At 58.6% G+C, this 57,671-nt stretch carries 49 protein-coding genes and 1 tRNA gene (2 of these 50 cut by a window edge); 30 read left to right on the forward strand and 20 right to left on the reverse strand.

The window, feature by feature from the left end; translation table 11 throughout:
- A protein-coding gene (locus ABIA90_RS13195; RefSeq protein WP_354120176.1) for an AAA family ATPase crosses the window boundary here: on the reverse strand, positions 1-4,119 show its 5' portion. 1,770 nt of this gene lie to the left of the window's left edge; 4,119 of the gene's 5,889 nt are visible here — the first part of the coding sequence; it begins with the start codon at positions 4,117-4,119; the stop codon falls past the left edge of the window.
- A 319-nt stretch (positions 4,120-4,438) separates the two neighbouring features.
- Here ABIA90_RS13195 and ABIA90_RS13200 point away from each other — a divergent pair, with 319 nt between their 5' ends.
- From ABIA90_RS13200 to ABIA90_RS45590, 6 genes are all read left to right on the forward strand, one after another.
- Entirely contained in the window at positions 4,439-5,308 is an 870-nt protein-coding gene (locus ABIA90_RS13200; RefSeq protein ID WP_354120177.1) for a GAF domain-containing protein, read from the forward strand.
- On the forward strand, positions 5,305-5,724 hold the full coding sequence (locus tag ABIA90_RS13205; protein ID WP_354120178.1) for a sensor histidine kinase: 420 nt from the start codon (positions 5,305-5,307) through the stop codon (positions 5,722-5,724). Before ABIA90_RS13200 ends, ABIA90_RS13205 begins: the two co-directional genes overlap by 4 nt.
- A 322-nt stretch (positions 5,725-6,046) precedes the next feature.
- Complete coding sequence (locus ABIA90_RS13210) at positions 6,047-7,396, forward strand: PAS domain-containing protein (protein WP_354120179.1); 1,350 nt, start codon at positions 6,047-6,049, stop codon at positions 7,394-7,396.
- A 734-nt stretch (positions 7,397-8,130) separates the two neighbouring features.
- Positions 8,131-8,883: a Crp/Fnr family transcriptional regulator gene (locus tag ABIA90_RS13215; protein ID WP_354120180.1), complete on the forward strand. Its 753-nt coding sequence runs from the start codon at positions 8,131-8,133 to the stop codon at positions 8,881-8,883.
- 375 nt (positions 8,884-9,258) lie between these two features.
- Positions 9,259-9,360 carry a hypothetical protein gene (locus ABIA90_RS13220; RefSeq protein WP_502916657.1) on the forward strand — a complete coding sequence of 34 codons (102 nt, stop codon included), beginning with the start codon at positions 9,259-9,261 and terminating at the stop codon, positions 9,358-9,360.
- A 19-nt stretch (positions 9,361-9,379) separates the two neighbouring features.
- Entirely contained in the window at positions 9,380-9,484 is a 105-nt protein-coding gene (locus ABIA90_RS45590; RefSeq protein WP_502916661.1) for an AraC family transcriptional regulator, read from the forward strand.
- Positions 9,485-9,577: 93 nt separating this feature from the next.
- Here the strand turns inward: ABIA90_RS45590 and ABIA90_RS13230 are convergent, their stop codons facing one another.
- On the reverse strand, positions 9,578-10,078 hold the full coding sequence (locus tag ABIA90_RS13230; RefSeq protein ID WP_354120246.1) for a hypothetical protein: 501 nt from the start codon (positions 10,076-10,078) through the stop codon (positions 9,578-9,580).
- Here ABIA90_RS13230 and ABIA90_RS13235 point away from each other — a divergent pair.
- The 3 genes from ABIA90_RS13235 (at position 9,971) to ABIA90_RS13245 (ending at position 13,603) form a co-directional block, all read left to right on the forward strand.
- Positions 9,971-10,456 (forward strand): alpha/beta hydrolase, encoded by a 486-nt coding sequence (locus ABIA90_RS13235; protein ID WP_354120241.1) that lies wholly within the window; start codon positions 9,971-9,973, stop codon positions 10,454-10,456. The two genes, ABIA90_RS13230 and ABIA90_RS13235, sit on opposite strands and share 108 nt — an antisense overlap.
- Positions 10,457-11,412: 956 nt before the next feature.
- Positions 11,413-11,555 (forward strand) — tRNA-Ser (locus tag ABIA90_RS13240).
- 293 nt (positions 11,556-11,848) lie between these two features.
- Entirely contained in the window at positions 11,849-13,603 is a 1,755-nt protein-coding gene (locus tag ABIA90_RS13245) for a Swt1 family HEPN domain-containing protein (RefSeq protein ID WP_354120183.1), read from the forward strand.
- 133 nt (positions 13,604-13,736) lie between these two features.
- Here the strand turns inward: ABIA90_RS13245 and ABIA90_RS13250 are convergent, their stop codons facing one another.
- The 5 genes from ABIA90_RS13250 to ABIA90_RS13270 form a co-directional block, all read right to left on the reverse strand.
- Positions 13,737-13,967 (reverse strand): hypothetical protein, encoded by a 231-nt coding sequence (locus tag ABIA90_RS13250; protein ID WP_354120184.1) that lies wholly within the window; start codon positions 13,965-13,967, stop codon positions 13,737-13,739.
- Positions 13,968-14,365: 398 nt separating this feature from the next.
- Positions 14,366-15,190, reverse strand: coding sequence for a radical SAM protein (locus ABIA90_RS13255; protein ID WP_354120185.1), 825 nt, complete (start codon positions 15,188-15,190; stop codon positions 14,366-14,368).
- Positions 15,187-16,872, reverse strand: a complete 1,686-nt coding sequence (locus tag ABIA90_RS13260) for an asparagine synthase-related protein (RefSeq protein WP_354120186.1) — start codon at positions 16,870-16,872, stop codon at positions 15,187-15,189. The genes ABIA90_RS13255 and ABIA90_RS13260 overlap by 4 nt, the downstream gene beginning before the upstream one ends.
- On the reverse strand, positions 16,872-17,639 hold the full coding sequence (locus ABIA90_RS13265; RefSeq protein WP_354120187.1) for a HesA/MoeB/ThiF family protein: 768 nt from the start codon (positions 17,637-17,639) through the stop codon (positions 16,872-16,874). The genes ABIA90_RS13260 and ABIA90_RS13265 overlap by 1 nt, the downstream gene beginning before the upstream one ends.
- Before the next feature lie 221 nt (positions 17,640-17,860).
- Positions 17,861-18,037, reverse strand: coding sequence for a hypothetical protein (locus ABIA90_RS13270; protein WP_354120188.1), 177 nt, complete (start codon positions 18,035-18,037; stop codon positions 17,861-17,863).
- 135 nt (positions 18,038-18,172) lie between these two features.
- Here ABIA90_RS13270 and ABIA90_RS13275 point away from each other — a divergent pair, with 135 nt between their 5' ends.
- Positions 18,173-18,694: a GNAT family N-acetyltransferase gene (locus tag ABIA90_RS13275; RefSeq protein ID WP_354120189.1), complete on the forward strand. Its 522-nt coding sequence runs from the start codon at positions 18,173-18,175 to the stop codon at positions 18,692-18,694.
- Positions 18,695-19,212: 518 nt separating this feature from the next.
- Here the strand turns inward: ABIA90_RS13275 and proA are convergent.
- Complete coding sequence (gene proA, locus ABIA90_RS13280) at positions 19,213-25,164, reverse strand: anti-phage protein ProA (protein ID WP_354120190.1); 5,952 nt, start codon at positions 25,162-25,164, stop codon at positions 19,213-19,215.
- A 629-nt stretch (positions 25,165-25,793) separates the two neighbouring features.
- Between proA and ABIA90_RS13285 the strand changes: the two genes are divergently transcribed.
- From ABIA90_RS13285 to ABIA90_RS13340, 12 genes are all read left to right on the forward strand, one after another.
- Positions 25,794-26,534 (forward strand): GntR family transcriptional regulator, encoded by a 741-nt coding sequence (locus tag ABIA90_RS13285; protein WP_354120191.1) that lies wholly within the window; start codon positions 25,794-25,796, stop codon positions 26,532-26,534.
- A 198-nt stretch (positions 26,535-26,732) separates the two neighbouring features.
- The gene (locus tag ABIA90_RS13290) at positions 26,733-27,239 is read left to right on the forward strand and encodes an ureidoglycolate lyase (protein ID WP_354120192.1); all 507 of its coding nucleotides are present in this window, start codon (positions 26,733-26,735) and stop codon (positions 27,237-27,239) included.
- Between the two features lie 13 nt (positions 27,240-27,252).
- Positions 27,253-28,170 (forward strand): allantoinase PuuE, encoded by a 918-nt coding sequence (locus tag ABIA90_RS13295; RefSeq protein ID WP_354120193.1) that lies wholly within the window; start codon positions 27,253-27,255, stop codon positions 28,168-28,170.
- 20 nt (positions 28,171-28,190) lie between these two features.
- On the forward strand, positions 28,191-29,063 hold the full coding sequence (locus tag ABIA90_RS13300; RefSeq protein ID WP_354120194.1) for a substrate-binding periplasmic protein: 873 nt from the start codon (positions 28,191-28,193) through the stop codon (positions 29,061-29,063).
- A gap of 54 nt (positions 29,064-29,117) precedes the next feature.
- Positions 29,118-29,789 (forward strand): amino acid ABC transporter permease, encoded by a 672-nt coding sequence (locus ABIA90_RS13305; protein ID WP_354120195.1) that lies wholly within the window; start codon positions 29,118-29,120, stop codon positions 29,787-29,789.
- A 9-nt stretch (positions 29,790-29,798) separates the two neighbouring features.
- A complete protein-coding gene (locus ABIA90_RS13310) occupies positions 29,799-30,470 on the forward strand; it encodes an amino acid ABC transporter permease (protein WP_354120196.1) in 672 nt (223 codons plus the stop codon).
- A gap of 3 nt (positions 30,471-30,473) precedes the next feature.
- The gene (locus ABIA90_RS13315) at positions 30,474-31,466 is read left to right on the forward strand and encodes an NAD-dependent epimerase/dehydratase family protein (RefSeq protein WP_354120197.1); all 993 of its coding nucleotides are present in this window, start codon (positions 30,474-30,476) and stop codon (positions 31,464-31,466) included.
- Positions 31,463-32,239: an SDR family NAD(P)-dependent oxidoreductase gene (locus ABIA90_RS13320; protein WP_354120198.1), complete on the forward strand. Its 777-nt coding sequence runs from the start codon at positions 31,463-31,465 to the stop codon at positions 32,237-32,239. The genes ABIA90_RS13315 and ABIA90_RS13320 overlap by 4 nt, the downstream gene beginning before the upstream one ends.
- A 15-nt stretch (positions 32,240-32,254) precedes the next feature.
- Positions 32,255-33,025, forward strand: a complete 771-nt coding sequence (locus ABIA90_RS13325) for an amino acid ABC transporter ATP-binding protein (RefSeq protein ID WP_502916658.1) — start codon at positions 32,255-32,257, stop codon at positions 33,023-33,025.
- Between the two features lie 681 nt (positions 33,026-33,706).
- Complete coding sequence (locus ABIA90_RS13330) at positions 33,707-34,477, forward strand: hypothetical protein (RefSeq protein WP_354120199.1); 771 nt, start codon at positions 33,707-33,709, stop codon at positions 34,475-34,477.
- Positions 34,478-35,112: 635 nt separating this feature from the next.
- Entirely contained in the window at positions 35,113-36,405 is a 1,293-nt protein-coding gene (locus tag ABIA90_RS13335) for a T6SS phospholipase effector Tle1-like catalytic domain-containing protein (protein WP_354120200.1), read from the forward strand.
- A 182-nt stretch (positions 36,406-36,587) separates the two neighbouring features.
- Positions 36,588-37,268 carry a hypothetical protein gene (locus tag ABIA90_RS13340; RefSeq protein WP_354120201.1) on the forward strand — a complete coding sequence of 227 codons (681 nt, stop codon included), beginning with the start codon at positions 36,588-36,590 and terminating at the stop codon, positions 37,266-37,268.
- On the opposite strand, the gene cap2-3 is transcribed toward ABIA90_RS13340, so the two are convergent.
- From cap2-3 to ABIA90_RS13380, 8 genes are all read right to left on the reverse strand, one after another.
- Complete coding sequence (gene cap2-3, locus ABIA90_RS13345) at positions 37,240-39,648, reverse strand: anti-phage 6A-MBL system cap2_3 protein (protein ID WP_354120202.1); 2,409 nt, start codon at positions 39,646-39,648, stop codon at positions 37,240-37,242. The two genes, ABIA90_RS13340 and cap2-3, sit on opposite strands and share 29 nt — an antisense overlap.
- Positions 39,641-40,783: an anti-phage 6A-MBL system MBL-fold protein gene (gene mblB / locus ABIA90_RS13350; RefSeq protein WP_354120203.1), complete on the reverse strand. Its 1,143-nt coding sequence runs from the start codon at positions 40,781-40,783 to the stop codon at positions 39,641-39,643. Before mblB ends, cap2-3 begins: the two co-directional genes overlap by 8 nt.
- Before the next feature lie 563 nt (positions 40,784-41,346).
- Positions 41,347-42,861, reverse strand: a complete 1,515-nt coding sequence (locus ABIA90_RS13355) for a tyrosinase family protein (protein ID WP_354120204.1) — start codon at positions 42,859-42,861, stop codon at positions 41,347-41,349.
- 25 nt (positions 42,862-42,886) lie between these two features.
- Positions 42,887-43,210: a hypothetical protein gene (locus tag ABIA90_RS13360; RefSeq protein ID WP_354120205.1), complete on the reverse strand. Its 324-nt coding sequence runs from the start codon at positions 43,208-43,210 to the stop codon at positions 42,887-42,889.
- A 15-nt stretch (positions 43,211-43,225) separates the two neighbouring features.
- On the reverse strand, positions 43,226-44,677 hold the full coding sequence (locus ABIA90_RS13365) for a hypothetical protein (protein WP_354120206.1): 1,452 nt from the start codon (positions 44,675-44,677) through the stop codon (positions 43,226-43,228).
- Positions 44,678-44,868: 191 nt separating this feature from the next.
- Positions 44,869-45,948, reverse strand: a complete 1,080-nt coding sequence (locus ABIA90_RS13370) for a trypsin-like serine peptidase (RefSeq protein ID WP_354120207.1) — start codon at positions 45,946-45,948, stop codon at positions 44,869-44,871.
- Between the two features lie 92 nt (positions 45,949-46,040).
- The gene (locus tag ABIA90_RS13375) at positions 46,041-48,059 is read right to left on the reverse strand and encodes a S8 family serine peptidase (protein WP_354120208.1); all 2,019 of its coding nucleotides are present in this window, start codon (positions 48,057-48,059) and stop codon (positions 46,041-46,043) included.
- 23 nt (positions 48,060-48,082) lie between these two features.
- Positions 48,083-48,955 carry a zinc metalloprotease gene (locus ABIA90_RS13380; RefSeq protein ID WP_354120209.1) on the reverse strand — a complete coding sequence of 291 codons (873 nt, stop codon included), beginning with the start codon at positions 48,953-48,955 and terminating at the stop codon, positions 48,083-48,085.
- Between the two features lie 262 nt (positions 48,956-49,217).
- Here ABIA90_RS13380 and ABIA90_RS13385 point away from each other — a divergent pair, with 262 nt between their 5' ends.
- Positions 49,218-50,126, forward strand: coding sequence for a hypothetical protein (locus ABIA90_RS13385; RefSeq protein ID WP_354120210.1), 909 nt, complete (start codon positions 49,218-49,220; stop codon positions 50,124-50,126).
- Between the two features lie 49 nt (positions 50,127-50,175).
- Here ABIA90_RS13385 and ABIA90_RS13390 read toward each other — a convergent pair whose 3' ends face one another.
- A complete protein-coding gene (locus tag ABIA90_RS13390; RefSeq protein WP_354120211.1) occupies positions 50,176-50,577 on the reverse strand; it encodes an alpha/beta fold hydrolase in 402 nt (133 codons plus the stop codon).
- 243 nt (positions 50,578-50,820) lie between these two features.
- Between ABIA90_RS13390 and ABIA90_RS13395 the strand changes: the two genes are divergently transcribed.
- The 4 genes from ABIA90_RS13395 (at position 50,821) to ABIA90_RS13410 (ending at position 53,355) form a co-directional block, all read left to right on the forward strand.
- Positions 50,821-51,147 (forward strand): helix-turn-helix domain-containing protein, encoded by a 327-nt coding sequence (locus ABIA90_RS13395; RefSeq protein ID WP_354120212.1) that lies wholly within the window; start codon positions 50,821-50,823, stop codon positions 51,145-51,147.
- Positions 51,119-52,420 carry a type II toxin-antitoxin system HipA family toxin gene (locus ABIA90_RS13400; RefSeq protein ID WP_354120213.1) on the forward strand — a complete coding sequence of 434 codons (1,302 nt, stop codon included), beginning with the start codon at positions 51,119-51,121 and terminating at the stop codon, positions 52,418-52,420. The genes ABIA90_RS13395 and ABIA90_RS13400 overlap by 29 nt, the downstream gene beginning before the upstream one ends.
- 396 nt (positions 52,421-52,816) lie before the next feature.
- The gene (locus ABIA90_RS13405) at positions 52,817-53,032 is read left to right on the forward strand and encodes an AbrB/MazE/SpoVT family DNA-binding domain-containing protein (RefSeq protein WP_354120214.1); all 216 of its coding nucleotides are present in this window, start codon (positions 52,817-52,819) and stop codon (positions 53,030-53,032) included.
- A gap of 113 nt (positions 53,033-53,145) precedes the next feature.
- On the forward strand, positions 53,146-53,355 hold the full coding sequence (locus tag ABIA90_RS13410; RefSeq protein ID WP_354120215.1) for a hypothetical protein: 210 nt from the start codon (positions 53,146-53,148) through the stop codon (positions 53,353-53,355).
- 553 nt (positions 53,356-53,908) lie between these two features.
- Here the strand turns inward: ABIA90_RS13410 and ABIA90_RS13415 are convergent.
- Positions 53,909-54,322 carry a hypothetical protein gene (locus ABIA90_RS13415; protein ID WP_354120216.1) on the reverse strand — a complete coding sequence of 138 codons (414 nt, stop codon included), beginning with the start codon at positions 54,320-54,322 and terminating at the stop codon, positions 53,909-53,911.
- Positions 54,319-54,903: a hypothetical protein gene (locus ABIA90_RS13420; RefSeq protein ID WP_354120217.1), complete on the reverse strand. Its 585-nt coding sequence runs from the start codon at positions 54,901-54,903 to the stop codon at positions 54,319-54,321. The genes ABIA90_RS13415 and ABIA90_RS13420 overlap by 4 nt, the downstream gene beginning before the upstream one ends.
- A gap of 179 nt (positions 54,904-55,082) precedes the next feature.
- Here ABIA90_RS13420 and ABIA90_RS13425 point away from each other — a divergent pair, with 179 nt between their 5' ends.
- From ABIA90_RS13425 to ABIA90_RS13435, 3 genes are all read left to right on the forward strand, one after another.
- Positions 55,083-55,364: an AbrB/MazE/SpoVT family DNA-binding domain-containing protein gene (locus ABIA90_RS13425; protein WP_354120218.1), complete on the forward strand. Its 282-nt coding sequence runs from the start codon at positions 55,083-55,085 to the stop codon at positions 55,362-55,364.
- Entirely contained in the window at positions 55,345-55,734 is a 390-nt protein-coding gene (locus ABIA90_RS13430) for a type II toxin-antitoxin system VapC family toxin (RefSeq protein ID WP_354120219.1), read from the forward strand. Before ABIA90_RS13425 ends, ABIA90_RS13430 begins: the two co-directional genes overlap by 20 nt.
- A 530-nt stretch (positions 55,735-56,264) precedes the next feature.
- Positions 56,265-56,747 carry an Xre family toxin-antitoxin system antitoxin gene (locus tag ABIA90_RS13435; protein ID WP_354120220.1) on the forward strand — a complete coding sequence of 161 codons (483 nt, stop codon included), beginning with the start codon at positions 56,265-56,267 and terminating at the stop codon, positions 56,745-56,747.
- A 211-nt stretch (positions 56,748-56,958) separates the two neighbouring features.
- Here ABIA90_RS13435 and ABIA90_RS13440 read toward each other — a convergent pair whose 3' ends face one another.
- Positions 56,959-57,671: the 3' portion of an SOS response-associated peptidase gene (locus tag ABIA90_RS13440; RefSeq protein WP_354120221.1), read on the reverse strand. 16 nt of this gene lie beyond the right edge of the window; the window shows 713 of its 729 coding nt (coding positions 17-729); its start codon lies beyond the right edge, outside the window — the gene reads right to left on this strand; it ends in the stop codon at positions 56,959-56,961.

Raw genomic sequence — 57,671 nt, forward strand, 5'->3', positions numbered from 1 at the left:
GACGGTCCGAACGAGCGCTTCCGGCAGCGCCGTTGTGGTGACGGGCTGGTCAGGCAGGCGCACGATGATTGTATCACCACTCGTTATGGCTTCCGCTGCGATCCGCTGCTCGTTTTCCTGTGAAACAATCAGCAGACCTCGCTCGGCACCCGCTTGCTCAATCGCGGTGTGCATGAGCGTGTCGAGCAGTTTTTCAAGAACGATCTCGCTCGATACGGCTTGCGACACCTTGATCACCGTCGCGAGGTCGAGGTGTTCAACCGGCGCACCAATGGTGCTCATCGGGCCGGGAAGTGAGTCTTCCTGTCTGAGGTCTGGATACGTCTCGTCGAGTTGTCGCACCTTCGCGACGGCTCCCCAACGGAGATAACCGTAGCGGGCGTTCCGCAGATACAGGTCCGCGATCTGCTTGAATCCACGCGCCGCGTAAAAGCGTGCGGCCAGTTCGTAAGCGAGCGCTTCATTGTGAATAAAGCCATTTGTGCGGGCCGAGCCGATCGCTTGCTCGTAGAGACGAGCCGCATCGAACTCACGGCCTTCGATCCGGGCGATCTCTGCGCCGACAAGTGCAACGCGGTTCTCGAAATTCTCCGGACAATTTTCCGCCCAAACTGCGATCCGCCTGTAATGATCCGCCAGCGCCGCCAAATGATGGGATCGCTCCTCGGCCGGAGCTTCATCGCACCGTGCCGCCCGCGCAAGGGCACCATAGAATTGATATTCAGACTGCTCCACTTGCGTGGGCGCTGTCCACAGCAGCGGCGCGAGTTCCATTGCCGCTGTGATTGCACGTACGGAGTCGCTGCCGTAGACGCCGGCTTGCAGCTTGCGAATCCAATACCAGCACGCGCAAATGCTCAGTCCGCGATTGTTTTCAAATTGCTGTACAAAACGGCTTTCGTCGAACTTTGCGTCATTGAAGGAACCAAAGTCCAGTGTCAGTCCACGCAACATCCGGACAAGCCTAAACTGTACAGTGAGATTGTTGCTGGCAAGTCCAAAGCCCACGTCCTGCGCGAATTTTATCCCAATTTCGGCCTCTCGTTCGACTTGGTCGAGTGGAGCACCGGAAGCAAAGAGGTTCGCCGTCAGGTCAATGCAACTGTAAGCGGCATAGGAAAGATCGCCCGCTTCCTGTGCGGCCTCAAAAGCGCGCCGCAGGAAGGCGCGGCTTGTGGCCAAGGGCTGTGTCCAGTGCGCGACATGGACTGCGAAAACCAGGTAGACGCGGGCTCGGAACCGATCAAGGCCACGCTTCTCAACCAGATCCAGGCCAAGTTTGCCGAAGCGGAACCCCGCCTGGTAATCGCAGAAGTGTGTCCCGAGCACGCCACCCAGCCATGCATACGCAAGGGACGATCCGTCGCTGTTGCCATACTGCAGGCTGAGGCTCGCCATCCGGCCGACAACGAGGCGGAAAAGATTCAAATCGGTGAACAACGCGGGCGATGTTAGTACCGTGAGAACGTCCATGGTTGCGCGCCGGTCGGGATCGGTCATCAGCGGCAGGTCGAGCAGCCCCTCGATCGAGCCAGAGCCGAGCCGTTGCCGCAGCCAATCATACTCCTGCTGGACGTCCTGGGCTGTCGCCTGCTGCGGCCATCGGGCGTCAACCCGGCGGAGATATTCCAGCCCTACCTCGACAGCCTTGTTGCTCCGGTCGAGGGTCGTATACAGATTGATGCGCACGCAAGCGCCTGCGGCGGCGTGAACAATAGTCCGCGCCCGCGTCGACAGTTGCGAGAGCCGTTCTTCCGCTGCCGCCAATTCCCCGGTCAGGTATTCGCACTCGCCCCTGTCGAGTTCGAGGTCGAAGGTGAGCTGGTAGCACCGCTCCCAACCATTCTCCCCCAGCAGCAGGCGTCCGACGACAAAATACCGCAGGGCTGCGGCGTAGGCGGTCGCCGCCTTGGCGCGCTTACCTGCCATTAGATTGAATGTGGCGACCTGCTCCCGCTCCCGCTCTGTGCTGATCAGCCCCGAGCCACGGCCGAACTGGTGCACGATGTCGAAGATGTTCTCTTTGAGGTCCTCCGGTGGGGTGCGCGCGGCAAGTAATCGGCCAATGCGAAGATGCGCCATGGCCCGCTCGTCCTCGGCGACGAGCGTATAGGCCGCCTCTTGGACGCGATCGTGGAGGAATGCGTACGTGCCGCCCGAATGAAGGATAAGGCCGGCCCGAACAGCTTCCCACAGAGCTACGTTTGTCGCTTCGTCGTTCGCCTCGTGAACCAGCGCCAGCGTTCCCGACTCGGCAGCATGCCCCAGGCAGGCCAACTGGCCGAGAACCTTCTGAGTCGCCGGCGGCAGACGGCTCAGCTTCGCCGCCATGAGATCTGCGACGTTGTCGGTATAACCCTTGGCACGAATGCTGTTCAGGTCCCAGGACCATCGCCCTTCACCATAATCGAATGTGAGCAGACCCTCCTCGACAAGTACGGAAATCAACTGATTGGCGAAGAATGGATTTCCCGCCGTCTTCTCATGGATCAGTTCTGCCAAAGCGCTGACGCGTTCGGGTTCGCAGTGAAGAGCATCGCCAATCAACCGTCCCAGGTCTTCACAGGCGAGAGGCGCAAGGATGATCTCGTGCACGACCGCACCAGCCTTGCGGATCGCTTCGAGTTTGCGGATCAGAGGATGGGCGGATTTGACCTCGTTATCCCGGTAAGCCCCGATCACCATCAGATGCTGCACGTCCGGCTGGGTCAACAAGTCCTCCAGCAGGTCGAGCGTTGCCGAGTCGAGCCATTGCAAATCGTCGAGGAACAGCGCCAGCGGGTGCTCCGGCCGGGCGAACACTGCGAGAAAGCGCCGGAAAACCAGCTGAAAGCGGCGTTGAGCGTCGCGGGGTGGCAACTCAGGGACCGGTGGCTGGTCGCCGACGATGAGCTTCAGCTCCGGAACCAGGTCTATGATGAGCTGCCCGTTGGGGCCTAATGCTTCGCGAAAGACCTGGCGCCATCCAGTTAACTCTCGATCGCTCTTGCCAAGCAGTGGCCGGACCAAGCACTGAAAGGCTTGCGCCAGCGTGGAATAAGGGATGTCACGCTTGTACTGATCGAACTTGCCTGATGCGAAGAGCCCGCGGGGGTCAACAAGCACTCTATGAAGTTCGTTGACGACCGAAGATTTTCCGATGCCGGAATATCCGGAGACTAGCACCAGCTCCGCCGCGCCGCTGTTGACTATGCGGTCGAAGCAGGCGAGCAAGGTCTCTATCTCGCGCGCCCTTCCGTACAACTTCTCGGGAAGTAGCAGCCGATCGGGCGCGTCGTGTTCGCCAAGCGCAAAGGGCTCGATGCACCCTTTACGCTCCCGTTCGACAAGACAGTGCCGAAGATCACCCTCCACGCCAGCTGCAGTCTGGTAGCGTTCCTCGGCGGTCTTCGCGAGGAGCTTCATGATGATTTCGGAGACCGGAGCGGGAATATTCTCCAACCGTTCACTGGGCGGCAGCGGTTTTCTGGCGATATGGCAGTGCACCCACTCCATCGGATCGGCCGCGGTGAACGGCAGGGAGCCAGTGAGCATCTGGTAGAACGTGACGCCGAGCGCGTAGAGGTCGCTTCGGGAGTCGACCGAGCGGTTCATCCGGCCAGTCTGCTCCGGCGCCATGTAGGCGAGCGTGCCCGCGATCACCTCCGGCGGGGCGGGGGCTTGGCGCTCACGCGGCAGACGCGAAGCGATGCCGAACCCCGTCAGCCACACGTCGCTGCTTGCCGATTCCACGAGGATATTTGCCGGCTTGATGTCCTTGTGGACGAGGCCACGCTCATGCACATGGCGGAGCGCGCCCGCGAGCGGGATCGCGATGCGCAGGAAATGCGATACATCCAGGGGCCGGCCCAGCAGTCGGTCGAGCGGCGTACCGCCGGGATCCTCGAGCACCAGTGTTATACGGCCGTTATCGTGCGTAAGCGCGACGGGTCGCGCTGCCCACTCGGCGTCTAGTTCGGACTTGAGCGCATATTCGTGTTCAAGACGCTCGACGGAACCGGGCGAGGTTTCTTCTGCGGCAACAAGCAGGATAGGCGTCAAGCCGTTGCCGGAGCCCCGGTAGAGAGCGATGTCGCCCTCCCGAAGCGACGAGAATACGTAGCCCGAGAGCTCGTTCATGAAGGCCTCCTGCCAGGAGGACTACTTTAAGGCATTGATTAGGTTACATTTGCTTTTACCCGTCAACCCAAAAACAGGCACCCAAAAAGGTGATCGGTGCCATATTGTGGCTAGACGAGAGCCTCTTGCTTATAGAGATGCTTGGGCAAGGAAGAACGCACCGACGAAGGGATCGAGAAATCAACTGACTTCCGGTGTTAGCCCAGACCAGACGTCAATTGTTTGGCCGCATCTTCGATTTGGACGGCCCTGAGAGCTATCGCGAACTGCGGCTGGCGCTGTTATGCTGTCCTCACCGTTTAAGCTGAGGCTGCTCCGCATGAACGAGGGTGTCCGCGCAGAAATAACCGCTTCTGGGCCGCAAGACCTGGTGACCGAACTCATCGATCAACAAGCGGCAATTTCGGAAGTGCTGCGCGCGATTGCGGGCTCGCCGCACGACTTGCAGCCCATCTTCGACGCCATCCTCGACAGCGCCAAACGTCTTTGTCGAGCAGACATGGGCAGCTTGCGTCTCTTCGAAGAAAGCGGACTTCGTCTCGTTGCGGTGCGAGGGGACCCCTTTTTGGTTAGTCAGGTGAGGTCATCATTCCCAGTGCTCGACAAGGAGAGTTTTCTGGGTCGGATAGCCACAGGCAGGTTACCCGCCCACATCCCAGACTTGACAGCACTTGAAGGCGATCATCGGGCTGACCTTTGGGTCACGGCGGCGAAGGCTCGTTATCGAACGGCCCTGTTTCTGCCGTTGCTCAAAGACAATGAGATAGTCGGGGTAATTAGTCTGGGCCGCACGCGGGTACAGCCGTTCACCGACAAACAGATTTGCTTGTTCACAGACTTCGCTGCGCAAGCCACCATTGCCTTGGAGAGCACCCGTCGCGAGCGGCAATATCGCGAGATGCAAGGCGAGCTGGCGCATGCCAACCGCGTCGCCACCATGGGCCAGCTGACCGCCTCGATTGCTCATGAAATCAAGCAGCCCATTGCAACGGCACGCAACAACGCCCGTGCGGCTCTGAATTTTTTGGATAAGCAGCCGCCAGATCTGGGTGAAGTTAGGGAAGCGTTGGCCTGTATCGTAGGCGATGCCGACCGAGCCAACAACGTCGTCGACCGGATCGGGTCTCTCATAAAAAAGCGCCGCCCCGGAAGGAAGCCGTCGACCTCAATGCAGCGATCCTGGAGGTGACCGCCCTAACCCGCAGCGAAGCGGTCAAGACCGGCGTCACGGCCAGCACGCAGCTGTCTGCCGCGCTGCCACGTATCCAATGCGATCGGGTGCAACTGCAACAAGTGATGTTGAACCTAATCCTCAACGCCATCCAGTCGATGAGTGGCGTTGAGGAAGAAAACCGCGAATTGCACATCAGCACCGTGAGTATAGAGCCGGGGGGCGTGTGCGTCGCGGTGCGGGATACCGGCCATGGGCTGCGCCCGGAGAGCTTACCGCGTCTCTTTGAACCGTTCTACACGACGAAGCCCGACGGCATGGGCATGGGCCTCTCGATCTGCCGCTCGATTATCGAAGCCCATGGTGGGCGGCTGTGGGCGACCGAGTGCGAGCCGAGGGGGAGCCTCTTTCAGTTTACGATCCCCGCTGACTGAGCCGCCATCCCTGATCGATCTCGCTTGTTGACCCTAGCGGAACCATCCGCAGCGGCGCCGGATGTCGCCTTTTGCCGAAGCGAACATCGAGCGCAGGTCAGGGCGATACCAACCAACCAACCAACCGACGGCTGGCAATTCTCAGGCGATGCAGTAAAATTCCTTCAGGGCGGACAGTGGACGCGGTGCGCACCTAACGCGTTGTCTGCCGAGTTCTGGTCGAAAGCTCCACGCTGGAGCCGGCAGATGGTGCCGTATTCGATGAACGGCGCTCCGGGGCCGGTACAGCGCTCGGTCGCTGCACTAAACCCGCGGGCTGAAGATGGCTGTCGACGTCGATGAAGGCAAGAAGGCCGAGCATCAGACCGGATACGTGGCACAGTTGCAAGCCACGCTAAATGTGATTCCCGCGCATACTTGGTACGCGTCTCGGTCCGGCGGGCTCACCTTCGTAAACAAACGAACCGCGGACTACCTTGGTCTTCCGAAAGATCATCCTCTGCGTTTCGGCATCGACGTTGGCGCACAGTGGGACGCCCATCTTCCCTTCGTGCATCCGGACGACCGCGCAGAAACACAAGAAAATTGGGCGACCCGCCTGCGCACGGGCGAGGGCGGTGAGGGGAGTTTCCGCGTTCGTAACGCTCAAGGAGGCTACCGCTGGTTCCTCAGTCGCGCCGAACCGCTCCTGGCGGACGATGGAACCATACTGCAGTGGGTCGGAGTGAATCTGGATATTGAAGACCTCAAGTGCGCCGAGGAAGCCCTGCGTGAAAACGAACGAAGTTTACGTCTAGCAATTGACGGGATAGCCGGCCTGGTTGCGGTCTTGGCCCCGAACGGTGAACTTAAAGCCGCCAATCGCCAACTTTTCGAGTATTTTGGCCGATCGCTGGAAGAGCTACAGAACTGGGGAACAAACGATACGGTGCATCCCGAAGACCTTCCCCGTATTTTCGAACTCGTTAAGAAAGGGGTCGCGTCGGAGATTCCCTTCAACTTCGAGCTTCGCGTGCGGCGCTTCGACGGCGAATATCGGTGGTTTGAAAACCGCCACGTCCCAATTCTCGATGACTCCGGCCGCATCGCCCGCTGGTATCTTCTACTGACGGACATCGAGGATCGTACAAGGGCGTTGGCGCGATTCGATCAAATTCAATCGGATTTCGCCCACATGAACCGCGTGAGCATGATGGGAGAATTGGCTGCCTCGCTGTCTCACGAAATTACGCAACCGATTGCCAGCGCACGCAACAACGCCCGTGCAGCCCTGAACTTTCTCGACATACAGCCGCCAGATCTGGGCGAAGTGAGGGAAGCCTTGGGCTGTATCGTGGACGATTCCGATCGAGCCGGAAATATCATCGACCGCATCCGAGATCAGATGAAGAAGGCGCCTCCGCGAAAAGAGCGATTTGATCTCAATGCGGCAATCGATGAGGTGATCATGTTCGGGCAAGGCGCAATCTTCAAAAATCGCGTCTGGGTCCAGACCCGGCTTTCTGAGGGATTAGTTCCCGTTCACGGCGATCGCGTTCAATTGCAGCAGGTGGTCCTAAACCTGCTTCTCTTAAGCGCCTGCTTTGATCGGGCGTCGAACCTGGCTACAGACCGGTCCAATTGCCAAAGCTCCACACATGGTGGCTGTCGACAAGAGGCGCTGCGAACTTGATGGCGGAGCTATCATCGTCACAATCGATCTGAACCACTCCGATGGGCGGTCGTGTCGCCCAACGACATATGCACGATAGACCGGCATCTCGGTTTCCAAGCAGCGTGAACGCCCCTTTGATAATTTCGGTCAGGCTCCCGAGCGTCGTAACGGCGCGGATAAACCAACTACGCGACCACTGACCGTGCGTCGGAAACGTTTGCGGCGAAGCGCTTACGATCCCCAAAGATCGATCCAAGCCGTGCTTATGCCGCCATTTCGGGCCCGGGCCCCGCATATAGTGAGCTTCGGGGCGGTATCGCATGCGTGCGCCGTCATTCCCGAGTAGGAATCGAAATATGGCCGAAGCGGCTTTTCGAAACAAGCTCTTCGGAGTTGCCGCAAAGGCTGGGTGGATCATCTTCTGTCTCCGTCGCCACCGTGGGCAAATGCTTGCGCAAGATGAACGCGAAGGCATGTGAATTCGAGAGGGATGTCGTCTTATAAGAGCGGAATAATGGCGTCCAAATACGAAGAAGTTTCCCGTTACTCAGCTGGTGTTGTGCCACGCGCCGAAAGGCGTCTCTACACTGCGCGCGCCTCGGTCCCCTATCCTTATGTTGTCTCTATATCGGAGAGGCGAATCCTCTATCGAATTCACGCGGCGACTAAGCGATGTATGGTCACCGGCATTCACTGGCGCGGTTGCTGATATCGTCACCACTGTTGCGGCTTGCCGCCGTTCGAGCTGGCTCGTGCCGGGCGTGGTCGCATCTGAAAACGTCGCGGGAGCCTTTATGTATGAGTTCGTGGTTGATCAGTTTCTCGGGATCAACGGCCTGATTAACCTCTCGAACATCGTGTTCCTTGTGGCGTTTTCGGCGCGAGGCGTCCTCAAGCTGCGAATCTTGGCCATCATCGGCGAGGGACTGACCTTGCCATATTACTATTTCCAGCAAGAAAAATTGTGGCCGCCGATGTTTTGGGGAGTGGCGTTCATGATCGTCAACGCAATTCGCATCGTGGCGACGCTTCTGGAGCGGCGGCCGGTCGTTCTCAGCGACAGGGAAGATCGTCTCCACCGGGTCGCATTCAGCTCGATCGAGAAGCGGGAATTCTTAAGATTGGTCAGCCTCGCCCGGTGGGTCGACTGCTCGCCGGGAGAGGTTATTCTCCAAAAAGGGCAGGAGATATCCGAGGCCATTGTGATCATAGCTGGAGATCTCGAGGCCGTTCTCAGCAACGACATCAGAATGGCGCTTCGACCTGGTCAGCTCATCGGAGACGTGAGCGCCTATAGCGGTTTGGCCTGTCCGGTAGACGTTGTAGCCCGCGGTCCCGGAACACTTGTAAGCTGGGACCTGCGGCACGTAAGAGAGTTTTCGGCAAGCAGACCAGAGCTTCGCGCCAGCCTTCTGCGGATTGTGAGCACGGATCTTGCCGCCAAGTTGCGCGATGTCGCCATTGCTGGTTCTGGGCAGACTGCAGAAAGAATCGTGTCGAAGTGACCTGTAGACCGCGCTTAGGCGGGCGCATCCTGCGTCGAGCGCCATTCGTGCAGCGATCTTATGCGGCTCACCTAAGCCGGTCGGCTACGAGGTCATGAACGATGTCCCCATGACGGCAAGTCGTCTGGAGAGCTCGTGCTGCGCTCGCGCGGCTTGCCCAACGGGATCCCGAAGCTCAACCTTCGTCCAGCTCGCATCAATCCGCATTGAGCTACGTGCTAACCAGTCCACGCCCCAAAAGAGCATAAGTAGTTAGCTGGGATCACGTCCGTTCAAGAATTGCTTGAGCAACTGTGGGACCGTCTCCAACTGATTGACAGCTGACGTTCATGCGCTGTGGCGCTCAAGGAGGCGGCGCGAGAGTGTGGTCTATCAGTGGGTCATTTCTCGCACGCCTTCCGTCGCACGCTGGGAGTGGCGCCGCATAAGTGGTCAATTGACAGAGCGTCATGCTATCCAAAAAAAGCTGCGCGATGACGGGCTGTCACTATCGGATGTGGCCACGGAGTGCGGCTTCAGCGACCAAAGTCACTTCACGCGAGTTTTGAGACGGGCGGTCGGCGTAAGTCCGGGCGCTTGGCGTCGGGCTTTCAAGCGATAGCAAGCGAGTAGATCAGTGCGTATTGGCTTGCGGGAATCAGTTGCCATGTGGAGTAGCTTTCGCTGTCGCAAGATAGATTGGGCGGTCGCCGTTCTACTCTCCTTCATCTTGGTCGGTTGCGCTGCCAGACCTGGCCCAGAAGTGCTGACGCCCGTGGCCGCCTCGTCTGGCGAAAAGGCGCTGCAGATCTATGTGGCGACCACGCGTGCGCGCGAGATTTCGTCGGGTAACGTATTCACTGCGAACAGCGCCAATGCACTCAACTTTGCGAAGTTTGTCGTCTCGGTGCCGCCCAACCATAAGTCCGGCAATGTCGAAATGCCGACCGCACCCCCCGATCCAAGGAGCAGCTTTGCTGTAGTGGATCAGGCCGTGATGAGTGAAGCCGATTTTCGCAAAGCCGTCGCCCCGCAAGGCGATACTCGCCGAAAAAAGCACAAAGCCTTCGTTTTCGTGCATGGGTTTAACAGCAACTTCCAAGAGGCGCTGTTCCGACTCGCCGAATTGCAGGCGGACATCAAAATCGACGGGATTCCAATCCTGTTCTCCTGGCCATCGCAAGGTCAGGTAGCTGCTTATGAAATGGACAAGCAATCGGCAAGCTATTCTCGGGACTATCTGATGGCTCTACTGACAATGTTGAGCAGCAGCTCCGAGGTTAGCGACATTATAGTGGTTGCCCACAGCATGGGGGCTATGTTGACCGTTGCAGCTCTGCTCCAGCTTCGTATCGAAGGCAAAGATCGAGTGATTGCCCGGCTAGGGCGTGTTGTGCTGGCGGCGCCCGACATCAACGCCATAGATTTCCGTGCTCAGGTACAAGCCATCGGTCCGCTCGAGCCACCTTTGCTGGTTCTGGTTTCCAAGGATGATGGCGCGCTTCGAGTGTCTAGTTTTCTTGACGGTGGCATCGCGCGTGCTGGCGATATCAACGTTGACGATCCCTTGGTGCGGGAGGCTGTTCGCCGTTAAGCAGACCCACCACAATCCAAATCTGATCCCGGGCGAAATCCTGTCCTCGGCGACGCGGCCAGCGCAGTAGGCTTCGTGCCGCGCCAAAACGGCGCCGATGTGCTCGACGGAGATCTTGTCCTTGCGGTCCCGATGCAACGCCTGTCTGGCCGTGATCTCGGCCATCTCTTCCGGTCGCGGCTCGCCGGCCGTCAGCCGTTCCCACCACCGGTCGACATCTTCGGTGAGACCGGACTCGTCCGGGTGCTTGTCGGCCGCCCAAGACATGGCGGCGCGGAAATAGGTGACGCACTTCTCGCGCTGCCGATGCACGCCGGCGCGCTTGTCGGGATCTCGCGGCACCACCCCGTTGCGTGCCTGGTTGAGCAGCGGCCTGTTGAGCTCCGTCAAGAGGAGGGGATGAAGTGCCTGGTAGGACGGCTTGGCGAATGCAAGGCGGACGTCGTCACACGTCCCCTTGCTTGCGGGCTTCATGCGCCGATTGATCCACCTCGGCCTGGCGATCATCGCCTGGTACTCGCGATCCAGATCGGCCCACGTCCAGGTGACCGGCTTGGATGGCTCGGGTTTTTCCTCTGGAGGGGCCTGATCGAGTTTGCCGCCGGCCATATCTGCATAGACTTGCTTGGCCTTCTCGCGAGCGTCTCGAAGCGACAGATAGGTCGGATCGACATGAATTCCCGTGGCGGAGCCGATCTTGCGGGACAGGCCGTAGGCACGCACGATCCATCGCACCGACCGGCCGCGCTGGCGAAGGGTCAGGTACCGCTGCTCCGTGTCATTCCAATCTGTAATCCGACCGCTGTCCGTTGCCGTTTTGGCCGCGGCAATCGCCTGGTCAACGATCGCTGGGGTGATCCGCTCCCGGACTTGCTGTGTCTTCTTTTCGCTTACCGCTTCGGCCAAATTGCCACCAATCCGTACAAGTTTCGTACAAACGATAGGCGGTTAAGTGGGGCGGGTTGAGCGCCTCGGCAAGCCTAATCGGGCCATTTTTGCCGTAATTTGGCGGCTAAAGTTACCAAGGAGATGCCAGAACTCTTTGAAAACGGGAATCATAATCCTGGGGTCGGGGGTTCGAGTCCCTCTCCCGCTACCAACAAAATCAGCCCTTTTTAGCATCCCGCCTTTTCTTAAAGGTTTCGTACCACGCGTGGTACCACCGTCGTCGTCGTTTGCGCGCTAGGATTAGAATACTAACTCCAGGTTTTTCAAACTGTTACGAAGGTGCGACTAATCGTGCCTTACGGACATAGACCGATCGTCGCTCCGCTGATGAAGCGTGAGCCACCTCGTCGGGCCCCGTTCCCGCCTGACCCTGGTCTGCTGCCATCGCGCCGCCCCGGAGTTCCCCTAGGATTCGATTGGCGGCGATTCGGGGGGGCGGTCAGCATGAGCGACAATCCAAACCAGGGCGATGGTTCGGCGAACGTCGAGGCAAGTTCGAAGACGCACGAGCGGCGCAGCCTTGCCAGCCTGAAGACTATCGGCAACGAACACGTGCTCGCGGACCTCGACGCACGTATTGCCGACGCGACGCGTGTTCTCAATAGCGTTGAGGCCGTTCGTGCGTTGGAAGCCCTGCAGGCAGCCGCCGTCCCAAGCTGGACGGCCGCCGAGGAGTTGCGGCGCGCCGCCGAGGATGCCGCGGCTGGTCGGAGTGCGTTCGCATCTCTCGGAGCCGATGTCGAAGCACGGCTCGCCAGCGCCCATCGCGTCTTCGAGGACGGCAAGGCTGCGCGAAGGACCGAGGCGCTTCGCGCGGCTTCGAGCGCCTTACCGTCTGCTGCCGAGGTGTGCCGGACAATCGAGGTGGCCGAAGCCAGCAACCGCGTGCGGGACGCCGCTACCGGTATCGCGCGCAGCAACCTGGCTGGATTTGACGTTGACTTGTCGTCCCCGACAGCGCGCGTGTCCGCCGGACTTCCCCCCGCGGGGGTCCATTCGACGCTCGATGTTGCGTTCGGAGGCGTGGCCGACGAGCTGAGGCGCGCCTACGATCAAACGACATTTGGTTTGAAGGACGCGGCTTATGCCACGAACGGCTTGGAAACACACCTCGACTCTTGGCGAAGCACGCTCGCCGTGGCTAGTTTGACGCCCGAAGTCATGCGCAGCATCGCTGGAGGTCATATGACTTCATTGGCAGAGATGTTGCGCATCGCAGGTGTCGGCGGGGCGTTTGCCGATGTGCTCGCAATGGACGCCGGCGCGCGGTCTGTGCTCGATCTCGCCTCGTATGCGCAGCAAAACTATGAAAAGAGCTTCCGGATCCCACGCCACGACGAGTTCGTGGGACTTGCTGCCGCGGCATCACGCGGAGCGCTTGCGCGTGCCGCATTCGGTACTGATCATTCATCCTTATACGCGGCGATGAACGCAATGCACTCACCCTGGCTCCGCGAGGGCCGACTGGCAGAGTCCGCTTTCGGGTTCGGTGAGTTGCAGGGGATGGGTGCTCTGCTGAGACGCGAACCGCCCTTTGCCGAAACCGTGTCGGCGGCCTTGCGAACTGGTGTAGGGGACTGGCGCGACGAGCTCACCGTGCCGGCGGCGACACTTTACGACGCCGAAGAAAGGTCGCTCTACTATAGCAGCCGCGGTTTCAACAACGCGTTGGTAGACTTTACGCCGCGCGCTTTCGACGAAAGCTTAGCGGCTTCTGGCCTAACCAAGGAGCTGTTCTCGCTGGCTGGCGAAGAAGACTGCGCCGAAGAAGATGATCTTGAGCGCGCCAACGCCTCGTTCGATCTGCTTCAGCGTTTCGAACGCGAAGTGCGCCGCTTCGTCGATCGAATCATGCAGGCTGCATGCGGGGAGAAATGGATAAAGCAACGGACCCCTCCCGGCATGAGGGATCAGTGGGTCGAAAAACGCGACGCTGCTGTTCGTCGGGGCGAAGTAGAGCGCCCATTGATCGAATACGCCGATTTCACGGATTACCTTCGGATCATCGACCGCGGCGATAACTGGCAGCAAGTCTTCCAGCATGTGTTCGAACGACGGGAGGATGTGCGCGAGTCATTCCAACGACTGGGTCCGGTACGGATCTGCACCATGCATTGCCGCACCGTCACGCGTTACGATAAGCTGTATCTTGTCGCTGAAACGACGCGCCTCTTACGAGCGATCAGGAAAGCCAAGTGAGGCGCGTCGATGCGTAGAGGCCGAAGTGCTCCTGCATTCCGCGGATGATATCCTCATCCTCCTCGAGGCCAGTGGTTCGGAGCATCTCAGCGAGCGCCGCTCCCGAACCGCCGTTCGCATATTCACGGAGCACTTAGGTCCACAGCGACTGGATCCAAGGCCAGCCGAACTTCTCAACCAAAACCGCGGAGCCGGTACCGATCGTCATCAACACGACCTTCCACCAAGCCGACGGAGGTCGGGATGCTCTCATCGAAAGCCAATAGAGTACCGCACCACGCCAAGGGCCATAGTGTTCGCTGAATTCGCCATTGCGCTTCACCACTTCGATGAAGTTCGGATTCCTCAAGTCCTGGTCAGACACCGCCGACCTCCCGTTTGAATCGCAGCCTCTTGGCGAGACCTCACCGCAAGGCCATTAACCGCTCGTTAACCAACCTTCACTGAGGTCATTACTGCCACCGAAAGTCAGACGTTTCCTGAGATCGCGCCGGGATATCCCCCTGTTTAGCATCGAGGATAGTGATGTTCCCGTTATGTTCTCGGGCGCACTCAATCACTGTTTTGCCCGACGGGACAAGTAAAATTCCGATTTTTAGAACACGCGTGATGTCTCTTTAGGCGAACACGGCCGCGACTCGAACAAGGGCGTTTGCCTGGAGCTTAGTGCCGGTGTTTTCGGCTGTAACCGCAGTTGGATCGCCGCGCGACGAAGCGGCGGGCAAGATGAGCAAGGAAGGACGTGAGGTCGCAGGCGCGGATCTAGTGCGATCCCTTCAATTGACCGCAAGCAGCGCCGATATCTCTTCCTTTACTTTGCATGACATAGGCCGGGACTCCAACGTTCCACATGTAGTTGACCCAATCTGACGCGGTATCGATTGTTGCCCGCGAAAACCCCATCCCGGCAACTGCGTTCCAAAGAAGGACCTGAACCACAAGGGGACGTCCCCAAACCAGTGCGCGGAGTTGATCTCGATGCCGCTCTGTGTCGTTGACCCCAGGCAGAAGCAGGTAACTCACATGAACCTTGCCGAAGTCCTGCTCGGCGTAGCGCGTCATTTCTTTCACCAAATCATCAAGCGGGTAATAGCGGGCAATCGGAATTACCCGTTGGCGCGTGGCATCATCGGAGCCGTGCAGGGATACGTACAATCGGTCTTTACGGCGTTCTCGCTGCATGCGACCAATTTGATCAGTTAGCCCAACCGTCGATAGGGAAAGAGTCGGCGCTAGATTGCGATCGCGGAAGCAGTCGAGCGCCCTCATCGTATTCTTATAGTTGGCCAGCGGTTCTCCCATGCCGGAGAGGGTGATGAAGGCGAGTGGCGTGTTTTGTCCAGTGTCCGACGCAACCAAACTGACCTGTTCGAAGATTTCTACATAAGAAAGATTACGACGCGATCGTTGAAGGCCGGTTGCACAGAAAGTACATCCCATGTTGCAACCTACTTGCGTGGAAACGCAGATCCCATTGTTGGCATCGTCTGGCAAATACACGGATTCGACCGTGAGTTGATCATTCGTAGATAGCAAATATTTGATCGAACCATCGATTGATCGGTTGCTCTTATAGGCAATCTTCATTCTCGGACCCCTGTAAGAGAGCCAGCTCCCGGACAAACCCATCCATCTTTCGTCGTTACGAGGGTTTTTTCAAATTGCAGCTTGGATGGATTTGGAATTCGTAGTGTTCTTTGAAAACTCCAGACACCAACGACAAAGGCGCAGATAGCTTCTTCCAAATATGCGCTTACTCCCTCTGGGAGTGAAAGCTTATGAAATCGGTCGAAAGCTGAGGCCACGCGTACCGAGAGGTCCGGCGGGATTTGGATGAATTCTGCGCCCTCGATCTCCCGCGCGGCTTGCAGTATCCATTCTTGGCCAAGCAGCTTTGTCGGAAAGAAGATTCCTTCCTTTGGTTTGAAAGAGGCGGCCCGACTACGCGCAATATCCTGCAAAGGCTTCTTCGGGCTTTCTGGCCGATCGGCCGCGCATGCGGACCAAAGATCGAGATAGGGAGTACGCGGTTCGATGCCAGCCAGCATGCTGGGAAGATCGCTGTTTACTGCACATAAGTGTTCAGGAAGACGGATCGTCCGATCGAACTCCAACCAAGATTTTGGGCTGTCACTTTGCATCAGTCCGACTATTTGGTCTGACGCGCCACTCCCACTTGGAAGGCCGAGCGCTTGCTCCACGACCCGTCTTGCCTGGTGCTTTGCAGTCAAGAATGGATGACCGTCGCTCGCGGCAAAATAATAGGAATATCCAGCAAATATCTCATCCGCCCCTTCGCCACCCAGCCAAATTTTAACGCCCCTAGAGGCTGCAGCCTTGGCCAAAATCGACAAGGCCGGTCCCGAAAGGCTTGTCAGCGGCCGCTCAGCGATATCTGCGAATTGGGTCAGAGCGACCTGTAATCCTTCTGCACTGGTTAGCCCGACTACGTCCGCCGTGACGTCTGACTTGTGAGCCGAAATATGGGCGGTGGTACAAGGAACGCTCTCGGGCCAAAATTCCTTCAAAAGTCCAGAGTCCAGTCCCCCACTCCACGCGAGCCCATTACCAGAGCCTGCGGCGCGACGCTGTACCGCCCTCGATAGCATCTCTGCAATCAACGGTGAGGACGGCTCGAGCGGCCGGGTAAGCCGTTTCGTGGCGTCGGAAGTAAAGACGAGGGTTGTGCCGGGACCGACGCTCTCGACCCCGGAAAAGCAACTGCCGGTTTCCGGAATCCCATACCAGAGGCAATCACTGACCTTCTTCGCATCTATGTCGATAGCACCTGCGGCCAGCAGGCTGGTCGCCCTAGCCGACGAGCCGAACGAGACAGCTTCTCCGACGCGCCGCCAAAATAATGGTTTGGTGCCCATAACGTCACGGGAAAGTATCAGCGCATGGCGCCGCTTGTCGAAAAACGCCAGCGCGAATTCACCCTCGACCTCGCTAACGCCTTCCGCCCCCCTCGAATCCAGCCAGAGCGCGAGTATTTCAGTGTCAACGGTACCCGGACGAACGGAGAGTCCTAGCCGACGAACTAGTTGTGGTGCGTTATAGATTTCGCCGTTTAATGCCAGGACCGATCCACTGTCCGTAACTACGGGTTGCGGTCGAATGCGGTTGCCGGATCGGGGCAACCGCCAAGCAAAGAGTTCGATTTCGGGATCGCTCCACCCACCGCTGACGCTGCCGCGGTAGGCGGTCAGCGAGGACGCAATCTCGTACTTCGAGCTAACTTCGAAAGCTTTTCCTACGAAGCCGCACATTACTTTCGGCTGACTCCAGAGGAATATGTATAGCCCCTCGGAAAACGATGTTCTCTAAAGGTATGGGTCTGCTTCGCATCCGAGTCGCTGAGGATACCACTCAGTATCTGGAAGAGGAGGTTCGTGGCTAATCCCGCGAGCTCGGCATTGACCGGACCGAAGCTTGGCATGATCGTGCCCGGCGCGCGATACCAGTCGACCTGCTTGTCAGTGGGCCCAAGCTCCCAGGTAGAGCTCACAAGACTAGATCGTACATTGTAGCCAGCGACTACCAAGGGAATGTTGGCGACAGCCGCGTGGTCGGCGGTCGCGCTTAAGATGCCTAAAGGTTCATCGGCAGTGAGTAGGATAGCATCTGCTGATTGGCAGATTTGATCGAGGGCGTGCGGATCGGCATGTGTCGCAACAGGCTCGACGAAGGTGCGCGGAAATCGCGCCTGGATCTGCTCTGTTACGACCTGCACCTTCGAGCGCCCGATGTCCGCGAGCGCATAAAGGAGTTGTCGATTAAGATTGCTCTGCTCAATTTTATCACCGTCTATGAGCCGGAGTTTCCTAAGACCTGCACCGGCCAACAATAAAGCGCTTAACGAGCCGATGCCTCCGCATCCCATGATGACAACAAGGCTGTCTGCGAATCGAGTGAACGCCTTGAGGGCGGACGCGCAATCCAAGCCTAAACAAGCGAGATAAGAAAAAGTGCGACTTGTCTCCGGAGCGTCCAGACCCGAAATGAAGGTCTGGACCTCGCGGTCTGTTCCTAGCAAGATAGCGCCCGCGGCAAGCAAAGCGGGGGCAAGTGATCCTTGGCCAGCTTTCGTTAGCCCCTTGGGTCCCTGGACGACAATCTGTCCATGAGCGTTCTGCCCCAACAGAATCCCTGGGACAAGCACTCCTACCCTGGTTCCACCGGAAAGAACGGCTCGCCCCCTTACGGAGACACCTTCGGGAGCGAGCAGGAGGTTAATCTCCGCTTCGGAGAAGGAGTTCAATTCATAAAGACCATGGATTGTAGGCCGGCGCCAGCCTGTGCAATCATCAACGACTGGACCTTCTTGGCCATCTCGGGACCGAAAGCCTTTTCGATCTGGCTCTTCTGTTCGGCTGTAAGGGTCAATTGCACGTTTTTCGCGTCGATCTTTGCGGTAAATTGATCAGCAGCCACGATTTCCCTCCCTATAAGTTTTGTCTAAATAAATTAGGTAGCATCGTGGAGACTACTCAGCTTATGGTCGGGCTTCAAGAAAAACTGTGAATGCACCGCAAAATCGGCAGAACCCTCTGGTAAGGGTCGCTTTTCATGATCTCAACTCGTCGTCTCTTGCTACGGAAACCCTGTTTGGATGATGCAGCGCCGATCTTCAACGGATATGCGAGCGACCCTGATGTCGCGAAATTTCTGACTTGGCGCCCACATCAGTCGGTGTCCGAGACGAAGCAGTTCCTTTCCTGGCTCGATGTAAAGCAGACCGAACAGAGCCTCGAAGCCTATGTTCTTACGTATAAGGACTCGGTCGGACATCCGATCGGAATGATCGAAAGCAGATTGACCGAACACGGCGCGTGCCTCGGTTTTGTTCTCGCCAAGGAGTACTGGGGGCGTGGCCTGATGACTGAAGCCCTCGAGCCTATCGTCGATAGAGCGATCAACGAAAAGCGCCTCTGGAGAGTCTACGCATTTTGCGATTTCCAGAATGCCGCATCAATCAGGGTGTTGCAGAAGATCAATATGAGCTGCGAGGGGACTCTACGCCGGTGGGCCATTCATCCAAACATTAGCATTGAACCGCGCGATTGTTATTGCTTTGCGCGAGTAAGATGAGCTGCGAAACATGTGCCTTCGACTCGATGCGCGGACGAGCAGGGCGGCGTTTTCGGCTTCGGACTTTGGGATCCTTCCAGACCGATCTCAGGGAGGACTTCGCCCGGCTTCTTGCAGCGTGGCGGCGGAGGCTCATGTTTACCGCAGTCTACCACGCAGCTGGCAAACGGCTTGATATCGAAGCGAACGCTAGCGTCGCGCTCCTGCGGGGGCATTTCCTCGAACGACAATACAGGCATTCGGCTCATCGCAGAGGGGCTGGGGCATCGCCGTGGACTGAGGACGACGCAGGAGAGAGCCGCCCGAGCGAATATAGATGCTGCGCTGAGTATCCTCGATAAAGCGCCTGACGTTCCACCAGACGCCGGAGATGAGATTGAGGAAACTCAGAAGCATGGCTCTTAACGGCTTGGTCGAGGACTAGTAGCGACATGACGCGACCCTCGCCAGAACCGTCATGTCAGCTCTCACCAAGATGGTCGCGTAAACGGCTTCCTGTTTGGGGCAAACTGTCGCGATCAGTCTGCCGCCGCTACGGCTGCCTCGAAGCGCTCGCGCGTCGATGCCGCCAGGCGTCCTAACCTGAAGTGTTCCTGCATCCCGCGGATGATGTCCTCATCCTCCTCCAGGCCTGTGGACCGCAGCATGGAAGCGAGGTTTGCCAATTCGGGAAGTGGGATGTCGCTGTGGTCGCGCCCGCCAGCGCCTCGGTAGGGGGTGTTGTCGCCCGCAGTGACATCCTGCGGCCAAACAACCCGCCGTTCACCCTCTTTGGTCGTTGGAAACCGATCGCGGCCCAAGGAAGAGGCGATGATTTTCTGCACCGTTTCGCCCGAACGCATAAACCCGTGTGCACGCGCAATGCGATCGACAATTACGTCAAAATAGATCGGTCCTTCAATGTCGACGACATGATCGACCATGCTGCGGAGCGTGCCGCGGTAGCTCGCGTCGTAGAAGCGTTCCCGGTCAGGGGCCGCTACGCTGGAGGGATCGGCCTTGACATACGTGGCTGTCTTTTGCTCCGGCTCGCCCACCTCGGCCGTCGGTCCACGCGCGTAGATTTTTGCTTGCTCGACCGGTTCGCCATCGTCATTTGCAGGCTTCGGCGCTGTTTCAGTTTGCTGAGCTCCACCTTCCGCTTCCGCGACCGGCGTTCCGGCAGCGGCAGGTTCGTCGGCTTCATCGGTGGACTGGATTTCCTCCGGAGGAGATGTTGGTTCTTCCTTGATCTCGGGAGCCGGTCGGGAAGCTCGGTCGGATTCGAGATCGGCCACAAGCCTCTTGTGGACCTTCTCTGTCGCGGCGGTGGAATCCATCCACCATTCGGTGCTCCAGATTCTCCGGATCCGCCAACCAAGATCCGTGAGCACCATCTCGCGCAAACGGTCGCGATCGCGCGCAGTGGCCGATCGGTGATAGGCGGCACCATCGCATTCAACGCCGGCGAGATAGCGGCCTGGGAAATCCGGATGAACAATACCGAGGTCAATCCGGAAGAAAGAAACGCCTACTTGAGGATGGACCTCCCAACCCTTCTCCTGGAGCGCTCGCATCACGGCGTCCTCAAACGGTGATTCGGTATCACGCCCAGTTGGCGAGAAGGCCTCGGCGATAGCTCTGGCGCCGTTCTCTGCGAACTCAAGGAAGTGTTTGAAGTCGACTACTCCCTTAGCACCAGTGCGTCCTAAGTCGATTTGCTCGGGCCGCAACGTCGCGAAAACGAGCAGCTCGCGCCGCGCGCGGGTAACGGCGACATTAAGGCGGCGGTGACCACCCTCGCTATTCAGTGACGAGATCTGCGCCGTGACTCGTCCGGTCTTGTCCGGTCCGACGGCGACTGAGAAGATAATTACATCTCGTTCGTCGCCCTGAACGTTCTCGATGTTCTTGACGAGGATCGGCTCCCTGGTCTGGTTGCGATCAAAATGCGGTTCCAGCGACGGGTCGGAACGGCGGGCCTGATCCAGCAGGTTCTCGATCAAACGTTGCTGTTCGCCGTTGAATGTAACGACGCCGATTGAATAGGTTGATGCCTTCATGCGTCGGACGACTTCGGCAACGACCGCCTCGGCCTCTTTCCGGTTTATCTTGGCACCACCGCGCTCGTAAACGCCGCCCTCTACGTGGATGTAACGGACCGCGGTATCGCGCGTCACCGGAGATGGGAAGGTCGTCAGCTCGCCCCGATAATATTTGACGTTGGAGAAAGCGATCAGACTCTCGTGGCGGCTGCGGTAGTGCCAAGACAATCGCATGCTCGGAAGATTCGAAGCTAGGCACTCGTCGAGTATGCTCTGTTGGCTCTGGACAATCGAACCGTCGTCGTCCTCGTCGTCGACACCGCGCTGCCCGACGTTCGTAGGAGGCAGCTGCTCCGGATCACCCACGATGACAACTTGGCTACCGCGCGCGATCGCTCCGATCGCATCCCACACCGGTATCTGCGAAGCCTCGTCGAAGATAACCACATCGAAAGGCTTGGCCTCCGCGGGCAAGTATTGCGCGATAGAGAGAGGACTCATCATCACGCATGGGGCGAGTTGCGTCAGCACCGTCGGAAGACGGCCAAACAGCTGTCGCAGCGGCATCTGTCGCGCCTTCTTGTTGATCTCCCGCGCAAGCGTGCCCCATTCCGGATCTTTGCCGAAATTGGTCTGGGTTGGCACTGCCGCTCCAATACGCGCCTTTACGATGTCTCGCGCGAGCTCTCCAACCTTCTTGTCCGCAGCTACGAACGCCTCAATTGTGGCTTCGTGCTTCTCGGCTAAGAAACTGCTGAGAACCGCATCCTCGTTCACGATGGTTTCGGCGATCCAGCGCGCGTAAACGTAGTCAAAAACACTGGTGAGGACCGCGCCGTCCACGGACCCGCTTTCGACGGCATCGACAAGAGGTGATAGGCCAGCTACCCGGGCCGTTTGCGCCGCGGATCGCCAGGTGGCCCATTGTGGAGCTTTGATGATATTGGCCTTCCAGTTCGCGGTCTGGTGGAGGAGGGCATCAATCCATCCGGTCTCAATTTTAACGATGCCTTCCGGATCCTCGAGGCCAATACAAGCGCCGAGTTCTTTGGCCGTGCGATGCATGGTCGGAAATGCTTCATACATGGCCTCGAAGGCCTGTCGGACCTGTCCACCAGGCCGGAAGCGCGAGATGTCGCGCAGCAAGAGATCTGTGACGTGCGAGAGCAGTCGGTCCGGTGCGATACCGTCCACTGGACAGGCGTCGACAGCGTCGCGCATGCTTGCGGCCCAGTTGATCAATCCCTGGAAGCGCGAGACGTCGCTTTGCGGCCCTCGCCAGAGGCGCTCGATTCCTCTGAAGCGAGGTCTAATGCTCTCGATCTCGCGGAGCAGAACATCGAGATCCTTGAGCACAACTATGTCCCGACCGATGTCGTCGGGGATTTCACCTGAACAGTACGGTGTGAGCGCTAATCGGACTTTTTTCTTTCGTCCGTTTCGCACGAGGATGTTCGACGCGCACGCATCGATCCATTCACGCTCGATCGAGTGCAGGTCAAGCTGCGTTGCTTTGAGATCGTAGCGGACCGATAGTTCCGAATTCTTTTCACCCAACCGACGTATGACATCGGCAAGATCGTACAATGCATGCACGTGCTCTGGCGCGTCGGAAGATAACAGCAGCGCTCCGTCCGCGGCGTCAGCGTGCAGCATGAGCGAAACGAGCTTGATTAGGTGCGGCAAGAGAGCATCGTCGCTTGCGTTGCGGTCGAGGCCGATCGACACGATAAGGTCGTCTGCCGCGGTCCTGACTTCACGCAGCGCGAAATGAAGACGTTCGATCAGCTGCTGGAACGACTGTACCCAGGCCGGACTCCATCTGGTCTGTTCAATACCCTTGAGCGGGTGATTAGCGGGGTCCCCGACGGCCTCGAGTGCGGTGCAGATATCCAAACAAGATTCTCGCATCCGTACGAGGTCTTCAGGGGAGTGTACGGTGCCCGCAGGCCAGGTCAGGCCGACGTCTGGAAATCGCTCACGGTCAGCGATGACCCGTCCGAACGCCTCGTATGCCGTCATGCCATTAGGCCGGCGTCGATGCAGCGCGGAAACAAGTCTATTCAGTTGGTCCCGCCGCCGTTTCAACTCGCTAGCGGCCGCCGACCAATGTTCCTCGGTGACGAGATTGCGCTCGCGCCAGGCGGTAGCAAGCTGCTCCAGCACACTGGATTTCTGAGCTTTGGTCGAATGAACCTCCAGGCAATAGTTGCCGAGGCCGATCGCTTGCATTCGCTGTCTTACGACCTCGAGCGCGGCAGTCTTTTGCGAGACGAAAAGCACTGTCTTTTGGTGTGCTAGGCAATTCGTGATCATGTTCGCGATTGTTTGGCTCTTGCCCGTACCTGGCGGGCCGAAGAGCACGAAATCGCCCCCACGCTGCGCGGCGAGGACGGCCGCAATTTGGGAGGAATCAGCCGAGAGCGGCGTAAAGAGCTCAGCCGGATCCACGATCTGGTCGATAGTGTTCTCTGCGACAAAAGCTGCCCCTGAACCGTCATAGGTGTGGGTTGGTGTGTCGATCAGATGCTGGACGACCGGATTCCGCTTCAAGATATCGGATCGATCGACGAGATCCTTCCACATTAGGTACTTCGTAAAGGACAGCGTCGCGAGCACGACTTGTTCGGTGACCTCCCAGCCTTTGATACTCTTGATGTGACGCCTGATCGTCTTCCAGACGCCCGCAACATCGACACCCGTTGCGTCCTGCGGCAATTCTCCTTCGAGCTCAGGCATCGAAAGGTCGAAATCCTGCTTCAGCATTTGCAGCAGTGTCGGATTAAACCGGGCCTCGTCCTCGTGAAGCGCCAGGCGAAAGCCGGAACGCACGCTCTTACGCTCAAGCTGGACCGGGACGAGGATCAACGGCGCGCGGTAAGGCCCCGCGCTGTCCTGGGGCGTCCACTTTAGAAACCCGAGGCAAAGGTACAAAATATTGGCGCCGCCCTCCTCGAAGGCGAGGCGGGTGGCCCGGTAAAGGTCAGTTAACCGACCTTCGAGATCGGTCTCGGGAACCGTTGTGTGGAGTTCACCGCGGACCATGGCGTCACTGACGAACTCTTTGCGTGCATCGTCCTGCAGTCGTTGTGCTAGCAACGCCGTATCGCGCCCATCGGTGCCGTCGAGCACGCTGGCCTTTCCCAGCAATTTGAAGCGATCTCCCCCCGAGAGCTTGTCCTCCAGCATCGCCGCGTCAGGGCATTCGATCGTGATAGTTGACTTCGTATCTTTGAAGTTCAGCAGGCGGTTTCTCAGCGTGAGATCCAAGAGGTTGCGCTTCCAAACCTCGAGTCGATCCAAATTCCTTTCGGAGACGGGCTCACGGGGCTTGTCGAGATCCTCCTCAAATTTCGGGATCTCGCCAACCTCATGCGAGACGGACGGTGCGCCAGAAGGAGTTATGGTCGTCTCACCAGACCCCGACAGATCGAGTGGCCGGATTTTGGCGCTTCGCGCGCGCTTGACGTCAATGGCGAGCTCGAACGGGGAGGTCGCGTCCTCGGCGATCAGCTTTGCACCAGCATCAACGGCTTGTTTAAACCTCCCCGGATTAGACCCGGTGAGGATCGTCGTCTCCACCAGGACCATCTCCTCGAGTTGCACGCGCTTGCGTAGCATCTGGGGATCGTCAATAACCAGGCTGGAGAAATCCTCGTCAACGAGCCACACACCAACGAAAGCATGACCTTCAGTTAGGACGAGCACCGGGTTAAGGCCTGCCTGCTCAAGACAGGACGCGTAAAGCAGAGTGAGGTCCAGACAAGTACCAACCTTGCGAGACAAGATCTCGCTAGGCCCGCGAACCTGCTGGCCGGAGCGTTCAAAGCTTTTCGGAGGAAGGACATAAGCGATCGAGTGCGAAACCAAAGCGGCCCATATCGCGTCGGCTATCTCCCATGCCCGGGCCTTGGTTTTCTTTCTATAGCCATCGACGGCATCATCCCGGCCAGCCGTAGCAAGCTTACCCGACGCCTCCCGCAGGATGACGTCGATGCTAGGATCAGTTGGGCGAACGAACGCGGCCAGCAGTTCGGGCGCGGCATTAACGCCACCCCAGTGCGATGGCGGTAGCAAATTGAGCTCGACAATCTTTTCGGCAAATGTCTCGCCGGCGACATCCACGCGTATGCGTAGCTGGGCTTGCCGAGACGCGTTGATGCCTGTCAGGAACGCCGAATCTAGCTTCAGATCCAAACCCCGAATGTGGTGGGTCGCTTGATTGGCGACATGCTGAATTCGCCACACGCCAGGTGTCAGGAATGGCGGTTCCGCCGCGAGATGCACCGAAATATCGGAAAGGTCGTGGCCGATTGCATTTTCGAGAGCAAGCTCACGAACGATCGGAACGGCGTTTTGGTAAAAAGCGACGTTGACGTTATCCGACACAACGCAATTGATCTTCACTTCACGAGCAACGTCAGTTGTCTCGGCACTCTCCGCCACGCTCTGCCCCCAAAGTCGGCACGGGCAGCAAGTTGGTTCCAATTGGAACGGAGCCCAGACGGGCCTGCTAGCTTACTGCCGGTAATTGCTTTGTATTTGTTGGGCGCAACTATAGGTGAGCGATCTGCCGTTTTCGAGCAAAACTAAAGGATTACGCTTGGGTTTTGCACCGACAGATCCCCAGGACGCGCCAAACCGGCCGGTTTGTTCACGAAGTGGGCGTCGCGGCTCGGATTGTCGACATCGCTCACGATGCTAAGTCTCCCTGCGTCAGTCACGCACGAGGCGTTAAGCGATGTCGGAGACGTCGAATCGCGAACGGCGGATGGTCATATGGGCCATGGAAATCGATGGTCGGCTCGTCCGCTGGGTCTGGCAACACGCCAGTTGACGTTCGGCCGCGTGGCTCACATCCGTGGTATTCCATTCGGATACACAAGGTTCATGATAAAACCAGAGCCAAGGTTGCTTGCACGGCAAATGCCGGTGGTAGCAATATGCGGCGCCGCAGCGGTGGGTTTCGCAACTCCCATTGTCTTGCTCTAGGCAGGATAAGCCCGACGCGATGCATCTCGACAAGTCGCAATTGCATGACTATCAATTTGCCGTTGACGAACGGCGCCCGAGGAATGAACGTGACCAAGTCGACCGCGCGCAAGCGCCAATCCGCAATGTCTGCCCTCCGCGCGGCGGCGGCAGAAGCACCGAGGCGTCTGCGGTCGGAAGGTAGCGTCACCGAGGCGACCTATCGAAAGCTTCTAGACTTGATTGAATCGCGGCAACTTGCGCCGGGTGAGGTAATCGAGGAGCGACGCCTAGCGCTCCGCCTTAAGGTGTCGCGTACTCCGCTGCGTGCCGGAATTAGCCGTCTGCTCGGCGAGAGTAGGCTGGAACAGCTTTCGAATGGCTCGGTGATCGTTCGCAATATTGGCATCGCCGAATTGCTCGAACTTATCCATCTGCGACTCATTCTTGAAAGCGAGGCGGCTTCACTCGCCGCGACCCGTATCAGCCTCGATGTGCTGCAGCCGATCAAGGCTAGCCTTGAGAAGATACTGTCCACCGCTGAAATCAACAAAGCCAAGCACTGGACGCTGGATGACGAGATCCATGATCAGATCGCCAGTCATTGCGGTAATCGCTCTCTTGGCGTCCTGATCGGAGAGACCCGGCGCAAGATCAGGATGTGCAACGTCGAGCGGCGCCCCGAGCGTCTGTTGCCGGCGTGCCGCGAGCATCTTGCCATTGTTGACGCCATCATCAAGCGAGACGCGGTAGTGGCGCGCCATGCCATGGTCCAGCATCTCACCAATGTCCGCCAGGGCATGCTGGAGACGTTCGGGATATTCTTGCCCGACAGTCACGGCTGATCGCCGCCGCTGCGAGGTCCCTGGCCAGCGCAGGCCTGTTCAGCCGCGCCGCATTTTGCTCGATTTTTCACCTTCGATTGCCGCCGATGTGCGCGGAGGTCGCTGCTTGCGATCTTGACAAAGCGATAACGCTAAGGCCCAATGGTATACCACTGGTATATTGAGCCGGCCTGCACCGGCGCCGGGACATCAGCTCTCATGAACGATTCTCCTTCGTATACGGTTTCGCTCGAGCCGCTGTCGGCCGAGGCTTTTGCTCCTTTCGGCGACGTGGCTTCGCGTCCGACCGGCGAACGAAGGCGCTACCTTCCGACCATGCAGAACCATGCCGACGTAGCAAAATCGTTCTCGCTCTGGATCAGTGGAGCGGTGACGCTGGGACGGCTTCCGCTACGAGCTACCATGCTGGAGCGGCACCCATATTCCGCGCAGACCTTCGTGCCGCTCGGCTCCGCGCGCTATTTGGCCATGGTCTGCTCAGCCGCACCGAATGGTGATCCTGACCTGACGACGCTGCGGGGGTTCATCGCGAGCCCCGACCAGGTCGTCACGTACGCGCGCAATGTGTGGCATCATCCAATGACTGTGCTCGACGCCCCCATGGAGTTTGCGGTGGCGATGGGGGTAACCGGCCTGCACGACGATGACGTGTTCTTCGGTCTCGATGGCGCGGTGACCATCGTGATGCCGCCCTCAGGCTCATAGGAGATAGACAACCGTGACCGTGCAGGCTGATCACAATCGCGACTTCATCGGCTATGGACGTAATCCGCCGGATCCGAAATGGCCTGGCGCTGCGCGCATCGCGCTCAATATCTGTGTCAACTATGAGGAAGGGTCGGAGGCGTCGTTTGCTGATGGCGACGGCATCACCGAGACGGCGCTGACGGAGGGCGGGGGCGGCTTCGAGGGGCGGGATCTCGCTGCGGAATCGATGTTCGAATATGGCAGCCGCGTCGGCTTCTGGCGGCTGATCCGGTTACTGGCTGAGCGCGGCATGACCGCTACCGTGATGGGGTGCGCCCTCGCGCTGGAGCGCAACCCGGAGGCGGCCGCGGCCATCCGTGAGCATGGATACGACGTGTGCGCCCATGGCTGGCGCTGGGAACGGCATCAGCTTCTCCGTGAGGATGAGGAGCGCGAGCGAATCAGAAAGACGATTACAAGTCTCACCCGGACAATCGGTGAGAGGCCCCTCGGCTGGTATTGCCGCTACGGCGCGGGCGTGAACACCCGCCGGCTGGTGGCCGAGGAGGGTGGCTTCCTTTATGATTCCGACGCCTACAATGACGAGCTGCCGTACTGGACCACCGCCGCGGGCAAGCCGCATCTGATCGTCCCTTATGGTCTTGTGAACAACGACGCCAAGTTCATCCGTGGCGCGATGACGACCGCCGATGATTTCTTCGCCTATCTGAAAGATGCCTTCGACATGCTTCATGCCGAAGGCGCAAGCGCGCCGAAGATGATGTCGGTGGGCCTGCACACCCGGATCGCCGGCCATCCGGGCCGGGCTGCGGGCCTCGCGCGGTTTCTCGACCACGTCGCCAAGCGTGATGCGGTCTGGATTTGCCGGCGCGCCGACATTGCCCGGCATTGGATTGCCACCCATCCCGCACAACCCGTGAAGCCTTGACGCATGGAAGGACCCGACCGATGACGCTCCGATCGAAGCATCTTGTAATCGCCTTGATCCTAGCCGGGATCCAGGTCGCAGGCTGGAACCCGGCTCACGCTCAGGAGGCAGATCATCCCTCCGATAAGCCGCTGGTGGTCGCATCCGATTTTGGTGTCGCGCCATGGATGGTCCGGGGCACGAGCGGGCCCGAGGGCTTCGGCGTAGACCTGATTAACGAGATCGGCAAAGAACTCGGCCGTTCGAAGGTCGAGATCGTGGACATCAACTTCTCCGGACTGTTTGCGGCGTTGTTTGCCAAGCGGGTCGAATTCCTGGTCAACCCGCTCAACCTGACAGCCGAACGATCCGAGCGGATGCTCTACACCGAACCGCTATTCACCACGGGAAACGGCTTCCTGGTCCGTGCCGCCGACGAAATGAAAGGCTTTGACGATCTGAAAGGCAAGGCGGTGGCAGTGAATCGCGGCACGATCTCAGACACCTGGGCGACCGCGAATGCCGAAAAGTACGGGTTCGAGGTGCAGCGTTACGATACCTTTCCGGACAGTGTGCAGGCCGTGCTGACCCGGCGCGCATTCACCGCGCTGAACGAGATTCCGACGACGGTGTATGCCGCCAGCCAGAACAAGGCGATCAAAGTTGGCTACAAGGACTTCAACGGTCGCAACTTCGCCTATGCGTTCCGTTTGGAGGACACCGAGTATCGCAACAAGGTCGAGAACGTGATTGAATGCATGAAACTCGACGGGCGGCTGCGCAAGCTGCACGAGAAGTGGTACGGGGCCGCTCCGGATGCCGGCTCGGCGATCGAGACGGTGTTTTTCGGCTACGGGCCTCCCGGCTTCAAAGGCTTCGAGCCGGCTGCCCACATTCCGGCGTGCAAGAAGTAGCCAGGCACGAGAGCCGGATCGCAGGGCGGTCCGGCCGCCACTTGGTGACAGCCGATGGACCGCATTCTCGAGTACTATTTCAATCCGAAGGTCATCGCACTCGCGTTTCCGGACGTGCTGGCGGGCTTTCGCGTGACTGTCGCCGTCGCGTTGCTGATTATCGTGTTCGGCATCGCGACCGGATTGCTGTTAGCGCTGCTTCGTTGTGCCAACCTGCGGCTGTTGAACGCGTTGATCGTTGTCTACGTGGACGTGCTGCGGACGTTGCCACAACTCGTCATCATCGTGTTCATCTATTTTGGCCTGCCGTACGTGGGTCTCACCCTCTCGCCATTCGTGACCACGGTGCTGTCACTGGCCATGGTGCTGTCGGCGTTCAGCAGCGAGATATTCTGGTCAGCCATCATGGCGGTGCCCCGTGGACAATGGGATGCAGCGAGCGCTCTCGGATTTGGGCGGGTACGCACGTTGCTGCAGATCATTTTGCCTCAGGCTTTCCGGCTCGCAGTCCCACTTTTGACCAACCGGGCGATCTCGATCAGCAAAGGCACTGCACTGGGCACCGCGGTGTCATTGCCAGAAACCCTGGGCCAGGCGCAGAGCGTGACTGCAATTGTCGCGAACCCCTCGCCGCTGACGCTTGCAGCAGCCTTTTATGTGCTGTTCTTTCTGCCGCTCGTAATTGCCAGTCGATGGATCGAGCGGCGATCGGCACAAGGACGATGAGAGGATGTAATGCAAGCGCTGCTTGATAACTTCGCCGACATCGACGCGTTGATGCGGGTTTATCCGCTGCTGCTGCAGGGCCTGCTTTACACCCTGGCCCTGGCGCTGGTGGCTCTGCCACTCGGCCTCCTGTTAGGTCTTTCCATCGCGGTGGCTTATAGCTTCCATCATCGCTGGCTGAACGTCGCTCTGCTGGTCTATATCGATGTCTTCCGGGCGTTCCCGGTGGTAGTGCTTCTGATCCTCGTCTTCTATGGCCTGCCGTTTCTCGGGTTGACCCTGGGCGGCTTTGCTGCCGCCATTCTCGCGCTCGTGCTTAACAATTCCGGTTATTACGGCGAAATTTTTCGCGCAGGGATCGCGTCCGTTCCTCGGGGTCAGTACGAGGCAGCGCGCGCGCTGGGCTTCAGGCCGCTGCATGTCGTGCTCTACATCGTCCTGCCACAGGCGATACGCAATGTGCTAGCGCCGTTGGCCAGCAATTCACTGGAGCTGATCAAGGCCACCTCGATCGGTGCGCTGGTCGCGCTTCCAGAACTGCTGCGCTCGGCACGCGTCGCTCAAGAGCAAACCTATAATCCGACACCGCTGATGGCGGCGGCGGTGATTTTCTTCGTCCTGCTGTATCCGATTGCGCGTTGGGTGGCGCGCCTGGAGCGGCAAGCACTGGTAGCAAGATAAGCTATGGCCACGTTGATCACCGGCGGTGCCGGATTCATCGGGCTCGCGCTGGCGGAGCGTTTTCTGGCGGCGGGCCAGCGTGTCGTGCTGTTCGACTTGGCGCCGGCCCCGATGGAGCTGCTGGCGCGATCTGAGCTTGCAGGCGCCGTCTGCGTCAACGGCGATGTCACGTGCCAAACCGATCTCGACGCGGCGCTGGCAGCTGCGCCAATCGACCGCATAGTCCACGCGGCCGCAGTGACACCGAATGAGCAGCGCGAACGTACGGATGCTCGCCGGATCGTCGATGTCAATGTCGGCGGTACAATCAACTTGATGGAGCGCGCGATCGCGCACGGCGGAATTCGACGTGTCGTCGCGGTAAGTTCTGTTGCCGTCTACGGTTTTTCTGCACCTGCCCCGTCCGGCTATTTCGAGGAAGCGATCAGCCATCCGGCGCCAGCCGCACTCTACGGTATCAGCAAGCTTGCGGCGGAACAGGCGGCGATCAGGATCGCGCATCTCCACGGCTGCGACACACGGATTGTCCGGCTCGGCCCCGTCTATGGTCCTTGGGAATTGCCGACCCCGGTGCGAGATGCGCTCAGCCCGCACCACCAGGTCCTGCAGGCACTCCAGTCTGGTCACGAGGCGGTGCTACCGCGCGCGATGCGCGCAGACTGGATCTACTCGCGTGATGCTGCCGCCGGTATCGCTGCGGTCGCCATGGGCGCATCCCTCGGCCATACGGTCTATCACGTCGGTGGCGGCGGCCTGTCAGACCTGCCGAGCTGGTGTCGAACGTTGGGGGCTCGCTTTCCGGATTTCCGCTGGCGGAACGCCGCATCAGGCGAGACCTCCAGCATTGTTTACAATCTGCCTGTCGATCGCGCGCCCTTGAGCATCGCGCGTCTTGTCCGCGACACTGGCTTCAGTCCGGCCTTTTCGGTGAGCGAGGCGGCCAATGATTATCTATCTTGGATGGGGTTTAATGGCCGCGCCGGGAGTGCATCATGACCGAGCGACTACTTGGCAAATCGATCGTGATCACGGGAGCATCGTCCGGTATTGGGCGCGCCATCGCTTTCCGTTTTGCTGCCGAAGGCGCACGGCTGGTGCTGGCCGATGTCACCACCGACGTGCGTGAAGGTGGCGTTCCGACCATCGATCGGCTGCGGGCGGCGGGGCACGAGGCAAAGTTCATCCGCACTGACGTGTCGTCCGAAAGCGAAGCTCAAGAGGCGATTGGGTTGGCCGTGCAGACCTTCGGGCGGCTCGATGGTCTCGTTAACAATGCCGCCATCGGGATAGGCAAGCCGCTGCTAGAGACCAGCCTTGACGAGTGGAACCGCGCCTTTGCGGTCAATCTCACCGGCGTATTCTTGATGAGCAAGGCTGCCGTCGCCGTAATGCTAAAGCAGGAGGCGCGCAACGGCGTGCGCGGCCGTATTGTCAATATCTCATCTCAACACGGCATGATCGCCTGTCCGGAGGATATCGCCTACGGCACTTCGAAAGCCGGCGTCGTCTACATCACCCGGCAAATCGCCGCCGATTATGCGCGGGATCATGTCATCTGTAACGCGGTGGCGCCCGGCAAGATCGTGACGGGCAAGCCGGGTCGTGCCGCGGAAGCACGCTGGATGGACTATTCACGCAGCCGCACGCCGATGCCGCGCCTAGGCGCGCCCGACGACGTCGCCGGGGCCGCGCTTTTTCTGGCTTCGGACGATGCAACCTTTATCACCGGTGAGAACATTCTCGTCGATGGCGGCTGGATGGCCGCGTGAGTCCTGGAGATCCCCATGATGAGCAAGCCTGATTCCACAAATGCCACCGCAGCCGCGCCAATCATCGAGATGACAGGGGTCAGCAAGTGGTACGGCAGCACTCAAGTGCTGAAGGACATCAACTTCCGCGTCGCGCGCGGCGAGCGCGTGGTGGTCTGCGGTCCTTCCGGGTCCGGAAAATCAACCATGATTCGCTGCATCAACCGGCTCGAGGAGCACCGTGACGGCAAAATCATCGTCAACGGCGTTGAACTCGATCACACCACGAAAAATGTGGACGTGGTGCGCCGCGATGTCGGAATGGTGTTCCAGCAGTTCAACCTGTTTCCGCATCTCACCGTGCTGCAGAACTTGATGATCGGGCCTGTCAAGATCCGGAATATTCCAAAGCCAGAGGCCGAAGCGACGGCAAGGCAGTATCTGGAACGGGTGCGGATCGTTGAGCATGCGGACAAGTATCCGAGCCAGCTCTCCGGCGGACAACAGCAGCGCGTTGCGATTGCCCGAGCGCTCTGCATGAAGCCGAAAGTTATGCTGTTCGACGAGCCGACGTCAGCTTTGGATCCAGAGATGGTCCAGGAGGTCCTCGACGTGATGGTCTCGCTAGCGCGCGAAGGGATGACGATGGTATGTGTGACTCACGAGATGGGTTTTGCGCGAAGTGTTGCAGACAGAGTGGTGTTCATGGATGCTGGTGTAATTATCGAAGAGGGCTTGCCTCTCGAGTTCTTCTCCGATCCTAAACAGGAGCGAACTCGTGCGTTCCTCAAACAAATCATGCACTAAGGCATCCAACAGCCGCGATCGCCTGGTCGCTAGTAGATTGCGTGCTCATCCTCATAACTGGCGAAGATTTGGCTTCACTGGAATAGCTAACTCCAGTGCGGAGCAAAGTGCTTCCCCTAACCTCGAAGGAAGTCCTGGGGCTCCGTGCAAGATTCTCTCAACAAATGTCTTCAGTAGAATGACTTGCTTCTTTCGAAGGGGCACAGCGTTTATTCTCTTCGCCGCAGCCTTAAGGATCGCTTGATCGCTGCTAAGGCGCCGGACAGCCTAATCGAGGGCTTGAGGGGACGCCGAACAGGCAAACCCAAATACGGTGATGGTCCTCCGCTCGAGCTCAAACCTGAATTCTTGGACTCGATTGCCTTCACTCCGCCCTCGCGGCTGTAGCTTTCCAGCAGAGGGGCGCACGACTGCGCGTCGTCTCAGCGCGCTTTCAATTCGGCAAGCTCGGCTTCAAACCTCTCGAACATCGGAAGGTGCACGTCTCCATCCATTTCGATGAAGTAGGCGAGCAAAACCGACGCGCGTTCGATGCGCTCGATGCCCGCCTGCTGAAGACACCGAAGACATGATGTCTGTATGCGTGTACCATGGGACGAAGCGGCGGAGCTGTAAAAAAAACCGGCCTGATGAGCGATTCGTCGAAGTCATGCCCGGGGCCGAAAAAGAGGATCGCATACCATGACGGCCGAGCTATCGGGGGTTGGCAAACATGTTCACTATGGCGCGTTCGATCTAACCCTGGCCTTCGCGAACGCTTCGCTCAAGGACGGGCGTTTTGTCCAGCTCGTACGAGCCCTCAGAAATCTTGAAGCCTCGCTCTCCATTCGCGCCGATCTAGAAGAGGCAAAAAAAGCCATCGATGCTTGCCGCGCTCTTCCGAGGGATGCAACCTCCGGCGCGCCCACGGAGACTGGGCAGATTTTTATGGAGGCCGTGTTTATTCACGCGCTAATGCTCTATTGCCGGGCCGTCCACAGCAGCACCAAGGAAAGGCACAAGATTGACGTGCTTGGGTCCTACACGCCTGAACAGAAAGTCTTGCACGCTGATATCACTGCGCTTCGCGACAACGTCGTGGCTCACTATGGCCGCGGCGACAATCACGTCGGCGGTCCCTGGAATCACGACCACATCGTGCTTCGCACCAATCCCTCTGGTTTTGCGTTCAGCTACCCGCGTATCAGAGTGGGTTCCAAGGCCGTGGTCGTCCAATCACTGCTCACCTTGATTGAAAAGAGCCTGGCGCGGATGATTGAGTACGGGACGAAGAAGCAGAACGAACTTGCCGGACTTATCCGTACGGCTCTCCAGGAAGACGATGAATTCATAAATCGTGTGTCGTCTTACCCGTTCAGCGAAGAAACCTTCTTTGGGTTCGCGCACCCGCCCGGTTCATCCTCGCGCTTCACCCTTCCCAAAGGAACGCCTTTGCGGAAAGGTACCGAGTAGCGGGCCTTGATAGGCATTAATTCGACTTGCGGGTGGCTTGGTGCCGTCCGACATAGCCTACAACCACTTTCCGTGCCTTTTCATCAAAGAAGAAAGTAACGCGGATCGTGTGGCTCGGCTCGGTGCTGACGCCATATCCGATGTGTTCCTTTAGCTTAACGCGCGCGCCGCCGTACGTTACTCGTAATCCGCGGCATAAGTGCTCATCGTGATTTCGGACTGATGCGCATTGTATCTGAATTGGCAGCTCTCGCGGCAAGAGTGGTCCAAAATCAGTACATCGCTCAACGCCAGTTGGCGCGGATACGCACTGCTCCTGGAATCCGCGATCCGTGCTCATTCGTCCGCCCCACACGACTCGGATATCGATCAAGCCCGCAACGTTTGGCGCCCTGATGGGGACAACGATGAACCGGTCCCGTAGGACTAGATCAGTGCGCCAAGAGCGGCCCTCGTCGCGGTTGAGTGAAAGCGTTTCCGCGACTCATTTGCGGCCTTTCCCCGCCGAACGCGCTAAAGTAGAGCAAATCTTTCAAATAAACGCAATGCGTGCATCGAATCGATAGACGCGCTATCGCTAGGGAAGGCGGGCGTATCGAGGCGGTCGGCCCGCGCTTTGAATTCCGGAGATCGAGATGAGAACGGCTTGGCATTGGTTTGAGCGGATCGCGCATTGGCTTGTGATCATCGGAATCGTTTGGATCGGCGTGATCATTGGCAAACCGGCAGAAAAAAGTGGGAGCCAGCCGACCTTCGCCGGCGCCGACCAGAAGCAGAAGCGCCTCGCGATCTATCTCGACGGGACGTGGAATTCTGTCGATAGCAATACGAACGTCTGGCGGATGCGGGCGCTGACCACGTCCAAAGGTAAGGATGACAAGCCCCAGCTCGTCTATTACTCGGTCGGCGTCAACGGCATCATCGGCGGCATGTTCGGGCAGGGCATCGATGACAACATCCGCCTGGCCTACGAGTGGCTTGTCGAAAATTATAACGAGGGGGACGAGATCTTCATCTTCGGGTTTAGCCGCGGCGGCTATACCGCGAGGGCGCTCGCCGGCTTGGTCGCGATTAACGGCATCCTGAAGGCAGGTTCACCCATCGGCGTGGCCGAGCTCTTCGAACGGTACAGGAAAGGCGACGAGGAGACTATCTGGAGGTTGAAGGAGATCCAGCAGTCCGGCGACGTCGGCAAGCTGTCGGAGCAGGAGCGGTGGCTACTCAAGTATTCCCAGCTGGCCGACGTTAAGATGATCGGTGTCTGGGACACCGTTGGTTCCGTAGGCCTTGCGGCGGGCAACATCAAGGGCATCAGCCGCCAGCAATTCGACTACCTGCAGACCGGGCTCCGGATCCACATCCTCAACGGATATCATGCCCTTGCCATCGACGAGCACCGCAAGGATTTCGCCCCCACTCTCTGGACCGTCCGGCATCCCAAGGATCCGAATGCTGTAATCGCGCGACCCCGTCCGATGTCCGGCGTTGAGCAGCGATGGTTCGTCGGGGCTCACGCCAACGTTGGTGGGGGGTACGAGACCGACCTTCTGAACCAGGCGCCGCTACGTTGGCTCATGAAGAAGGCCGAATCGCACGGGCTGGCATTCAGGTCCGAGGTTGAACTTGAAGGCGACGTCGTCACAGCACCTATTACCGATTCCTATCGGGACTTCGGTTACGGATACTACCATCATGTCTTCGCGCCGCTTTACCGTCCGATCGGTGCCGACCCCGAAATCAAAGACGACGGTACCCACCCGACCGTCAATGAGACGATCGACGCCAGCGTGTTTAAGCGTTGGCGCGCTGATGCGGAATACCGACCGGCTAATCTCGTCGAGTGGGCAAAGCGCAAGAACGTCGATCCAGCCACTTTGCAGACGTCGGTGTCAGCGGAGAAACCTACGACTGCAGTGCCGGAACCATAAGGATCAGGCCCGTGTCCGGATCACCTGCTCTTAACTCGACGCTGTCTATCGGGTTGTAGCTATTTGTCGGGCAAAGCTTAGATCTAATGTTCGCCGGTGCAACGTTCGGTCTTTCGAACGAAGCCCGCTGCGAGTTTTGGGGTGCAAGCATTGAATGCAAGGTGACTAGGGTTGAAAGTAAGATGACAAAAAAAGGCGGATCGCAGAAGCTGAAGGAGCAAAATCGGCGCCAGCTCTGGCTCATCATCGCCGCTAACGCCGTTGTATTCTACGGGGCGTGTCAGTGGTCTACGTTCGAATTGTCCGGGATCAAGGCGGCCCTTACGGGGGCTGCAAACCTATTACCCGTCGGTCTCGCCGTTGTGGTCACGACGATCGCCAACGGACTGCTCGCTTCGGCAATGAAGGAGCGGTTGGTGTTTCTGCGATGGATCAATGTCCTTCCAGGGCATCGCGCGTTCAGTGTACACGCGAAGGTAGATCCACGGATAGATTTCATCCGTCTGCAGCGCGCGTGCGGCAACAAGGTTCCGAGCGATCCTAAGGAGCAGAACAGCCTTTGGTATCGGTTTTACCTTGAAGTACAGGACGTTCCTGCCGTTCTGCAGGTGCACCGCGACTATCTGCTGCTGCGGGATTACACGGGTCTGGCCGCACTATTCGTCATCGGGCTCGGTATCGCTGCGCTGTTTCTCGTCGCACCATGGAGGGCATGCGGTCTGTATTTCGGCATTCTTGTGCTTCAACTGATTGTCGTCCGGCATGCGGCCGCTACGTACGGCGTCCGGTTCGTTTGCACGGTGCTGGCCCAGAAGGCCGGAAAACCAGCGACTTCTAACGCCGCCAAAAAACCACGCGCATGAAGCCGGACCGACGTCGCGGCGGATCGAGAACGAGCGGCGGACTCGTCGGCTCGAAGAGATGAGGCCGGATTTCCTCCGGCGTCACGATGGTTACCAAGGTTGGTTGACCGACGCGGTCGAGAATGCCTCGCAGGTTGATGACCGCGGTCTTATCCGTGTCGCTGAGATCCGATCCGCCCGCGGGGTGAGTGTGCCACTCGCCGACGTAGGTCAGCAGACCGCCAGTACGGCGTTCGACTAGAGCGATGGCTTCCGGCAGTTTCTCCGTACCCCTCATGAAGACCCAGGGCGTGCCTCGGCTGTCGGGCGGAGCCGGCACTAAGCGGGTCACGTAAATCGTCTTCCTTGTCGCCGCCCGGCGGCCGATCAGGATCCCGCCGGTCTCGCTCGGACTGTGCCGACGCATCAGTTCTGACATCTGCTTCGCGGCAGTCGCCGCGATTCGAATTTGCCATCCATAGTCGGCGCCGAGCACCACGGTCGGGTCGATGGTCCGCGCGCTCGCGCGACTGTCGCCTTCTTCGCCAAGGAAACTCAGATTGACGACGCCCTCAGTCCGCGCCGGCCCGTCCTTGGCCAGATAGGGCCGCAGCCGACGGGTAGCGGCTGCGGCGTGAAACGACACCACCTCGTCGGCCAACCGCATGGTCGCCGAACTGCAGCTCAATCCGACCTGGATGTCCTCGAGGCCGCCGGATCCGACGCGATCTTCGCGCGTCGACTTGACCTCCTCCAGCCAGGCAGCGACCGCATCGTCCTCGATCGCGGAATCGTAGATCAGCGTTTGGAGGTCGTCGATCCGCGGATTGCGCCCCTCTCCCTCGATCGACAGCAGGCCGAGCTTGCCGCGATGTGCGATCTCAGCGCGATGCACGCGCAGCGTCTCGGGCAGGGCGGCGTCGCGAAGCGCGTTGAGCACGACGTTGGAGGCGGTCAGATCGATCAGGTTTCGATAACCGTCCGCAAAATTCTCTCCCCTCAAAGTCGACAGAACCGAGACGGCGCTTGCCTCGATCGGCAGGTCTTTCTGTCCCGGATAGAGCTTCAGCAATTCGTCCTTGAGCGCTTCGGCCTTCGGCTTTCCGATCGAACTTCCTCCCAGAGCGTGTCGGACGAGATTGTGCGGGGACATATGGGCCCAATCGAATATCTTCAGTTCGACGTTGCCGCTGCGCGCGAGATGGGAGGCGACCTTGGACCCCAAGGCTCCTGCGCCGAACAGAAGCGAGGGCTGCGCAGCGTTCTCCGGCGCGATCGCCGATATCTCCCGGGCGAAGGAAGGCGTCAGCGGCGTTCGGTGATCGGCCAGACGAACGGCCGCATCGAGGTTCCAGGACCCTTCGCTCGGCCGGTGATCTCCGCCGGCGGTCACCAGCAAGTTCAGCAGCTCGACGTCGGAATTCGTCCCGATGATGTTTCGGGGCCGCCTTATAGCGACGATCACCGGCACGCCAGCGAACAGGTGGAAGCCGTTCGCCAGATATTCCGCTAGCGCGGGCCCGATCGATAGTCCGCGATCGTCGCCCCAGACGACGAGCTCGCCCAGCGTCGTCGGGAGCTCGCCGAAATATTCGCGCGACACGTCTCGCTCGACCGCCCAAACGAGGACCCCGAAGAGGCGGCGCTGAAACTGTCCCTTCGACTCGGGCTTCTCCGCGAAATCGTTCAGGAGCTCTGCCAGATTGAGGTGCTCCTTGTAGACGTAGGGCGGAACGTCAGCCGCCCGCCGGACCGAGAAGCCGGCCTCGCCGATCTCGGCTTTGCTGTCATCGTCCAATAGGTCGAACGCGATGAGGCTGTAGCCGGCCGCACCACCCGTTGCCTTCCAACCGTCCGCGATGCGATCCAGGTTCGACTTCGGTTCGTAAATGAAGGTACCCCGGGTCTTGGCCGAACGCGTGGGTTCGAAGCCGTCACCTTCCGGCACAAGGCGATCACGGGCCGCGTCGCGAAACCAACCCCGCGCCCTTTGGACCAGTTCATAGACGTCGTGTTCGGCAAACCATGCGTCGATCGAACCGCGATGCAGGCACAGCCAGGCGGGCTGCTTCGGCGCAGTGACGTTGATGTGGGGAAACTTGGTCTTCGGAAAGTCTCGACGGTTCGAATAGACGAGGGGAGCGCGATACGGGAAGATCCGCCGTTCGAACAGAAGTGCGACCGGCTCGCGTTTTTGGATGTCGACGCCCCCAACGGGCCCCCTCCCGGGGAGTTCGACGTCGACGACGAGCGGCACGGCGATCCAGTCGTCGTTCCACTTCAACGCTTTGACGTCCTGGTTGGGGAAGCGCGATCTCAACAGGGAGATCGAGTCGCGAATCTCCGGGAGAAGCTGGGTTTCGTCGTCCTCGACCAACGTTGACGTGAAGAAATCATCCATAGGTCTGCGGCGTGCTCGCGACCGTCTTGACGGCGTCGTCGATGTGATCGACGTCCTTCGGATCTAGCAGAACCGGCCCATTTTCGCTCATTTCGAAGGTGGTCGGCAGAGGGCGCTTCTGGTCTCCTACTTCCGCGAGGCTGATGAAATTCTCCGCGCCGACGACCTCTTCGTACTCTTCCTTGGCCGCGAAATGCGGAGGATTGTCGTCGTCGTCCTTGATCTGCTTGCACGACGCGATCACACGCGCGCCGTCTAGACCCTTGTCGAGGATGGCAAGCGAATCCTCGGCCGGCACCTTGTTGTGCTTGTATTCCTCCTCGCTGAAGAACGTCCACGAACAGTGATGCGGCGCGAGGAAGAGGTCGAACGCCAGCTTGTCGTCGTCGCTGAGTTCCAGAATTTTCGACCAGATCGCCGCGCCGGCGTCGCCGCCGAACATGGCAAGACCGGCGTTCTTCGTTCCACCCACGTCGAAGCAGGCCTGCAGCACCACACTGGTGTCGTTGCGGTCGGCCAGCTTGTCGTCGACCTCCTTGCGGAACGGCGCATGGACGAAGAAGCGGAAGTCCTTTTTCGTCTTGCGGTCGATGACGTCGATGTAGTTGCCGGGCGTAATGACCAAGTCGCCGAGCCCCTTATAGGCCGGGTTATTGCTGTGACCGACGACGCGAATGCGGTTGCCAGCATCGTTGCGTACGGACGACTTCGCGAGATGGAGATCGATGCGGCGTTGCGCTTCCTTCTTGAACGCCTTGGCCCACTTCGACAGCTCGCCCTCGTGGTTGGCGAAGATACGGTGAGTGAACCAGAGCTCGTCGATGAGGATCAGGTCTTCCTTGGAGTGCTTCACTGTGTATTTGGACGGGTCGCCCGTGTAGAACATCGTGTCGAAGCCGCGACAGTGATCCTGATCAGCATGGGTCAGGATGAACACGTCGACATGGGGAATCTTGCCACCGAGCTTCTTGCCGAAATCGAGCAAGTGCTGATGCACGTCGTAGCGACTGGGATCGTCCTCGTCGCTCGCTTCCTGGGTCGTGTTGCAGTCGATGATGATCTGGGTGTTGTCGCTGAGGGTGATCAGCGAGCAGTCCCCGTTCCCGACGGGGAAATAGGTGATGCGCGGGTCCATGAAGCTTCTCTAATCTAACGGTGTAATTGAAACTTGCGATGAGTTGGCGGTGATGTCGCTTCGCCGCAAGAGGTCGAACATCTACTTTTCCCGCGCAAAACACTTGAATGGTCGTTGACTCTTTGGGAATCGAGGCAACCTGTACGAATCACCCTTAACGTGAGCCAATATTCTTCGACAATTCAGGCGATTGCGACAGTCTGTTGCGCGATCTTGTTGAAGGGAGGTGCGATGGCGGTGTCTAGGCAGCATCGATGGTGGGACTAATTGCTTCTAAATGCGGACTCTCAGACACTTCGCCGACAAAAATTAAGGCCGTGTGGAGAAGATCCAGCTCTTCGCTTTAATCCGCAGCCGGCGCGCTCCGGACGTCCTGAGCGACGAATTATTCGAATCCTTGAGTTTTCTCTGGTCTCGTGACACGGCTGCGTTGACTCTCTCGGTCGGGTGAGGCGGTTTGGGAGCATGCAGACCGTCTCACCGAGCGCAAAAAGCCAACGCAAATGACGCCGCAACAATGATCGGCGATCTGACGTTCGAGGTACACGACGTCGGGAACGTCACTATTGCAGAGGGGCGGTCGAGGTCTTGATCGAGATCGACCCTACCTTCACGAACTGCTTGGGCGGTTCGCCTGGCTTCTCCTTATGCTGAGCTTGAAAGACGACCCGTAGGCCGTTGGCGAGTTCTCCAGGATTCGACAAACCAAGCTCCGAAAGTACGTCCTTCAGCGGAATGGTAAGCGTTACAGGCGCCAGATGCCCCCCGTGAGCGCCGTGGCCCCCGTCATCAGTAGGCCAGGTGAACGTGCCGAGTTGTCCTACTTTGACCTGCCGGATGCCTTGCTGTCCGTCCGGCAGCGTCGCCAGAATGTTGAAGCTGAAACCACCGTTCTTGCCGTCGGCACCGATCTCGACGTCCTCGAGGACGAGCCACGCCGCGGTAATTGCACCAGGACCGGCCGGGGTGCCGGTGGTGGTGAGACCATGTAGCTGCGTTTGGGCCGATTGCGGCAGCTTGAGGTCGACCGCCACCGAGCTTGCGCCGAGCGTCACTGGCTTCGCCGCGGCAACAGTAGCCATCGCTGAATTAGCAGTGGGACCAGGAAGAGGCATCGGCGCGTCGCTTTGGATGGTGGCTGCAGCAACCACAGCCGGTTGAAATACCGGAACCGGCGTCTCGTCATCATAACGGTATCCGAGCGAACCTTGACTATCTACCACCGCACCGGCCGTCTGCTTCATGTCGCCAGCCTGGTCGTACGTGAAGGTCGTTTGCTTCCATGCTGTGTCGCTCGGATTCGCGTGACCGGCCATCTTCGTCCAAACCGTCCAGAGCCTGTCGATATTAGCATGATGAACCCAAAAAACCGGATCTCTCGCCGAAGCCAGGATATTTCCCATGTCCCCGCCGATCAGGTTGTGAACGGCGCCGTGCGGATCCAGCTCAAACGGGATCGAGAAGCACTTACGCCAGTCGGACACAGAGGGCGGCAAGAGGGCCTTCTGGTCGAGCGGCGATCGCGATAACGCGCTGCTGTTGACGCTCTCGTTCACTCTGGCGTGCCACAACGGATTCGTCGCCTCACTGCCTTCAGTGAAAATCTTCGGCACATCGTCGTCTTCATACCAATTCCAGTAGGGTAGCTCGAACGGGGTCGTCGCTCCGGCTTCCTGGGCGGCGCGTTTGAGCGTTGCCTCGAAGAAGAAGAGAAACGGACGGTGCCAGGAGATGAAGTGTTCAGCCACGGCCGTTGGGCGCAGTGGATTGGGCCTAAAGCGCGTGTGCTCGCACTGATTATAGATATTACCCAGATTGCCCGGGTCGTCGGTCGTACCGTGAACCGCCGACCAATAATACCATCCGAGGGGGTCGTTCTGATTTGCCTGGGTTCTGGCCTTCATCTTGCCGACGCCGGCGCGCAAGGCGGCCACCTTCTGAGGGTCCTGCGAGAATGTTTTGGCATTCTGGCGTGTTCGCACGGCGCCGGTTTGTGCTTGGGCCGCCGTCTGAACGACGACCTGAGGCAGACCGATAAGCGCGGCGTACGAGAGTATCGCCCTTCGCGTAAGCGTCATCTTGGTTCTCCTGCGAGTCGGGACGTCAGTCCGGGCATCCTTGCGTGATCCAGTCCTCGATGATCTTGATCTGATCATCCGGTATGAACGGGCCGCCCTTCGGCATTCGCAAGGCCGGACTATCGATACCAGACCGGAGATCGATCACCAGGTTCGCAGCGGCTCCGTTCTTGCCGATGACTTCGTGCTGAATGAGCGGTTTTCCATGGCCTGAAGCAGCAAGGAGATTTGCCTTGGTGTCCCATTTAAAGGTCGGGCCGTGGCCCTGCAGATTCGCCGGCCTGCCCTTGGCTTGGGTCCATGTTGTCATGCCTTGTTCGAGGATGCCTTTGACTTGATCGAAACCCATTTTGGTCTCCTCCCGTTATTTCGAGTCGATGACGAACTTCGAGAAGATGTGGCTGACGTTCAGCTTCTTAGCTTTCAATACGACGTTAGCGTTGCTGTCCGTCACAGCCTGCGTATCGTGACAACTGAAGCAGTTGACGAAGCTGTTCTGAGTGAAGGACTCCATCGCCATGCTCGAGAGACCATCTTCGCCGGCGACGATCGCAGCCGGATCGTCCGTATCCATGCCGGCCGGATTTGCGATAGGCATGTTCACCGTGAAGAGTTGCGGCTTATCCATCCAGATAGCACCGACGAGCCGATAATTGCGCCGCGGGTCGTTCGGAGCGCTCTGCGCAAACAGCGACGTCATGGACGTGTTGAGATCGGTGACGTCACCGTCTTCGCCTGTACCCGTTCCGACCGACTTTGATCCAGGAAATAGCCGATAGACAGACGTCTCAACCGGTTTCCCGCCGCTGACAAATGTTTGAGATTTCTCATCGAACGAGGACGCCATCGCGTCGTCCTTCAGGAAATGGTTCGCCACCGACGCGAGGGTGCCCTTTTTGTAAAGCGTGAAGTCCTGTGCACTGATCGGTCCGTCGACGCCGCCCGGCAGACCGTTGTCGACGGAAGGCTGAGCTGCAGCACCCGGTGCCAGATCGCGTACGCCGTTTTCGTCCACATGTTCGAAGGTGGCCCAGACGAATTCGGGATGTCCTTCGGGTATGAACACCACGTGAAGCGCAAGCAACGCGACAGTTTCAGTGCGAGGCGGTGCCGACTCATCGATTTCAAGATTCTGACCGTTACGCTTAAGCGTGGGAACGCTGGCCTCGGCAACCGTGATGTAATTCAACGGAATGCTACCCTTCGGGACGACGCGCCAAGCAGATTTAAGCTCGACCGCTCCCTTTGGAAGTTCGAGGTTGGGGTCGGCGCTCTCGACCGCCGCCTTGGTGGTCAACTTGTTAGCCCGAACGAAGTCGACGAACGTCTGGTTCATGTGGATGGCGTAGAAGATTGGTTGGCCACTCTGATCGATCAGAAGGCCAGCAAATCCGGCTTGACGCACCCCGGCGTTTATGGAGCCGGCGGTGCTCTGTCCCGGGAATTTCGTGACATCAGCAGTGAAGTTATTCGACCCTTTTAATGCGCGGGGCGCTACAGCCAGTAGGTTCAGCCTCTTGGCCGCGAATTTCGATGCGATGGCGGGTCCAAACACATCGCCGATCGTTGGGTAGGAGAGAAAGGCCGGATTTCCATTCACAGGTTGGGCAGCGAACAAGAAGTTGTGCCAGGCGGGTTTGTAGAAAACGCAATCCGGTGCTGGGTGCGGTGGTGGCCTATCGAAGGTCGGCGCCGGCGTTTGCGGTAGCCATTTCGGATCGGCTGGACAATCGGCAATCGCGGCGTGACCGACGATCGTGCAAAAAACCACGGTCGAGGAAAGTCGCAGCAAAATGTTGTTCAGATTGTTTGTCATGAACTTACCTCCCGGAAGGAAGTGAAAGTTTGTTGGCAATCTACGCCTTCAGTATTCGCAGAACGTGCAGCAATGAATCATTTAGGCGGCCGAAGTTAGCGAAGACGGGTCTTCAGATGGAACAATGCGTGACGGATCTAAAAGGGTCCTACGCTCCTGAGAACATCGGTGGACCGTCGAAGCGCTTCGTGTCATTTGATCTCGTAGCCAGTCAATGCCTTATTGGATTGGAGAAGTGCAATGAGCTTTGCGACGTTGACGGCCTTGCTCAACATGTCACATTTGCCATGCGAGTCCTTCTGAAATCCAAGATGGTGGACGCCTACGACGAGGCCATCGTTGTCCAGTGCCGGTGCGCCGGAGCTGCCCCCTTCGGTATCGCAAAGGTGCGCAAAATCAGATTGGAGATTTACGGTGCCGACCGCGGACGCAGCCTCGGTGATACCTTTGCAGTTGAACGAAATCTGCTTCGAAAGGGAGGCGGGATGGTGAATGATGAATATGGACTCCTCCGTAAGCGGTTTGTTTCGAAGTACAAGCGCCATGGGCGGTACATCGGTTTGGGCGCCCGTAAGTTCAAGGATGGCGAGATCGTTCGCTTGGTCGCGAATCATCACGGTCCGACACCCAAATTCTCGGTTGATCTGGTCTCCATCCCAAGAGAAGTCGATGACTGCAGTCTCGCATATTCCGGACGACCACCGATCTTCGGCGCTCCAAGGGCCCCCACAATGGTCGTTTGTTACGAAAAGCATCTTCGGTGCGCCGGCGATCAAGAAGCCGCTACAACTCCAAACCTTGAACCCGTTCAAGTTCGAGCCGGAATGCGCGACGAGCATTCCTACGGCGTCGCCTTTTCGTCGACGTAATGTGTCGACGGTTTCCAGTGGTGACTCGAAGAGATCGACCCACACTTCTTTGTCACCCTGTATCGAGTAATAGGGTCGCTTAGCCGTCGTCGACATGGCGACATATTCGGCCAGTCTTACCTTGGCGGCCGGATCAGCGCTTTCGAGGAAGAAATGGAGTTCGTTGGTCGGCAAGCGATCCGTCCAGAACGGTCGATCCTGCGCTACAAAGCTGGACGATAAGGTTTGCAGTGGGCGTCCCTTGGCGTCTCTGATCGTCAGGGTCCATTTTGGACCGAAAGTCTCTGCCTTCACGGCAACTCTAATCCAACGAATATCCTTTCCGAGCATCAGCGCCGTCGAGGGGGCCGATGGTTGTAGATTTTTGCCCCAAGTCGTATTAGCGCCGAATTCCGTCGCCATCTTGGGGTCATCTTCGCAAGGTGATGAGGCAAGCGAAGGCTGGATTGCAACTAAGACAGCTGCGAGTAATGGGCTGATGCCTCGAGCCAAGCTCATCGGCAACCCTGGAAGGCTGGAGGAATGTTGCCACCAGTAAGACCCGGGATCAGAACTTCGACCTCATCGACCAGAATGGGGCGTGACGGAAGATCAGTCGAACCCTCTACGTAGAATAACGGCTTGTCGGGGGCCCAGGAAGCGTCCGTGACGAAGTTGACCAATGGCGATGTGACGGTTGGCTCTCCTTGTTTCAACTGATACTTGATACGCCAACCGGACTGACTTCCGGCTATCTGTCGATAGATAGCTCGTATCCGCTTGACCGAAATGGGCCCGATTTCGAGAGCATCTTCGTCCGTGATGTCTTTGAGACGGATGTTCTCGGTGCAGAACCATAGATTTTTTGCACTCTTCACGGTCTCGCCGGCGAGTTTCAGCAGTTGCGCATCGGGATCGCGATAGGCGAAGGTCGCGTCCACAATGCCGGCGGAAACTTTCGAGGACATGTCCCCCGTTGAAGCGGGTTTCGCAATCGCCTCGAGCCGCTGTTTGAGAAGATATCCGTTCACGTAACGCTGCGGGTAGCAGCTCGCCATTTCGGCAAGTAGACCAGCGACCAAAGCTGTCGATTGCGAGGTCCCGTAGGCGAGGCCTAGGCTGCTCGCATCGATAGTTGATGGGATCTGACGGGCGCCGGAACCGCCGGGAGCTGCGACTGTGACCAACCCTTCCGTCGAATAGTTTGCCCAATCCGGAACCGACGCTCCTGCCGCATAACAATCATCGCATGCGGTTACGACGACCACATTCTTCTGATCACCCAAGTTCATAGGGGAGTCCGCCGTTTTTCGGCCGATGTCGACCATGGGCTGCTGCCCGGCCGCGACCACCCATAGTCCTTGGCTGGACAACATGTCCTCGACCTGTGGCGGTTTATGCCTACGAGTCTCAGACGTCGTGATCGAATAGTCGTTCTTGAACTTGCCCGCGTAGACGTAGATTTTCATTCCTGCCAAATTCGCCTTCGTATCCAAAAGCTTTTTTATTGCGGCATCGGCAATCGCCTGGCTGTCGAGAGAAACGTTCGGTGCGAGTCCTCTAAAGCCGGTGGCGGCACCTGCGCTGACCATGATTCCAGCGAGATGGGTGCCGTGGTTTTTCGTCTCGTCGTACTTCTTGAATGGGCACCAGTTATTCGCAGGCGAAATGTTCGGCTTGCGCAACGCGGTGATTAGATCCGGGTGAGGATCGACGGCCTGGTCAACGAGGACGATCTCAGGGCAACTCGGATTGCCAGGTTTCGAGCAAGCGACCGTGCAACTAGGGTTGTCCGTCGCGTTCAGGAGGGAAATGTAGGGGGGGGCGGCGGTCACCGGGATCGGCGGCGCATTACAGCTCTCGGCCCAGTCGATCGGCGTGTTGCTGTATTTCGGATTGGTCGTTGGGTTGCTTTCTTTTGCCACCGCTCGCGTCTCGAACCGATCGATATCCTTGTTGAATTTTTCGACGCTTTCGACCCATTTGTAGTTCTCGGGACTCGTAGGCACCTTCAATTCCACTGCGACGCCCTCGAATCCTAACGTGCGTTGCGTACCGGCTGCTTTCTCACCGGTTTTACGACCCTTCCAGAGCTCCCGGACTTTCACCAGCCGATCATTTTCTTCCGGAATCGCGCTGTCGAAAGCGGCGCGCCACGGCACGGATTTGGTTATCGGGAGATCCGGATAGAGGACCGCCTGGCCAATAGGCGAAGGAGAGGGGAGGGAGGGGTTGAGTTGCCGGATGACTTCCTTCATCCCGTCGGAGCAACCGAGATGAAATTTGTCGAATTGAAGCCGTTGCAAGACCGCGTTGCAGGGGTCTTGGCCTTTCTCGAGCGTCAACGTACTCGTCGGCACGTCACCCGTCTTCATCAGCGTCAATACGGTCTTGGCCCAGTCGGCCGAGGGGTCTTTGCCAAGAAATTCAATTTGAAACGAGGACCCTGCTTGGCTTTCCGCGTCGTTCTGACACGCGGCCGGCTCGATAACCAAGGCGAGCAGCACTATGGCCAGTACGACTGCGACACGCATCGACTGCTCCTTCGTCGCTTGCGCTAATTGCTAACCGGGCAGGCCTTGCCCGTCTGATAGAGACATCGATGCCCGCGTTTGTCTGCATCCCGTAGCGCGAGATCGAGGCTTCCTTTGCCTCCGCAGAAATAGTGCATGACCGAGTTGGCCGTGTACGGCGTGATCGGCTTCCAACTCGTGCCTTCGGTCGCGCAGCCTGGAATGTTGGCGATGTGTTCGTGCCTATAGCCCAAGATATGACCGATTTCGTGCCTCAGAACACCGACTGGGTCGAATTGCAGGTCCTGCGCGAGGAACGGCTTGTATACGTAGAGAAACCTGTCTGGAGGAGGTGAACTAGGAAAGAACGACATGGCAATCGTCCCATCCGAGGTCGGCTCATACTTGATCTTAAAGAACGGGTTCTCGGCAACCTCGGTGAAAGTGATCCCGCACTCGGGACACACCGCGATCCAATCATCCGCAGCAGCGCGGAATTTCGCGCGCGTAAATTGGAGGCTGTCAGCGGTAGGGAAGGACTTTTCATCGAAACCGAACGTCAGCTTTCGTTGCTCCGGGGTCTTCCAATAGTCAAATTTGCCGCCGACGAGATTGACGATGAGCTCATCAGATCTCGAATTGGCGATATCGGGATTTTTGAGCGATTTCAGGTAGTCGACTATCTCCTCGCGAGCGATCGAGATATCACCCTCGACTACGTAGCGTCCGGAACCCGCGGGCGACTCGACCAGGACCTTTATAAGGCTATCCACTTTCGCCGAATTGGATGGTTCGGCGACCGCCTCCTGCAGAAGTCGGCGAGTCAATTCGGTAGGGCTCTCTGCGTCGGCGAATGCTGCTGAGCAAACCAGAGCCGCGGTCAAAGCCAGGATACTTCCCGAGAACAATCTGTGCATAGCAATACCCTCTACGGCTGACGTTGTCTCAGCCGTTCAAAAATGTCGTTGTGTTTAAAAATGGCGATTAAGTCGATAGGCTAGATCGTGCGTGGAGACACGTCAAGGTCGTATGAAAGAGAATCCGCAACGGAAGACATCGCGTCGAGTGATCGCGACCGATACCGGTGTGCGTTGAGGCAGCGACCCTGACGCAAAGTGTCGTCAAGCTTGCTCTCTCGCTGGGGTTGTGTCACGCTATTTGCTTTGGGGGCTCTTTCATATGTTGAAGCGGATTTTGCTGGCGTCTTGTTGCGCCTTGCTGACGTCGTGCGCCACGATGCCGACGGAGTCGGTCGACCACGTTTCCCTCGCGGCCGTCGAGGAGCGCGTCAAGTGCGAGATCGGTGCGGCATTTCTCAAATTGAAGGATGATCGGCGGTTTCCGGATTTAAGTACCTGGGCAGCGGGTCTCACGTTGACACTTTCTGTCGACTCCACGGGAGGAGTGACGCCGTCCACGTCGTTGACCGGACCCTTTGGCAGTGTGAGTCCTCTCGATGTGAGCCTCGGTGCGTCGCTCAACGCGAAACGTACGGCTCTACTCAATGTTTATGTTGCATTCGTCGAGGCGGCCACTCACACCTGTCCTCCCACCAGCCCCATACTCCTTGAAGGCCAATTAGGATTGGGTGACTGGATCGTTCGCGTCTTCGAGGCACAATATCTCGTGGATCAGAATTCGACGCTTCATTCGGGCTTCAACAACGACAAGTCGATCGGCTACACCATGGAGTTCCTGGTGACGCTGACCGCGGGCGTCACGCCCAATTTCATTCTGGCGAATGCAACCAATACGAAAGTCACCTTCGGCCTAGACTCCAAGTCGACAAACTCGGTCGACATTGCAATGGTGCAAATGGACCCTTCGGACTTCCGGAAGCGGTTCACAGAGGTTCTAATCAAAGGAAAGACCGAGATGCGTCCGAATCCTGAGTTCGGAAAATTTACAGCGGACGAAGCTCGATCGAAGAACATAAAGGAATTTATACCGGTTCAAGTAACGCCTGATCGGATCGAGCGGCGCCCGGCCGGAGTAGAGGCGCGGATCGGCTTCGCGACGAAACTGAAACTCGATCAAGTGCTGCAGCAACTCAACAGCAAGATCCTCATTCAGAGCTTGCGTAGATAAACAGGTACGCACAGAGTTTAGTGCAGATTGCAAATGGTTCGGGCCTACATTACTTCGCGGGCAAGACGTCCAAGACCGCTTGAACGAATGCTTCGGGTTCTTCCTGGGCTAGATTGTGCCCCGCGTCGGCGACAATTCGATGCGCCAGGCGATTGGAAAACCTCGATGCATGCGCGCTGCCGTCCGTAACCGGGATGACGCCGTCGGCGTCGCCGTCGAGCGTCACGGTCGGGACGGTGATGACCGGCTGGCCCGCAAGCTTGTCCTGGATGTCCTTATACCTAGGATCGCCGTCGGCCAGGCCGTACCGGTGGCGGTAGGAGTGGATCACGACGTCGACGTAGTCGGGATTGTCGTGCGCCGCGATGTTTCGGTCGCGTGGTACCGCCGACATTCCAGTGCGGCGGCCATTGCCGCCATAATGTCTTGGTGGCCTGGCGGTGGCGCTCAAGCCTGCACGACCGCGTTCGAGCTGGGGAGGTACCACTTGGTCTTTGACCTAGGCAGGTTTTCCCGAGTCCGTGATTTCCCTGATTATGTAGCTTGGCAGCGACTTTTTATGGCCTTTGCAGCTGAGAGCGCCTAAAAGTCGCTACCCAGCTACTTTCAGGAAAAGTAGCCAGTTAGCTACTTTTTACTTGCGGCCGGTTTTAAATTACCTTAAAGTCGCTATCTAGCTACTTGAGAAGATGCCATGGAACGGGAACAGACACCGCTGGAACAACGCGCGGCCGCTCTTGCTGGACGCGTCGGCCAAGCAATTCGTGCGCGTCGCGAGGAAATGCGGATGACCCAAGCCGACTTCGCCGTTGCAACGGGCGTCAGCCGACATTTCATCATCGACGTTGAGAACGGCAACCCGCGCGGCCAGATCGGTCTCATGCTCCTTCTCGCCCAAGCGGCCCGGGTCGATCTCAACAATGCCCTTGGGATATCGAGCCCCATCGCGGCCGCGGACATCCCGGACATCCCCGACAGCGAGGAGGATTCGAATGAGCCAGCAACTCCCCGTATTCTTTGAAACTCGCCTCGTCGGCCAGATCGAGATATCCGAGAAGGGGACCTCGTTCGTCTACGATGCAGGTTGGCTCGGCCTGCGTGGCGCGTTTCCGGTCTCCGTCACGATGCCGCTCCGGAAAGAGGCCTTCGGACCGGAAATTCTGCTGCCCTGGGCGTCCAACTTGCTACCCGAAAGCCAGGGACTGCAGGCCCTCAGCCAGATGCTCGGTCGATCTCCTGCGGACATCATTGGTATCCTGTCCCAGGTGGGACGCGATACCGCCGGCGCGCTGTCGATCGGCCGGGCCGGCACCAGCATCGTCACTGATCGTTGGCGTGTCGTCGAGACCACCAAGGATCTCGAACGCATCATCGACGAATTGCCGAACAAACCGTTCCTCGCCGGCGAGGACGGGGTTTCGATGTCGCTCGCGGGCGCTCAGACCAAACTCGCCGTCGCCTGGGACGGAAACCACGTCTACATTCCGGTGGATGGAGCTCCGTCGACCCACATCCTCAAACCCGACGCCGAAAGGCTGTGGGGCGGCGTGCAAAACGAAGCGTTCTGTCTGACGCTCGCACGCCGCATCGGCCTGCAGGTACCGCAAGTCACCACGGGTATCGCCGGAAAGCGCCACTATCTCCTGGTGGAGCGCTACGACCGTCGCCATGTCGAAGGTCGATGGCGTCGCCTGCACCAGGAGGACTTTTGCCAGGCGCTCGGCAAACCGCCGGAGGCGAAGTACCAGTCGAATCACGCGGGTATCGCCGGTCCAAGCTTGAAAGACATGTTCGGCGTGACGCGTGCCCATATGTCCATCGACGACACCTCGCGACTGCTCGACATGGTGATTACGAACGTCATCTGCTGCAATACCGACGCCCATGCGAAAAACTATTCGCTGTTGATCAACGCGGGCGGATTCACGATGGCGCCGCTCTACGATGTGATGTGCGCCGAAGTGTTCGAGAACGTCACCAAGAACATGGCGCAGAAGATCGCCGGGAAGACCCGCGGGGATCATCTGCGCGGTCGGCATTGGCAACGCTTCGCGATCGAATGTGCACTTGACCCCAATGGCGTGCTGCGGCGCGTCGAGCGTCTAACAACTGCGGTCATCGCAGAGGCCGACAATGCCATGAAGGAAGTGGAGGCCATGCCCGGCGGCGGTCACGCCATGCTCGATCAGGTACGCCAAGCGGTCGTCCGGCGGGCCGATCATCTGAAGCAACAACTCGCCGAGCTCGAGCCGGAACCGACCGAAGACAGCGAACCGTCGACGCTTCGGCCGTAAGCGACCTCACACAGGTCCCTAACGTTCGTAGGAGTGTGAAACCCCTTTTCGGCTCTCTGAGCAGGCTTCTAGATGCGTCTGCCAGCCTGATCTCTCGGTCTGCAAGGCTCGAGGCTGTGTGGCGCCGATCAAAGTAGGTCCCCTATACCCCTTGCAAGCTGTTGCAAACCTGATCTCAACGTCGGCGACGGGCCGCGAAAAGTGGCGACTTCCGACCAAAGTAGGTCTCCCGGCTACTTTCTTTAGAAAGGGATCGTGGGCGGCGCCGGCCTGGTGCGCCGTTAGAGGTATTGCCAAGCAAGAGCCCCGCCAGCCCCGCGTCGTTCCGCAGGTATTGGGGTTTGAAATTGAAAGGAAACTTCTTACAGTAAGGAAAATCCTTGACTGGAGGCGAGCGTGATCACGAGTAAACTTACAACCAAAGCTCAAACCACGATCCCCCAGGCAGTCCGATCCGCTCTGCATCTGAAGGAAGGTGATGAGATCGCTTATACGATCACCGGTGATAAGGTCGTGATGACAAAGGCTGAGCTTGCTCTGGTTGATGATCGCTTCGTCACCTTCAGCGAATGGGACAGCGAGGCAGATCGGAAAGCCTATGCCAGCCTTTAAGCAGGGTGACGTCGTTAGGGTTCCTTTCCCGTACACTGATCGATCAACTGGTCAGCATCGCCCGGCACTCGTTATATCCAGGAGGCATCGGGGAAAATGGAAACCTTCTTTGGGTGGTGATGATCACGGGTGCTGAAAACAGAACATGGCCCGAGGATCGTGCAATCAGTCGCTACGAAGAGGCCGGTCTGCCTGCTCCCTCCATCATTCGACCTTGTAAGATCGCGACGATCGAGGCCCGCCACGCGGAACGACTCGGTCGCATCAAGCCTCGTTTGATGATCGAAGTTTTATCAGAGATGCGCAGCATTCTGGGTAGCTGATCCGCCGATGCTAGTGATATCGATACTTATGGTCGTGATGGTCGCGTTCGCGCTGGTCGATTTAAGTTGTTCAATAGCCTCCGAACGATGCAGATACCATTGGGCTTCGGGGGTGTACTGCTGAGAGATGAGAGCCCGTTGCTTTTCTGGCTTGCGATCGCCTTGCAGTGTTTAGGGTTAGGCACGCTGTTCTCGATCATTGCAGCACCGGGCAAAGTACGTCCCCTAGTGGCCTCCGCAAATCGTTGAAATCCCAAAGGGCGAGTCCCGCACATCGGCAAGCTAACCGTTCCTTGCCGAGCAAAGTAGGTACTCAAAAATCAAGCGCCGCCGACGGTGACAAAGCAGCCGTATAATCGAAGTTTCCTGCGATTCCGAGGGACTGGTCGAGCTGAGCCCCTGCTTGGCTCGCTCCTTACATCGAGGCTTGTCTTGCAGCCCCCCAACAGACGCACTGCGCGGTCTCGGCTGGATCGATGGCCGCAATTGAGCCTGGCTGTCCTTGTGCGTCTCCTGCCCGCGCAATGTGGAAACTCCAATCGTGGGAAGGGGGTCAGGGGACGTCCGCCGCGCGGGGAAATCTTGCCCTTTGCAAGGGCTCAGCCAACGTGAAGATCATGCGCGATTTGAAGGCAGCCGGGCTCTGAGCGATCAGTATGTGGCGGAGCGGGCGCGAATCTGGAGCGAAGGTCGGTCCGTTCAGAGCATAGTGCTGCGGACGTCGCGTCCACGTCGGCACGTCCAGCCTCCAGCGACGGGCGAGATGTTCGCCGACCGCGCCCAACCACGCATCCTGAAGAGGGTTGCCTGTGAAATTCGGCGCTGCATCGAGCCGCCGTTGCTGCTGCGACTTGTTCGGGTGGTCGAGATAGAACGCGTCCAGAAATTCGTCGAGAGCATGCCCGAACGACTTGCGTCCGGAGACCGCATCGTCGGCGACCTCCTGCAAGGATTGCGGCCGGCTCATCGTGGTCGTCTCCTTCTGATCGCCTCGATCGCCTCAGGAATACGGGTTTTGGCGACCGGATCTAGTTCTTCGTCCGGATAGAACCGGAAGAACAAGTCCGTTAGTTGCTCGGCGTCCTCGATGCCGGCGGCCGATGCAAGCTCCACCAGATCATTGAAATCCCTGTCCTCGAAGCTGGCCCGTGTCAGCGCCTTCAGTTTCATGGCGCACAGATACTCGGGCTTGGCCATGAAGACCTTCAATCCCGGACGGTCTCCACGCGGATAGTCGCCCTGCAGCAGGAAGAAATCGTCCGTTTCCGATTCCGGAGTAAAGCCGCCGACAGCGTTGTTCAGCCAGTCGTCCGGCAAACGCAGTAGAGTGGCAGCGTAGGCAGCGGCATCCTTCATCGAGGCCTCCGCCTCGCCCCTCGAAAAGACCGCGTCGACGTCATCCGTCGCCGTTCGCCACGGAAACTGGAGGAGAATCGCTGTCCCGCCGTAGACGGCGATTTCTCCGATGAGGTTTCGGTCGCGGAGATAGGCGCCCATGACCTCGAAGGCCCTGACTATGGTCTCAGTATCCAATTTGCTTACCGACATGGTCCAATCATATCACGAGGAATTCCTGAACGACCGCACCGCCGTAAATTGGTTAATGGGGTTCGATGACCCCAATCCCCAGTTCCAACTGGTCCTGTCCGTCACTTATTGAGCACACTTGGCCTTGCCATTCGGCCGGGACCCGCTATCTTACTTTTGTCTTACCGAATGAAGGCGCCATGCCCGCCAAACAGAAACTGACCACCACCGTCTCGACCAAGGGCCAGGTGATACTGCCCAAGGCGATCCGGGAACAGCGGCACTGGCCTGCGGGAACGGAACTGGTGGTGGAGGATACTCCCGAGGGCGTATTGCTGAAGGCGATGCCCGCCTTTGCACCCACCAGGCCGAAGGACGTATTCGGCTCCCTGCCATATAAGGGGCCGGCAAAGTCGATCGTGGATATGGATGCGGGGATCGCCGCCGAGGCGAAACGGCGGCATGCTCGCAATCGATACTAATCTCATCGTGCGCTATCTGGTGGGCGACGATCCCGGACAGGCGGCCCGGGCACGCAGGCTGATCGACAACAACGACATCTTCGTCTGCACTACAGTGCTGCTAGAGACTGAGTGGGTGCTGCGGAGCGTCTATGGGTTTTCCGCTGTCCAGTGTGCCAAGGCCCTCTCGGATTTCGCGGGGCTGCCGCGCGCGAATCTGGAAGATGCGACCGCCGCGGCGAAAGCGTTGGGCTGGATGCGACAGGGCGTGGACTTTGCGGATGGCCTACATCTGGCCAAGGCGGAAGGCTGTGAGGCCTTCATCAGCTTTGACCAGGATTTCGCCAAAGCCGCCAACGCCCTCGGCGGCACCAAGGTGCGAGCGCCCTGACCGCCTGGCGCTGCAGCATCGAGAAAATATCACCTATCCCGGATTTGCCCCAACGCCTACTTCAACAGTCCGGACCGTAGAAGCGGCGTGACCCAGCGCACCGCTTATCGGGACCCTGAATCGAAAAACCCCGCCGTCGCCAGAGGGGTTTTGTTTGTCTCAGGCTAGGGGACCTACTTTGCCCCAAATAGGGGACAAACTTATAGGGGACCAACTTTACCCACGGCTGCTGCACCGTGCGGCACCGGGCATAGTTCGTCCCCTATGGCGCCGCTAATGTCCTGAAATCATTTGATCCAAAATAGATATTGGCGAGGTCCGAAGGGTGGTTACCAGGTAAAGTATGCCCCCCTAAAGCCGCATGCGCCAACGACCGCAAAAATGCAGTCAAAATGGGCGTTTCCAGGATCTTTGGCAATCGAACAGGCAGGCGATGCTGGCGGCGAGTACCATCCCTGAGCTCGACAATGCGCGCTTGATCAATTGCGACATGTGACACATGCTAGGCGATACATGACGCGAGGACTACTATGACTGCAGCGGCCGAGAAATCGGCTTCAAAGGGGCCAAGCACTGATCTGCAGAAGGTGGCCGATTTGCTCGGCGGGCCGCGCATTCTGTCGCGTCGCATCACAAGCACCCTCGACGCCCACGAACTGCTGCTGAACGGCCTGCCAGGCTCCGCGCTGACCCACTTCGTCCGTCACCTCCTCTTCATTCAAACGGACTCGCTGGAAAACGCCTTCGGAATGAGCCTTCGCACCTTTCAGCGACGCAAGGACGCTCCGGACAAGCCGCTCAGCCGGGCGCAAAGTGGGCGGACCTGGAAGTTTGCTGAAATCCTGACCAAGGCCACGGACGTGTTCGGTTCGCAGGAAGAGGCAGAGCAGTGGCTCGAGCGTCCGGGCATCGGTCTTGACCAGCGCCGCCCGATCGACCTGCTTGCCACTCCAGCAGGCATCGAGCTCGTTGAAGAATACCTCACACGCCTCGCACACGGCGTCTATGCATGACGCCTTCTGTTGAGCCATTGGGAGGCGGCAAGATTCGATCGCCGTTTTCCCACGCGAAGTTCGCAGGTAGCGAAGGCTCTCGCGCGTAAGCGAATCTCACGACACCGTCCCGTTCGATTGAGGACGCCCGGCGTCACATTCGCGCCATGGCGGTTCGCCAGGAATCAAATGTCCATAACCCGCGATGAAAAAAGCCGCTCGGACAGAGACATTAAGCGCTGCCTCCACTGTCCTCCTTCTCACCGGTCGCCACGATTGTAAGGGCACCGTCTGGTATCGGACGCTGCAACGTCTTCGCTTCGTCCCAGGGGGCGCGCATCCAAACGTCGTACTCTTCGGTCGTGGTGAGGATCACTGGCATTGCTTTGGGATGGACGAGCTTTACCTCGGCGTTCGGCTCACAAGTGAGGAAGCCGAAGACGTCGGCTGTAACCTCGCCTTCCTTCGCCTTGCGCACTGAAGTCCAGTTCGTCCAGATGCCTCCGAATGCGAGCAGCGGGCGGCTCTCATCCGTAGCAAACCACACGGGCACCTTCTTGCCGTCGATGGTGTCGTATTCGCTGAAGCTGGTGAACGGCACCAGACAGCGATTGTCTGGGCCGAGCCACCGCTTCCAATGCTTGCTGCTGGTGTTGCGGATGTTGGTCGTGCCACTGTCCGGCTCCATCCGCAGCAGCTCCTTGAAGTCCATCGTCTTGCCCTTGGCTTCAAGTTTCTCTGCGCGTTTCCTGGTCGCATCCATGAGCACCTGCGCCGAAGAAGGCATGCCCCAACGTGCCATGACGAGCTCGCGTCCCTCGGCCCTGTTGCGAACGATCGGCGCTGGGTAGTCCGGGAAGATGCCCGGCATCGACGGCAGGTTTCCGACGCGGCTGTTCAGCGCCCCGAACAAGCGGCGGATCGCATCTGCGTTTTTGGTCATCG

This window comes from Bradyrhizobium sp. LA6.8, from assembly GCF_040547935.1.
Taxonomy (GTDB): domain Bacteria; phylum Pseudomonadota; class Alphaproteobacteria; order Rhizobiales; family Xanthobacteraceae; genus Bradyrhizobium; species Bradyrhizobium barranii.

What these genes read in the sequence shown, in the direction of transcription:
- ABIA90_RS13200 (WP_354120177.1), top strand. Translation starts at nt 4,439, where the DNA reads ATGAACGAGGGTGTCCGCGCAGAAATAACCGCTTCTGGGCCGCAAGAC.
- ABIA90_RS13210 (WP_354120179.1), top strand. Translation starts at nt 6,047, where the DNA reads ATGGCTGTCGACGTCGATGAAGGCAAGAAGGCCGAGCATCAGACCGGA.
- ABIA90_RS13245 (WP_354120183.1), top strand. Translation starts at nt 11,849, where the DNA reads ATGAGCGACAATCCAAACCAGGGCGATGGTTCGGCGAACGTCGAGGCA.
- ABIA90_RS13255 (WP_354120185.1), bottom strand. Translation starts at nt 15,190, where the DNA reads ATGAAGATTGCCTATAAGAGCAACCGATCAATCGATGGTTCGATCAAA.
- ABIA90_RS13260 (WP_354120186.1), bottom strand. Translation starts at nt 16,872, where the DNA reads ATGTGCGGCTTCGTAGGAAAAGCTTTCGAAGTTAGCTCGAAGTACGAG.
- ABIA90_RS13275 (WP_354120189.1), top strand. Translation starts at nt 18,173, where the DNA reads ATGATCTCAACTCGTCGTCTCTTGCTACGGAAACCCTGTTTGGATGAT.
- ABIA90_RS13285 (WP_354120191.1), top strand. Translation starts at nt 25,794, where the DNA reads ATGAACGTGACCAAGTCGACCGCGCGCAAGCGCCAATCCGCAATGTCT.
- ABIA90_RS13290 (WP_354120192.1), top strand. Translation starts at nt 26,733, where the DNA reads ATGAACGATTCTCCTTCGTATACGGTTTCGCTCGAGCCGCTGTCGGCC.
- ABIA90_RS13300 (WP_354120194.1), top strand. Translation starts at nt 28,191, where the DNA reads ATGACGCTCCGATCGAAGCATCTTGTAATCGCCTTGATCCTAGCCGGG.
- ABIA90_RS13305 (WP_354120195.1), top strand. Translation starts at nt 29,118, where the DNA reads ATGGACCGCATTCTCGAGTACTATTTCAATCCGAAGGTCATCGCACTC.
- ABIA90_RS13310 (WP_354120196.1), top strand. Translation starts at nt 29,799, where the DNA reads ATGCAAGCGCTGCTTGATAACTTCGCCGACATCGACGCGTTGATGCGG.
- ABIA90_RS13315 (WP_354120197.1), top strand. Translation starts at nt 30,474, where the DNA reads ATGGCCACGTTGATCACCGGCGGTGCCGGATTCATCGGGCTCGCGCTG.
- ABIA90_RS13320 (WP_354120198.1), top strand. Translation starts at nt 31,463, where the DNA reads ATGACCGAGCGACTACTTGGCAAATCGATCGTGATCACGGGAGCATCG.
- ABIA90_RS13325 (WP_502916658.1), top strand. Translation starts at nt 32,255, where the DNA reads ATGATGAGCAAGCCTGATTCCACAAATGCCACCGCAGCCGCGCCAATC.
- ABIA90_RS13330 (WP_354120199.1), top strand. Translation starts at nt 33,707, where the DNA reads ATGACGGCCGAGCTATCGGGGGTTGGCAAACATGTTCACTATGGCGCG.
- ABIA90_RS13335 (WP_354120200.1), top strand. Translation starts at nt 35,113, where the DNA reads ATGAGAACGGCTTGGCATTGGTTTGAGCGGATCGCGCATTGGCTTGTG.
- ABIA90_RS13340 (WP_354120201.1), top strand. Translation starts at nt 36,588, where the DNA reads ATGACAAAAAAAGGCGGATCGCAGAAGCTGAAGGAGCAAAATCGGCGC.
- cap2-3 (WP_354120202.1), bottom strand. Translation starts at nt 39,648, where the DNA reads ATGGATGATTTCTTCACGTCAACGTTGGTCGAGGACGACGAAACCCAG.
- mblB (WP_354120203.1), bottom strand. Translation starts at nt 40,783, where the DNA reads ATGGACCCGCGCATCACCTATTTCCCCGTCGGGAACGGGGACTGCTCG.
- ABIA90_RS13355 (WP_354120204.1), bottom strand. Translation starts at nt 42,861, where the DNA reads ATGACGCTTACGCGAAGGGCGATACTCTCGTACGCCGCGCTTATCGGT.
- ABIA90_RS13360 (WP_354120205.1), bottom strand. Translation starts at nt 43,210, where the DNA reads ATGGGTTTCGATCAAGTCAAAGGCATCCTCGAACAAGGCATGACAACA.
- ABIA90_RS13365 (WP_354120206.1), bottom strand. Translation starts at nt 44,677, where the DNA reads ATGACAAACAATCTGAACAACATTTTGCTGCGACTTTCCTCGACCGTG.
- ABIA90_RS13370 (WP_354120207.1), bottom strand. Translation starts at nt 45,948, where the DNA reads ATGGCGACGGAATTCGGCGCTAATACGACTTGGGGCAAAAATCTACAA.
- ABIA90_RS13375 (WP_354120208.1), bottom strand. Translation starts at nt 48,059, where the DNA reads ATGCGTGTCGCAGTCGTACTGGCCATAGTGCTGCTCGCCTTGGTTATC.
- ABIA90_RS13380 (WP_354120209.1), bottom strand. Translation starts at nt 48,955, where the DNA reads ATGCACAGATTGTTCTCGGGAAGTATCCTGGCTTTGACCGCGGCTCTG.
- ABIA90_RS13385 (WP_354120210.1), top strand. Translation starts at nt 49,218, where the DNA reads ATGTTGAAGCGGATTTTGCTGGCGTCTTGTTGCGCCTTGCTGACGTCG.
- ABIA90_RS13395 (WP_354120212.1), top strand. Translation starts at nt 50,821, where the DNA reads ATGGAACGGGAACAGACACCGCTGGAACAACGCGCGGCCGCTCTTGCT.
- ABIA90_RS13400 (WP_354120213.1), top strand. Translation starts at nt 51,119, where the DNA reads ATGAGCCAGCAACTCCCCGTATTCTTTGAAACTCGCCTCGTCGGCCAG.
- ABIA90_RS13415 (WP_354120216.1), bottom strand. Translation starts at nt 54,322, where the DNA reads ATGAGCCGGCCGCAATCCTTGCAGGAGGTCGCCGACGATGCGGTCTCC.
- ABIA90_RS13420 (WP_354120217.1), bottom strand. Translation starts at nt 54,903, where the DNA reads ATGTCGGTAAGCAAATTGGATACTGAGACCATAGTCAGGGCCTTCGAG.
- ABIA90_RS13425 (WP_354120218.1), top strand. Translation starts at nt 55,083, where the DNA reads ATGCCCGCCAAACAGAAACTGACCACCACCGTCTCGACCAAGGGCCAG.
- ABIA90_RS13430 (WP_354120219.1), top strand. Translation starts at nt 55,345, where the DNA reads ATGCTCGCAATCGATACTAATCTCATCGTGCGCTATCTGGTGGGCGAC.
- ABIA90_RS13435 (WP_354120220.1), top strand. Translation starts at nt 56,265, where the DNA reads ATGACTGCAGCGGCCGAGAAATCGGCTTCAAAGGGGCCAAGCACTGAT.